Raw genomic sequence first — 56,395 nt, forward strand, 5'->3', positions numbered from 1 at the left:
ATTGAGCGGGCTTTCTGTTTGGGTATGGCGGACTCAGCAGGATTCGAACCTGCGACCGCTCGGTTCGTAGCCGAGTACTCTATCCAGCTGAGCTATGAGTCCGTTTGGTAGTTTTAGACCAGATTACCACTGGTTTTTGAAGCAGCCTTGATAACAAAACCACTTCTAAAGTGGCGGACTCAGCAGGATTCGAACCTGCGACCGCTCGGTTCGTAGCCGAGTACTCTATCCAGCTGAGCTATGAGTCCGTTTGGTAGTTTTAGACCAGATTACCACTGGTTTCTTGAAACAGCCTTGATAACAAAGCCACTTCAAAAGTGGCGGACTCAGCAGGATTCGAACCTGCGACCGCTCGGTTCGTAGCCGAGTACTCTATCCAGCTGAGCTATGAGTCCGTGTCTTGCCGCGCATTATAGGCTGCTGAAACATTTTTGCAAGAACTTTTTCGTTTAAAATCAACTACTTAGCGTTCTTACAACTTGCAGCAACCTAAGCGAATAATGGCGGTGAAGGGGGGATTCGAACCCCCGATACCCTTATGAGGTATACTCCCTTAGCAGGGGAGCGCCTTCGGCCACTCGGCCACCTCACCGCAACACGAGGCGAATATTAAACAGGTTCTTCCTCGTCTGCAACCCTTTTTTTGAAAAAAACTTCAAAAGAATTAAAGGCTTGGCTCCTCGTCCTTCTCGTTCTTGATCCGCAGGTAGATTTCCTCGCGGTGAACAGCCACTTCTTTTGGCGCGCTGACGCCGATACGTACCTGGTTGCCTTTGACGCCGAGCACCGTCACGGTGATCTCGCCATCGCCAATGACCAGGCTCTCCGCACAGCGACGAGTCAGAATCAACATAGCTTTCTCCTTACGCAAAACATTCAGGGATAACAGTCTTTAAAATTTCAGCCCGGTCGTGGACGTCGACGCAGGCTGCTGTGCTTCATACGCAGGCCTGGACGGGGCCTGCGCAACGAGCAGAAACGCGAAGGGCGCGGCAAGCCGCGCCCTTCCAGGCAAGGCCTTACTCGCTCTGTCGAGCCGGGGCGTCAAGCTCGAAGGCGGTGTGCAGGGCGCGCACCGCTAGTTCCAGGTATTTCTCCTCGATCACCACCGACACCTTGATCTCGGAGGTGGAGATCATCTGGATGTTGATGCTCTCCTTGGCCAGCGCTTCGAACATGCGGCTTGCAACGCCTGCGTGCGAACGCATGCCGACGCCGACGATGGAAACCTTGGCGATCTTGGTATCACCGATCACTTCACGGGCACCGATTTCGCGCGCGGTATTCTGCAGCACGCTCTGAGCCTTCTCGTACTCGTTGTGCTGTACGGTGAAGGTGAAATCGGTGGTGTTATCGTGGGCGACGTTCTGCACGATCATGTCCACTTCGATGTTCGATGCACTGATCGGGCCGAGAATCTTGAACGCCACGCCCGGATTGTCCGGTACGCCGCGAATGGTCAGCTTGGCTTCATCACGGTTGAAGGCGATACCGGAAATGATCGGCTGTTCCATGGATTCCTCTTCATCGATGGTAATGAGGGTACCCGGACCCTCCTTGAAGCTGTGCAGCACGCGCAGCGGGACGTTGTACTTGCCGGCGAATTCCACCGAGCGAATCTGCAGCACCTTGGAACCGAGGCTGGCCATTTCCAACATCTCTTCGAAGGTGATCTTCTCCAGGCGTCGTGCCAGCGGCACTACGCGAGGGTCGGTGGTATAGACGCCATCGACATCGGTGTAGATCTGGCATTCCTGCGCCTTGAGCGCAGCGGCCAGGGCGACACCTGTGGTGTCGGAACCACCCCGGCCGAGTGTGGTGATGTTGCCGTGCTCATCCACACCCTGGAAGCCCGCCACCACGACCACACGCCCGGCCTTGAGATCAGCGCGGATTTTCTGGTCGTCGATCTGCAGGATGCGCGCCTTGTTATGGGCACTGTCGGTAAGGATGCGTACCTGGTTGCCGGTGTACGACACGGCAGGCACACCGCGCTTGGTCAATGCCATGGCCAACAGCGCGATGGTGACTTGCTCGCCCGTGGACACGATCACATCCAGCTCGCGCGGAACCGGATGCTCGCTGATCTGCTTGGCTAGGTCGATCAGTCTGTTGGTTTCGCCGCTCATGGCAGAGAGCACGACCACCAGGTCGTCGCCTGCCTCACGGTGCTTCTTGACCTTGTCGGCTACCTGCTCGATCCGCTCGATGGAACCGACAGAGGTGCCGCCAAATTTCTGTACGATCAACGCCATTTCAATGGTGCCTCAGCCCATACAGGGCCCCAAAAAACAATCCAACCTGAAGGACAGGACGACTCACCCCAGCGGGGCCAGGAGCGCAGTTCGCGCTCAAGCCGCCCTGCCCTTCATCTCAAAGTCCCTGCTCTGCGAACGGCACGGCCAGCGCCAGGGCCTGGTCCAGGGCCGCGACGTCGACGCCGCCACCCTGTGCCATGTCCGGACGCCCGCCGCCCTTGCCACCCACTGCCGCAGCGGCTTGTTTCATCAGATCGCCAGCCTTGAGTTGGCTGGAGAGGTCTTTGGTCACGCCGGCCACCAGCACGACCTTGCCCTCATGCTCACTGCCCAGCAGGATCACTGCATGACCGAGCTTGTTCTTAAGCTGATCGACCAGGGCGAGCAAGGCCTTGCCATCCTGCCCGTCTACACGGGCGGCAAGCACCTTGGCACCCTTGACTGCCACAGCCGCGTTGGAGAGATCATCCCCGGCGGCGCTGGCGGCCTTGGCCTGCAGCTGCTCGAGCTGCTTCTCCAGCTGGCGGTTGCGCTCAAGCACAGCCGACAGCTTGTCGATCAGGTTGTCGCGGTTACCCTTCACCAGTTGCGCCGCTTCCTTGACCTGCTCCTCGGCAGCGTTCAGGTAAGCCAGCGCAGCGGCACCGGTCACGGCCTCGATACGACGCACGCCCGACGCCACGCCGCCTTCGCTGATGATTTTGAAGACGCTGATGTCGCCTGTGCGCTTGGCATGAATGCCACCGCACAGCTCTACCGAAAAGTCGCCGCCCATGGTCAGCACGCGCACCGTATCGCCGTACTTCTCGCCAAACAGCGCCATGGCACCCTTGGCTTTGGCCGTCTCGATGTCGGTCAGCTCGGTTTGCACAGGCGTGTTGCGGCGTACTTCGCGGTTGACGATGTCTTCCAGCGCCTTGATCTGCTCAGGCTTCACCGCTTCGAAGTGGCTGAAGTCAAAGCGCAGACGCTGGCTGTCCACCAGCGAGCCTTTCTGCTGCACATGCTCGCCCAGCACCTGGCGCAAGGCTTCATGCAACAGGTGGGTAGCCGAGTGGTTCAGGGCGGTGGCGTGCTGCACATCCGCGTCGACCTTGGTTTGCACTGGAGAGCCTACGACCAGCGCACCGGTGGCGACCACGCCGTGATGCAAGAAGGCGCCACCGGTCTTGGTGGTGTCGCGCACGTCGAAGCGCGCCGAGCCTGCCTGGATGTAACCGGAGTCGCCCACCTGGCCACCGGACTCGGCGTAGAAAGGCGTGCGATCCAGCACGATCACGCCTTCCTGGCCCTCGCCCAGTTGGTCAACCGACTGGCCATCGTGATACAGCGCAATGATCCTGGCCGAGGCCTCGGTGGCCTCGTAGCCCAGGAACTCGGTCGCACTGTCGACCTTGACCAGGCTGTTGTAGTCCATGCCAAACGCGCTGGCAGAGCGTGCACGCTCGCGCTGGGCCTCCATTTCACGTTCGAAACCGGCCTCGTCGATGGTGAGCTCGCGCTCACGGGCGATATCGGCAGTCAGGTCCATGGGGAAGCCGTAGGTGTCGTAGAGCTTGAACACCACATCGCCCGGCACCACGTTGCCCTGCAACTGGGCCAGGTCCTGCTCGAGAATGCGCAGGCCCTGCTCAAGGGTCTTGGCGAACTGCTCTTCTTCGGCCTTGAGCACACGCTCGATGTGCGCCTGCTGGCTACCCAGTTCAGGGAATGCTTCACCCATTTCGGCGACCAGCGCGGCGACGATCTGGTAGAAGAAGCTGCCCTTGGCGCCCAGCTTGTTGCCGTGACGACAAGCACGACGAATGATGCGGCGCAGCACATAGCCACGGCCTTCGTTCGAAGGCAGCACGCCGTCGGCAATCAGGAAACCGCAGGAACGGATGTGGTCGGCTACCACTTTCAGTGAGGCCTGCCCCTCGTTGCTGCAACCGATGGCCGTGGCCGCCGCTGACAGCAGGTTCTGGAACAGGTCGATCTCGTAGTTCGAATGCACGTGCTGAAGCACGGCGCTGATGCGCTCCAGACCCATGCCAGTATCGACCGACGGCGCCGGCAATGGGTGCAGCACGCCGTCGGCTGTACGGTTGAACTGCATGAACACGTTGTTCCAGATCTCGATGTAACGGTCGCCGTCTTCTTCGGGCGAGCCGGGCGGGCCGCCCCAGATATCTGCACCGTGGTCATAGAAGATTTCGGTGCACGGCCCGCATGGACCGGTGTCGCCCATGGTCCAGAAGTTGTCCGACGCATAGGGCGCGCCCTTGTTATCACCGATGCGCACCATGCGCTCGGCGGGCACCCCTACTTCCTTAGTCCAGATATCGTAGGCTTCGTCGTCGGTGGCATAGACCGTGACCCAGAGCTTGTCCTTGGGCAGGTTCAGCCACTTCTCCGACGTGAGGAAAGTCCAGGCGAAGGTGATGGCGTCGCGCTTGAAATAATCACCGAAGCTGAAGTTGCCCAGCATTTCGAAGAAGGTATGGTGACGTGCGGTGTAACCGACGTTTTCCAGGTCGTTGTGCTTGCCACCGGCGCGCACGCACTTCTGGCTGCTGACAGCACGGGTATAGGCGCGCTTCTCCGCTCCGAGGAAACAGTCCTTGAACTGGTTCATGCCGGCATTGGTGAACAACAGGGTCGGGTCGTTATTCGGAATCAGCGAACTGGACGCGACTCGGGTATGCCCCTGTTCTTCGAAGAAGCGAAGGAAGGCTTCACGGATTTCTGCGCTTTTCATAGGATCTTCCACGGAAACGGCGGCCCATCAGGGCAAAGCGTCGACGAAACGACGGCAAAGGGCCGCATTATATCGGGCCTGCAGGCTTGGTGCAGTGAGTTTGTGCTATTGAAATGGCCGAATCGGCTATTGGCAGCGTCAAACGCATCAATCATTTATCACGCCTGATGCTAAATCCCTGGCTTCCTGGCTGGCAACTCCTGAAACCGCTGTCTGCCAACGGTAGACCCGACATGCGCCCTGAACACCGAGGGTCATCAAGCAAACGCGGTAGCCGGTTACCGCTGAGCCGCCCTGGCCGGGGCTTAAGGTGCTTTCCTCGAAACCAGAAGGATATCGCCAATGCCTCAAGCCAATCTTGTCGTATATACCCCCGCCGGCCTGGTGGAGCAGCATGTGCTGCCCTATCAGGACCAGGCGTTCATCATCGCGCGCGAAGATCAAATCGTGCGGGTGCAGGCGCTGCGACCCCGTGTCACGCTGTCTGTCGAAGCGCATGCCAGCGGCGTGATGCTGCGCAGCAGCGGCTTGCGCTACGCACTGGCGCTGATGGGCGACGACATCCTTCACGTTCGCACAGGCTCAGGGGATGACCGTGTACACGTGGCCATCGCGGTCGCCAACCAGGTGGTGCTGGAAACCGGTGATGGCGACGACATCATTAAAGTGGAAGGTGTGGCCACTGCTGACAGCACCGCCGTCGGGCGAGTGATGATCGATGCAGGCCCAGGCAACGACCTGATCGAAACCACGCGCCTGCAGCAAGTCGAGATCGATGCCGGTGCCGGCAACGACACCGTGCACAGCGGCGCAACCCATGCCTTCATTTACGCAGGCGAAGGCGAGGATATCGTCAAGGTTGTCGAAGGCAGGGCCGTGATCGAGGCACTCGACGGCCATAACCGCCTCACTACCGGCATGCTTGACGACCGCTTGTACGGTGACGCTCGCGCTATCACACCAGAAGGCGGCTTCACAGCGCCTGTGCTTTATGACCTTGCCCAGACAACTCTGCCCGCCGACTACCTCAAGACGTTTCTGGTGCAGGGCGAGGCGCACTACATCGAGAAGGTGAACCGTCAACTCAACCTGCTCCGGGCCAGCCCCACCGCCTCGGTATTGCTCCATGACCTGGTGACCAACGGTGCGCGGGTGATCATCTCGAGCATAGAGGCACTGGACAACGCCGATGCTGACTATGACCCTGGCCAGGGTGACCCAACGATTCGCAACGGCAAGCGCGGTGCACGCGCACTCAATTGCCGCATCGGTTACAACCCGCTGGCTCAGCGCCCTGACACGCCTTCAGTGGTCATGCTCTATCACGAACTCTGCCATGTCTGGAATTTCGTCACCGGCAGCGTCACGGACGAGCCGGAACGACAGGCCGTTGGTTTGGAGGCGGGGCTACAAGGCTTCGACTACGACGACGATCCGGTCACCCCGCCAGACACCAGCAACCCCTTCCCCTTCAATGAGAATGCACTGCGCTTGGAGCTTGGCCTGCCAGCCCGGCAGACCTATCCGTAGGCAAGATTGGACACAGACTCCGGTGGATCACCGGCCCATTCAATACAGCTTCGGCTGAGCCTAAATAACTACCGCACCCAGCAAAGCCGGCAGGCTTAGCCTGAATGCTCTTGAACAGGAGATCATGCCCATGACTGCAGTAACCCAAACCTTCAATATCGACGGCGGCGACAAAAGCAAGCGTTTGAGCTTCGGGGAAATGGACGAAGCGTTAGCCTACGATGCTACAGACGGCGAAGAACGTCTCGGGTCTCGTGTCTATTTTGGTTACGAGCTGTACAAACTCTATTCGGCTAACAAGTTCAACATCCAACGAAGGCTGATCGAGGCTTTCGACGACGATGTGAAGGTTGGCACTCTCGATGAAATCCAGGTCTGGCTCAATACTGCGAACGTTAGCCTGAGCCAGGAGTGCGGCCTGGATCTGGAAGTGGACGGGGTGTCGCTGAGACTGAACAGGTCCACACCCGATCAGCGTGTGCACTTGCTGTTCAGCGGCGAGGACATTCCAGCAGGGTTGACCGATAACGCCGATGGCACACTGCGCGTGGATGCCAATGCTAGCGATAATGCGCGTTTCGAAACCACTGCCATCGACCACCTCTTCATCTACGGCACTCCGCAGTTCCAGAACCGGGTGTATGAGCAGCTCGCATTGCTGTCGGGCTACCCTGATTTGAAAAAGGCATTGGACGCTGCCCGTCAAGGCTACGCCAACGTACCCGACATCGTGCTCATGCAATGCCATGCAGGCCCGGCGCAACAGGGACCAGGCTTCGACCTGAGCCGCGTCATCCCAGCCAAATACGCCGATTTGCTACCCGGTGAATACACCGCTGTACTGTACGACCCTTACCAAGCCAAGGGCTTGGACGGCCTGACTGCACTTGCCAGGATGCTGCAGGACGCATACGAAGCCTTGGCTCCGGGCGTACTGCTACCGGCTCCGGGTACCGACATCTAAGGTTCAGGCCAGATTTTCACCGTCATCAGGTACCACGATGATCCCCGCCCTAAGGCCATTACGCACCTTGGGGTTGGGGAAGATGATCCGTGCGCCCTCTTCTTCGATTACCCAGCGCACGCCAGCCAGGTCATCGGCCAGCAGGTAGCCTTTGTCCAGCGGAGAGAAATTCTGAATGTCGGCTGGCAGGTGCAAGCGGAAACCGTCGCTGTGCTTGATGACCTCACGCGCCACGCGAAACAACTGCAACCCCTCCAACGACCCGCCGTCATCGGGTTCGGTGGCCTGAAGGATGTGCACTAGCCGTGCTTCGAGCTTGTCCAGATTCACCGCGTCGTTCTGGCCAAAAGGGCGGGCCTTGCCCAGCTCAAGGGTAAAGGACTCGGCATCGAGCTGCTCGTAGGTAAAGGCACTGAACGTGATCGAAGGCTTGCACTGCAAGAGCACCGCCTCCATGCCCGCCGCAGCCAGGCGGGCAAGTTCACGCCGGGAATGTGTGCGCCCTTGCTTGAAGGGATACAGCGCGAACTGCTCGATCCTGGAGCCTCGAATGGCCGTGTGCAGGTCGTAGTGCAAGCGACTACGCCCAGGCTTGCTGAAAAAGACCCGCGCGAATTGTTCGAGCTCGGCAGCGCGCAACGCCTCCGGCCCGCTTGATTGCTCGTGGCGACCATTGAACAGGCGGTTGATGTCCTGTTCGACGAACCGCTCACCATTGACGATGGCCGCCGGGTTGCCGAACAGCAACAGCACCCGCGCCCGAGGCACGATGTCTCCACGTGCAACACCATGCAGCAGACGTTCGAGCAACTCGATCGGGGCGGTCTCGTTGCCGTGAATACCTGCAGACAGCAACAGGTCCAGGCCGCAGTCGTCAGCGGCGCTGGGGCTCACTTCCAGAGCTCCCTGCCCCAGCCAGCGAAGGCGCACGCCCCTGGGCGTCACTTGGGTCTTCTCGGCCGGTTCATGGCCGGTGAGGGTCAGCTCAAGCAATTTGCCAAGGGCGAGCATGGCGGGCGTCCTCAGTGATGGTGGCCGCAGTCCGGACCGTGAACGTGATCGCCGTCTTCGCCGACGTCGGCCGGCTCCATTTCCAGCTGCAGGCTGACCAGGTTGGTCGCCAGGGGGCGCAGCAGCAGGTTGGCATATTCGGCGTCGCCCTCCTCCACATCCACCCCGATCAGCAGTTGGCCGCGGCCGTCCTGCTGGATCCATACTTCCTTGCCTTGCCACATCACGGCAAAGCGCGTGCACGAAGTTTCCAGCTGAGTGCCGTCTTCATCTTCCAGGATCAGGCGCAGGGCGTCGGTCATTGCAATTCTCTCTTCATGGTTGGCGTTGGAACGGGTATACCGAGCCCAACTTGAGTATCTGGGTCAATTCGTCCAGTGCCGTACGGCACTCCTGCAGCAACAGAGGATCGGCCAGGTCAGCGTCGACCAGACGGTCACGGTAGTGCCGATCGACCCACTGCAGCAGTGTCTCGTACAACGGGGCGCTCATGATAACGCCTTGGTTCACCGCCGCCAGTTCCGTTTCGTTCAGGGCCACACGCAGGCGCAGGCAAGCCGGCCCGCCACCGTTTTGCATGCTCTGCTTGAGGTCGAACACCTGCACCTCCCGCACCGCTGTGCCCAGGCTGGTAAGCTGCTGCAGATACGTCCAGACCCGCTCGTTGTTGCGGCACTCTTCCGGCACCACCAGCAGCATCGACCCATCGTCGCGGCTGAGCAGCTGGCTGTTGAACAGGTAGGAGCGCACGGCATCCTCTACCGAAACGGTGGCACGCGGCACGCAAATGGCCTGCAATTCACCGCCCTTGTCCGCCAGCTTGGTACGAAGCTCGGTGAGCACGGCCTCGGTATCGAGAAACGCATCCTCATGGTAGAACAGCACCTCCCCATTGCCGACCGCGATGACATCGTTGTGAAACACACCCTGGTCGATCACCGCGGGGTTTTGCTGAGCATAGACCACCGCGTCGGCGCTGAGCCCGTGCAGGCGGGCCACGGCCTGGGACGCTTCGAGGGTTTGCCGGGCCGGGTATTTCTGAGGTGCCGGGTAGCGGCTGTCGAAGGCACTGCGGCCATAGACGAAGAACTCGACCCCAGCCTGCCCATAATCGCGGCAGAACCGCGTATGGTTCGCGGCGCCCTCATCGCCGAATTGGGCGACGCTCGGCAAGGCGGGATGGTGACTGAAATGGGCCTCGTCCCCGAACATGGCTGCCAGCACGCGACTGGTAGTGGGGTGCTCGATACTGCGGTGGTATTTGCAGTTGAGGTTGGCAGCAGTGAAGTGCACCCGCCCATCGGCCGTATCGGCGCTGGGGCTGACCGTCGCGGCGTTGGCCACCCACATGCTCGACGCCGAGCAACTGGCAACCAGCAGCGGCATGGCCTCCCGTGCGGCGCGCTGGATCACCTGGGCATCGGTGCCGGCGAAGCCAAGCTGGCGCAGCGCGGCCACATCGGGGCGCTCCTGGGGCGCCAGTACCCCCTGCTTGAAGCCGAGGTCGGCCAACGCCTTCATCTTCGCCAGCCCCTGGCGCGCCGCTTCGCGCGGGTTGGACCCTTGGTGGCTGTTGCTCTGGGAGGCCACGTTGCCGTAGGACAAGCCACCGTAGTTGTGGGTAGGCCCTACCAGGCCGTCAAAATTCACTTCGTATGCTTTCATCGGCAAGGCTCCGACCATCGTTATAGTATGACGCCCGGCGCCAGGGTGGCCGGCAAGGTCAGGCTGGTGGCCTCCAGCGACGCGACGGGGTAGGCGCAGTAGTCGGCTGCGTAGTAGGCGCTTGCCCGGTGATTGCCACTGGCGCCCACCCCACCGAACGGCGCGCTGCTGGCTGCACCGGTGAGCTGGCGGTTCCAGTTGACGATGCCTGCGCGGCTGTGTAGCCAGAAATGCTCATAGCGGGCCTGGGAATCGCTGAGCAACCCGGCAGCCAGGCCATAACGGGTGTTGTTGGCTTCGGCGATGGCCGCCTCGAAATCGGGGTAGCGCAGCACCTGCAGCAGCGGCCCGAAAAACTCCTCATCCTTGCGCAGCGTCACGCCCGTGACATCGACGATACCCGGGGTCAGCAAGGCGGCATCATGCTGCGGCTGCGTCATCTCCAGCAGGCTGACGCCGCCCTTTGCAATCAGCTCAGCCTGGGCGGTCAGCAGCGCCTGCGCCGCCTGCAGAGAAATCACCGACCCCATGAACGGGGCCGGTTGCTGATCGAAAGCACCTACGGCCAGGGTACGGCTCACCTGGACCAGCCGTTCCAGCAACTGATCGCCCCATGGGCCCTGCGGCACCAGCAGACGGCGTGCGCAGGTGCAGCGCTGGCCCGCCGAAATGAAGGCCGACTGAACGATGGTATAGACCGCAGCGTCAAGGTCCTGGACTTCGTCCACTACCAGCGCGTTGTTCCCGCCCATCTCCAAGGCCAGAATCTTGTCGGGGCGGCCGGCGAACTGCTGGTGCAGAAGGTGCCCGGTACCACTGGAGCCAGTGAAGAACAACCCATCGATACCGGGGTCGGCGGCCAAGGCCACGCCCGTTTCACGACCACCTTGCACCAGGTTCAACACCCCGGCGGGCAGGCCCGCGGCAATCCAGCAATTGACGGTCAGCTCGGCCACCTTGGGCGTCAGCTCACTGGGTTTGAACACCACGCAGTTTCCAGCCAGCAGCGCCGGGACGATATGCCCGTTCGGCAAATGACCGGGAAAGTTGTAAGGCCCGAATACCGCCACCACGCCGTGGGGCTTGTGGCGCAGCACCGCAGTGGCGTCAGCCAGAGGGCCGCTCTTCTCGCCGGTGCGCTCACGGTAGCTCTGCACCGAGATTGCCACCTTGTTGATCATGCTGGTGACTTCGGTAGCCGATTCCCACAAGGGCTTGCCGGTTTCCTCGCCAATGCAATAGGCCAGCGCGTCGGCATGCTGTTTTAGCTGCGCCGCAAACTGTTCCAGCACCTCGATGCGCGCCTGCAGGCTCATGTGCGCCCAGGCAGGAAAAGCCTGGCGCGCAGCCTGTACGGCAGCCCGTACCTGGCCTGCATCAGCCCCCTGCCCTTGCCAGACGGTCGCCTGACTCACCGGGTTGAGCGATGTCAAGTGCTCGCCGCGCCCTGCTACCCAGTTATCGCCGATGTAATGCGTGGTCATTTACTGGCCCTCCCGGGCGGCCGACAGGGGCACGGCCCGCACGTTGTCGCCTGCACCCATGCGCAGGCGCTTGGCCGTCAGCGGGTCGACCACCAGCGTACCCGCCGCCAGCCGAGCCGGGGCGGCCGTGATGCGGCAGTCGTCGCGCTTACGGTTGTGGATGATGAATGGCGTGGCATCCTCACCAGGCGTACCGATGGCCAGTACCAATGTCTGGCTGTCGCGTACCGCGCGGATGCGGGCCGTGTCGCATTCGATGGCAGGCCCTGCGTCGAAGATGTCCACGTACCCCTGGTAAGTGAAGCCTTCCTGCTTGAGCATGGCCAATGCCGGCTCGGTGTCGGCATGCACCCGGCCGATCACGCTGCGCGCCGCTTCGGACAGGAAGCAGGTGTAAAGCGGGAACCTGGGCATCAGCTCGGCGATGAACGACTTGTTGCCCACCCCCGTCAAGTAGTCGGCCTGGCTGAATTCCATCTTGAAGAAATGGCGGCCCAGGCTCTCCCAGAACGGCGAGCGCCCTTGGGCATCGGACATGCCACGCATCTCCGCCATGATCTTCTGGCCGAACAGCTCGGGAAACTCGGCGATGAACAGCATGCGCGCCCGGGACAGCAGCCGACCATTGAGCCCTGAGCGGTAGTCATGGCGCAGGAACAGCGAGCACAACTCGGAATTGCCGGTCAGGTCGTTGGCCAGGAACAGCGTGGGGATCTCGCGGTAGATCTTCAATTCCTGGGACGCACTGACGGTAAGCCCGACGCGGTAGTTGTACCAGGGCTCGCGCAGGCCTACGGCGCCAGCGATGGCACTGATGCCCACGACCAGCCCTTCGTCGTTTTCCAGCACGAAGAGGTAGTCGGTATCACCGCGCTCGGCTTCACCGCGAAAGCTCTTTTCCGCCCAGCCGACGCGATGCTCCAGGCGTTCCTCGTTGGCAGGCAGCGTGGTCAGCCCCGTGGTGCCGGTGCTGCGTGCCAATTCGATCAACGCAGGCAGGTCGCTGCTGCGTACAGGACGAACGATCATGCTATCTCCTTGTGCGGCGGCATCAACCGGCGCGAAACTCTGCTAATCCTGCAAGATTGCGGGCGGCGCTCAGGCCGCGACCAGCCGCACACTGGCACCCTCACCCACCCCCAGGGCGTCGGCCACCTCCTGGCTCAGGCTGACGGGCTTGCCAGGTACCCAGTCCAGTTCCACCAGCACGGCACGGTAATCTTGCAGCTGGCCGTTGCAGACCAGGTACGGCCGTGTGCCGCGGGCCGCAACCGGCTCGATCTTCACGGGCGCCACGCGGCTTTGCGCAATCGAACGAATACCCGAGGTACGGGCATGCAGGGTGGGACCGCCATCGAAGATGTCGATGTAGTGCTCGGTTTCGAAGCCTTCGCGCATGAGGATGTCGAAGGTGATCTGTGCCCGCGGATGCACCTGGCCCATGGCTTCCTGCGCAGCGTCAGGCAGCAAGGGCACATAGATGGGGTAATGAGGCATCAGCTCGGCCAGGAACGTGCGGCTCTTGAGGCCGCACAGGCGCTCGGCATCGGCATAGCTCAAGTCGAAGAAGTTGCGCCCGATGGCGTCCCAGAAGGGCGACTCGCCCTGCTCGTCGCTAAAGCCGACGATTTCCGTCACAACCGACTCGGCAAAACGCTCGGGGTGCGATGCCATGAACAACAGGCGACCCCGTGAATTGAGCTCGGCCCACCCACTGCCCACAAGCTCGGGCAGCACGTAGAAACTGGTCAGCAAGCTGTTGCCGGTCAGGTCGTGACACAGCGACAGGACGTGAATCTTGTTATGGATCTTCAGTTCCCGCGAGGCGTGGACGAACGTTTCGTTGCGAAAACTGTAGAAAGGCTCGGAATACCCTGCCGAGGCGACTATGGCCGAGCAGCCAGCCAGCTTGCCGGTCTCGCTGTCTTCGAGCACGAAGAAGTAGCGCTCCTCGCCATTGAAGCTGACCTCGGCGGCGAAGGAGGTCTCGGAGGCGGCGATCTTGTCGCCCAGCCGAGCGCTGTCGTCCGGCAACGAGGTGACACCAATGGGGCTGTCCGCAGCCATTCGCTGCACTTCGTTCAGATCAGCCATTTGCGCCGGGCGCATCACCAGCATGGTGTCACTCCTTGGAAAACGCGCTGCCAATGGCGGCGCGTAAAAAAAGGCAGGCGTCAGGCGCCTGCGTTGGAATCCGGGCTCACCGGCCGGTGTTGCAACCGGCGCGGCGCCGACCCTGCGAGCCGGCTCAGCCTTGGGTCAAGGTGACCACGGCACGTTCGAAGCGCTGCAGGCCTTCGTCGATGTCGGCATCCTCGACCACCAGGCTAGGTGCAAAACGCACCACGTCAGGCCCTGCCTGCAACACCATGACGCCTTCCTTCTCAGCGGCGTTGAGCACGTCCTTGGCCTTGCCCTGCCAGGCCTCGGAAAGCACACAACCGATCAGCAGGCCCACGCCGCGCACATGACTGAACAGCCCATTGTCGCGGCCGATCTGCTCCAGACGAGACTTGAAACGCTCATGCTTGGCCTTGATGCCTGCCAGGGTCTGCGGGGTGTTGATCACGTCCAGCACGGCGCAGGCCACCGCGCAGCCCAGCGGGTTGCCGCCATAGGTCGTACCGTGGGTACCGACAGCCAGGTGCTTGGCCAAGTCATTGGTGGTGAGCATGGCGCCGATGGGGAAGCCGCCGCCCAGGCTCTTGGCGCTGGTCAGGATGTCGGGCGTCACGCCATAGTGCTGGTAGGCATACAGCGACCCGGTACGACCGACACCGGTCTGCACCTCGTCGAATATCAGCAGGGCATTGTGCTGGTCGCACAAGGCGCGCGCGCCTTCCAGGTAGGCCTTGTCAGCCGGCACCACACCACTTTCGCCCTGGATCGGCTCGATCACCACAGCGCAGGTCTTGTCGGAAATGCGCGCCTTCAACGCTTCCAGGTCGTTGTAGGGCACGTGGCTGATACCCGTGATTTTCGGCCCGAAACCATCGGAATACTTTGGCTGGCCGCCCACGCTCACGGTAAACAACGTGCGGCCGTGGAAGCTGTTGAGCGTTGCGATGATCTCGTGCTTTTCAGGGCCGAAGCGGTCGTGGGCTACACGGCGGGCCAACTTGAACGCCGCCTCGTTGGACTCGGCGCCAGAGTTGCAGAAGAACGCTCGGTCGGCAAACGTGGCCTCAACCAGCTTGTGAGCCAGGCGCAGGGCCGGCTCGTTGGTGAAGACGTTGGATACATGCCACAGGGTATTGGCCTGATCGGTCAGAGCCTTGACCAAGGCCGGATGGCAGTGGCCCAGGGCATTGACAGCGATGCCACCGGCAAAGTCGATCAATTCACGGCCAGTCTGGTCCCAGACACGGGAGCCCTCGCCTCGCACAGGAATGAAGGCCGCCGGGGAGTAATTGGGGACCATGACCTGATCGAAATCGGCACGTAGCACCGGGGCTTGCTCAACGGACATCTGAGTCTCCTGAAGAGGATCGCTGACCTGGAAGTGGCGAGCGATGGGGGGATTGTAAGGAACGATCAGCGCGTGGCCTTGCGGCCAAGCGACAACTTGTTACAGCGCAAAACCGGCATTCGGGCGGGCTTTCGGCAATGCGACAAACACTGTCGCAATCGCGCAGTGTACGGCAGAGAAGAAGCTGGGTGAACGGGTGTTCACCTCGTTGTGCAGCCCGGGCGTGCCGGCACGTCGACTAACCTTTTTCACCCGGCGCGGAGCTCAGTTCGAACGGGCTACTGTTGCGTCGCTGATTGCGGTCTTCACGGGGGGTGGCGCCAAAGAAGTTACGGTAGGCGCTGGAGAAATGCGGGCCGGAGGAGAAGCCGCACGACAGGCCTATCTGGATGATGGACTTGCTGGTCTGCATCAGCATCTGCCGTGCCTTGTTCAAGCGCAGCTCCAGGTAATACTGGCTCGGCACCCGGCTCAGGTATTGCTTGAAGATGCGCTCGAGCTGTCGCCGTGACACGCAGACATGCTGGGCAATTTCATCGGTGGTCAGCGGCTCCTCGATGTTGGCCTCCATCAACAGCACCGCCTGGGTGAGCTTGGGGTGGCTCGAGCCCAGCCGGTTCTGCAGCGGGATGCGCTGGCGCTCACCGCCCTCGCGAATACGCTCGACCACCAGTTCCTCGGACACCGCGCCTGCCAGCTCAGCGCCATGGTCACGGGCCAGCACTGCCAGCAACAGGTCGGTGACCGCCATACCGCCGCAGGCCGTCAGGCGATCACGGTCCCAGTCGAATAGATGACTAGTGGCGATGACCTTGGGGAAGCGCTCGGCAAAATCGTCCTGCCAGCGCCAATGCACGGCTGCGCGGTAGCCGTCGAGCAGGCCAAGCATGGCCAGTGGGTAGACCCCGGCAGACAGCCCGCCAATCATGCAGCCGCTGCGGGCCAATTGCTTGAGCGCCGTCGACAGCGCAGCCCCGATGTTGCCCGGCGCCTCATCGGCCATCAAAAACAGCTTGTGGCACCCTTCCAGGCGCCCGTTCCAAGGTTCGCCGGGCATGCGCCAGCTGCCTTCGACCGGGGCTTCGGCTTGCAGGAACAGGGTTTCGTAAACCACGTCGGGATGGACCCGCTGCGCCACCTGCAGGACTTCTTCGGCCAGCGCCAGGGTCAGTGGCCGGGTGCTGGGCCAGATGAGAAAACCAATTCGCTGGGTGGTCATAGGGTAAGGTCCGAAACCTGAGATCGTTCGATTCGATGCGCCGGGTCAGGCTGCGCGTGACACGCAGCATGCCCTATCGTGGTGCAAAAAAGCAGCTTTTACTTCAGGCTGCCGGACAGGAACTGCTTCAGGCGTTCCGAACGCGGGTTGGCCAGCACCTCACGGGGGCAGCCGGTCTCTTCGACCAGGCCCTTGTGCAGGAACACCAACTGGTTGGACACCTCGCGGGCAAAACCCATTTCGTGGGTCACCACCACCATGGTCCGGCCTTCCTGGGCCAGTGCCTGCATCACCTTGAGCACATCGCCGACCAGTTCAGGGTCCAGGGCCGAGGTCGGTTCGTCGAACAGCATGACCTCTGGTTCAACGGCCAGTGCGCGCGCAATGGCCACACGTTGCTGCTCGCCACCGGACATGTGCCCCGGGAAGGCATCCTTGCGGTGGGCAACCCCGACCTTCTCAAGGTAGTGCTCGGCCTTCTCCAGTGCCTCCTTGCGGCTGACCCCCAGCACATGCACTGGCGCCTCGATGATGTTCTCCAGCGCCGTCATGTGCGACCACAGGTTGAAATGCTGGAACACCATCGCCAGGCGCGAGCGCATGCGTTGCAGCTGGCGCGCATCAGCTGCCTTGAGTGCGCCATCCTTGCCGGGGGTCAGTTTCAGCTCTTCGTTGTTGAGCAGTATCTTGCCTGCATGGGGCTGCTCCAGCAGGTTGATGCAGCGCAGGAAGGTGGACTTGCCCGACCCACTGGAGCCGATGATGCTGATGACGTCGCCTGCCTTGGCCGCCAGGGAAACGCCCTTGAGGACCTCATGGCTGCCGTAGCGCTTGTGCAGGTCTTGGACTTGGAGTTTGTACATGCTGTCGATTCTCACAGAGCGGTCAGTGCTTGCGCGGCGCCAGGTAGCCGAGCCAGCGGCGTTCGGCCATCTTGAACAGGCGCACCAGGATGAAGGTCAGGCACAGGTAGAACACGCCCGCCGTGATGTAGGCCTCGAAAGGCAGGTAGTACTGGGCATTGACCGTGCGCGCGGCACCGGTGATGTCGATCAGGGTCACGATCGACGCCAGGCTGGTGGTTTGCAGCATCATGATCACTTCATTGCTGTATTGCGGCAGCGCACGGCGCAGCGCAGACGGCAGCAGGATGCGTCGGTACATCTTCATGCGCGACATGCCCATGGCCTTGGCCGCCTCGATCTCGCCATGGGGCGTGGCTTTGAGGCTGCCGGCAACGATCTCGGCGGTATAGGCGCTGGTGTTGATGGCAAAGGCCAGGCACGCGCAGAAGGTTGCGCTGGACAACAAGGGCCAGAACACGCTGGCCCTGACGGCCTCGAACTGCGCCAGACCGTAGTAGATCAGGAACAGCTGCACCAGCATGGGCGTGCCACGAATGACGTAGGTGTACAGCCAGGCCGGCAGGTTGACCCACGGGCGCTTTGACACGCGCATCAAGCCCAGCGGAATGGCCGCCAGCAAGCCGAAGAACAACGAGACTGCCAGCAGCTTGAGGGTGGTGAGCAGGCCGTCGAAATACATCGGCAACGCTTCCCAGACCACGTTGTAGTCGAAGATCATAATTCGGTCACCTTGACACCCACCGAGTAGCGGCGCTCCAGATACTTCAGCGCCAGCAACGAGACGCTGGTCAGCACCAGGTACAAGGCGGCCACTGCCAGGAAGAAGGTGAAGGGTTCACGGGTGGCATCGGCCGCCTGCTTGGCCTTGAACATCATGTCCTGCAGGCCGACCACCGAAATCAGCGCCGTGGCCTTGGTCAGCACCAGCCAGTTGTTGGTAAAGCCTGGAATCGCCAGGCGAATCATTTGCGGGACCTGGATGCGGAAGAACACCTGCCGGGCATTCATGCCGTAGGCGACACCCGCCTCGGCCTGGCCCTTTGGGATGCCCAGGAATGCACCCCGGAACGTTTCCGAAAGGTAGGCGCCAAAAATGAAGCCCAGCGTACCGATACCTGCCAGCAGCGGGTTCAGGTCGATATAGTCGTCGTAGCCCACCAGCGGCGCCACGCGGTTGATGATGTCCTGCCCGCCATAGAAGATCAGCAGGATCAGTACCAGATCCGGTATGCCGCGAATGACCGTGGAATACAGGTCGCCCAGCCAGGCCAGCCAGCGCACGGGCGACAAGCGCAGCGCCACGCCGATCAGGCCGAGCACGATGGCCAGGGCCATCGACGAAAGGGCAAGCTGTAGCGTCAGCCACGCCCCATCGAGGATGACTGCCCCGTAGCCTTTCAACATGTTGAGGTCCTCGACCTAGAGAATGAAAAATGGTGCAAACCTCAGCGCTTCTGCTGTTTGCACCATTGCATAGCGATTGACGGCTGACTCAGTTCGCGTCTGGGCCGTAGATGTCGAAGTTGAAGTATTTCTTCTCGATCTCTTTGTACTTGCCATTGGCACGGATGGCATCGATGGCCGCATTGATGCGATCGACGTTGGCCTTGTCACCCTTGCGCACGGCAATGCCGACGCCGTCACCGAAGTACTTCACGTCGGTGAAGGCAGGGCCTACGAACGCGAAGCCCTTGCCGGCATCGGTCTTGAGGAAGCCATCTTCCAACAGCGTGGCGTCGGCCACGGTGCCGTCCAGGCGACCAGCCGCCACGTCCAGGTAGATTTCGTTCTGCGTGCCGTATGGCACCACGGTGGCGCCTTTGGGCGCGAGCACTTCCTTGGCGAAGCGATCGTGGATCGAGCCACGCTGCACGCCAATCTTCTTGCCCTTGAGCTCATCGAGGCTGTCGGTGACCGCGGTACCTTCCTTCATCACCAGACGCGCCGGGGTGAGGTAGTAACGCTTGGTGAAGTCCACCGACTTCTTGCGGTCTTCGGTGATGGACATCGAAGACAGGATAGCGTCGATCTTGCGCACTTTCAGCGCAGGAATCAGGCCGTCGAACTCCTGCTCGACCCAGGTGCACTTGGCCTTCATCTCTTCGCACAGGGCGTTGCCGATGTCGTAGTCGAAGCCGGCGATGCTGCCATCGGGCTGCTTGAAGGCAAAAGGAGGGTAAGCCGCTTCGATACCGATTTTCAGCGGTTTTTCATCGGCCTGCGATACCAGGGAAAACACGGACAGCGCCAGGGCGCCAAGCAGTGCGAGCTTCTTCATCAGGTAACTCCATCGGTACGGGGCAATACAAGGCAGGTAACAGCTGCCCGATATGCGAATGGTTACAACGCGAGCCGCGCAGGGTTCGACCAAGGTCGCAGACCACGAGCGAGTGAATGGCATTTTAACGACAGCCCGGTAGTCGAAATTTCTTCAAAGCGACAACTACTTACAGAAGCGCCTGAAACCGCTGCGGGCGATGTTGACAGCCAATGCAGAATATGCAAAAGCGCAAGAGGTTGAACCCATGAATCTAGCAAATCCTGGGCCTATTATTGGCAAACCCTTGTGGGACGGCAAGTGTAGCGTGATGGAGCGTTCTACAAGACAGCCAAAATGCCCCTAAACAGCGCCAAGTGTTTCCAGGCGCCCCGCCATAGCGCATTGCTGGTGACAGAAAAGTAACCGATCACTGCCGGGTAACAGGCCCAGCGGTCTATAAAGCAAAAACCCCGCCGGTTAACCCGGCGGGGCCTGTGCTGGACGATGGTGCACTGGCGGCGCGCCCCAAATCAGCTTGCCATCAAGCTTGAATCTCGGACCGCGCGCAGTGCCGTCAAGCCGTGGCCAGGCTCATGGCCTTGTGCGTGTCGATCAGGTGCTGCACAACACCTGGGTCTGCCAAGGTCGAGATGTCCCCCAGCGCGTCGTACTCGGCGGTTGCAATCTTGCGCAGGATGCGGCGCATGATCTTGCCCGAACGGGTCTTTGGCAATCCGGGTGCCCACTGAATCACATCCGGCGAGGCGATCGGGCCGATTTCCTTGCGCACCCAGTTCTTCAGTTCAAGGCGCAGTTGCTCGCTTGGCTCGACGCCAGCATTGAGGGTGACGTAGACATAGATACCCTGGCCCTTGATGTCGTGCGGCACGCCCACCACCGCGGCCTCGGCCACCTTGGCGTGCGCCACCATGGCACTTTCGATCTCGGCGGTGCCCATGCGGTGGCCCGAGACGTTCAGCACGTCATCCACGCGACCGGTGATCCAGTAGTAGCCGTCCTCGTCGCGGCGGGCGCCGTCACCGGTAAAGTACATGCCCCGGAACGTCTTGAAGTAGGTATCGACAAACCGGTCATGGTCACCGTATAGCGAGCGCGACTGGCCTGGCCATGAATCGAGGATCACCAGGTTGCCCTCGGTCGCGCCTTCGATCAGGTTGCCCAGGTTGTCCACCAGGGCCGGTACTACGCCAAAGAACGGGCGCGTGGCCGAGCCTGGCTTGAGCGCCGTCGCACCTGGCAATGGGCTGATGAGGATGCCGCCGGTTTCGGTCTGCCACCAGGTATCGACGATCGGGCAACGCTCCTTGCCCACAGTCTTGTAGTACCAGTTCCAGGCTTCGGGGTTGATCGGCTCGCCCACAGAGCCCAGCAGGCGCAGGCTGGAACCGTCGGCGCCGTCTACCGCCGCCTGCCCTTCGGCCATCATGGCGCGGATGGCGGTGGGTGCGGTGTAGAGGATATTGACCTTGTGCTTGTCGACGATCTTCGACACGCGGGTGATGTCCGGGTAGTTCGGCACACCTTCGAACAACACGGTGGTGGCGCCGTTGGCGAGCGGGCCGTAGACGATGTAGCTGTGGCCCGTGACCCAGCCGACGTCGGCGGTGCACCAGTACACCTCGCCCGGGCGGTAGTCGAACACGCGCTCATGGGTCAGCGCCGCGTATACCAGGTAGCCACCGGTGGTGTGCAGCACGCCCTTGGGCTTGCCGGTCGAGCCGGAGGTGTAGAGGATGAACAGGGCTTCCTCAGCCCCCATTTCCTTCGGCGCGCAGTGGCTGGAAGCCACTTTCATCAGGTCTTCGTACCAGATGTCGCGGTGCTGGTGCCAGGCAATGTCGCCGCCGGTGCGCTTGCAGACGATGATCTTCTGCACGCTGCTGGTTTCAGGGTTGGTCAGTGCCAGGTCGACATTGGCCTTGAGCGGTGTACGGCGACCGCCGCGCACGCCTTCGTCAGCAGTGATCACCACCTTGGACTTGCAATCGATGATGCGCCCTGCCAGGGCCTCGGGCGAGAACCCACCGAATACGACCGAATGGATTGCACCGATACGGGCGCATGCCAGCATGGCGACCACAGCCTCGGGAATCATCGGCATGTAGATGGTGACCACATCGCCGCGGTGCACGTCCTGCCCGCGCAAGGCGTTGGCGAACTTGCACACTTGCTCGTGCAGTTCGCGGTAGGTGATGTTGCGGTGCTCGGAGGGGTCGTCCCCTTCCCAGATAATGGCCAGTTGATCGCCACGCTCTTCCAGGTGACGGTCCAGGCAGTTGGAGGAAACGTTCAGAGTGCCGTCGGCAAACCATTTGATGTCCACGTGGTGGTCATCGAAGGAAGTCTGCTTGACCTTGGTGAAGGGCTTGATCCAGTCGATGCGCTGGGCCTGCTCACGCCAGAAGCCGTCCGGGTTGATCACCGACTGCTGGTACATGGCCTTGTAGGTGGCCTCGTCTGTCAGGGTAGTGGCCGCGATCTCGGGACGAACGGGATACAGTGGAGCCGCACTCATCGTGTTTACCTCGGTGTAATAGTTGTTTTTGTATGGGACCGATGTAACTGTACCAAAGCGATAACCGCCATTCGACGTTGGTAGTAATTTGCCAGTCGATCGGGTCGCAACCGCTCAAGCGCGGGCATTGTGCTGCCTTGCAAGGTGCAGGCCGTGGATTATTACCAATTTCACCAACAGACTTTATCAAAAGCCCCACTGTTTCACCCTGGGTCACGGTTCTAGAATTGATCTCGCCAGCAACGGCAAGAAGATTGACAACCTGTAACCGCCCCCACGAAGGCAACTGTCACTTCTCTGCAAACTTGATCAATACCTTAACGGTTGTCGTAGTGCTTCATGCACGGCGCGCACCGTCACGACCTTAAATAGGCAGATAAAACATGAAAGCTTTAATGGTAGTACTGCTGGGCAGTCTGTGCGGGACGGCCATGGCCGACGAAGCCCAGGCCGCCGAACAGGCACCGGTTGAACAGTACAGTTACTCGCAACACCTGGACATCGACCACGTCATTTCCATGAGTGAAATCCCCAATGTCTGCGGCGTAGTGCCCGCTCGCATGACCTACGCCGACTCGCAGGGCCACACCCACGTGCTGGAATACCGCGTGATGGGCAATGGCTGCTCCAACGGCTGACAGCGCGGCGACCAAGGGGGCCGAATGACCCCCTTCGCAGCCATCTGCACACAACTAACAGCAGCAAGTTAAAGCGACAGGAGTCTACGCTGAGCACTGTCCAATCAGTGCCCCGACGATTTGCCCAGTGAATAGTCTTTTAACTTATTGGCAATGGTCGTATGCGATACACCCAAACGTTTGCCCAATGCACGGCTACTTGGAAACTCTTTAAGCAAACTTTCCAATACGGCTTTTTCAAAACGCCCGACAATATCGGACAATGCACCGTCCAGTGAAAAATCCCCCAAGGGCTGTCGCACGCCATAATCGGGTAACCGCACATGCTCAGCCTTGACCACACCGTTTTCACATAACGACACCGCCTGGAATACCACGTTTTCCAACTGCCGAACGTTACCGGGCCAATCATAGCTGGCCAACTTTTGCATCGCCCCTTGCGCCAGGCGAGGCATGGCGCATCCGATCTGCCGACTGGCCTGATCGAGAAAATACTGCACCAGCCCATCAAGACCATCCATGCATTCGCGCAAGGGCGGAATGTGCAACGACAGCACGTTGAGCCGGTGGTACAAGTCCTGGCGGAATTCGCCCCGGGCACAGAGCTCGGACAGGTCCACCTGCGTGGCGCAGATCACCCGTACATCCAGATAGACCTCCTCGTCGCTACCCACACGGCGAAAACATCCGTCCTGCAAGAACCGCAACAACTTCACCTGAAGCCGCGGGCTCATTTCAGCCACGCCATCGAGAAACAGCGTGCCGCCGGCTGTCAGCTCCAGCAGCCCCAGCTTGCCTTCGGCGCGGGCACCTTCGAAGGCGCCCGGCCCGTAGCCGAACAGCTCGGTCTCGGCCATCGACTCAGGCAAGCCGGCACAGTTGAGCGCCATCAGCGGCGACTGCCCACGCGGGCTCGCCAGGTGGCACGCCCTGGCCAGAAGCTCCTTGCCGGTGCCGGTCTCCCCTTCGATCAACAGCGGCGCATCCAGCGGCGCCATTCGCCTTGCTTCACGGACAACGGCAGCCATCAGGCGTGAGCTCTGGAAAATGCTGTCGAACCCCCGCAACTCCTGCTTGCGCACATTGTAGATACGTTCACCGATGCGATCGGCGCGGTGCAGGGTGAGCACGGCGCCAGCCAACGCTTCGCTGTCATCGTGCTCGGACTGCAACGGCGCGATGTCGGCCAGGAACACATGGCCCTTGACCTGTACCCGCAGACCGTTGATACGCGACTTGTTGCTGCGCACCAGTTCCGGCAAGTCGAAGTCGTCCACGTAGCGAGCCAGTGGCAGGCCGGGCACTTCGTCGACCCGCACCCCCAGCAATTGGGCCGCCGACCGGTTTGCCGCCACGATGCTGCCACCCATGTCGATCGAGAGCACGGGAAACTCCAGCGCCCCAAGCAGCGCATTGAGTTCCATGTGCCGGCGCTCGCTGGGCATCAGCCCCACGCGCTTGACGCCGAACACGCCCGTGATGGCCTCGAACTTGGGGCGCAGGGCCTGGAACTGGAGGTTGATGAGGTTCGGGCAATGCAGGTAGATGGCGTTGCCATGGTCACCCCCTACTTCGCCCCGCAAGACGTTGATGCCGTAGTCGACCAACAGGTTGAGGATGTCGCGCAGAATCCCGATACGGTTCTGGCAGTGCACTTTGATACGCATAAGGGATACGCCTGGCAAAAACTTCCCGCCTGAGCGGAAAACTTGTAAAGGAATTCTTACGAAATGACCGCTGATGATCATTGCAGGAGCTTGATGTTGGGACAATTCAGGGGTTTTGTAAAATTATCCTTACAAAATAGCGTGCCCGCCTGGGCCCTATCCCCTCCATGAGTAGATGTGCACTGTGCATTAACGGGTTATTTCTGATGCCTACCTGTACATAACGACAAGAGCTGATCAGGAGACCTCCATGAAGCACACCCACTATGTGGCACGCGAGCCTGATGCGCAGGGGTTCATCGATTACCCGCAGCAGGAGCATGGCGTGTGGAACACGTTGATCACCCGCCAACTGAAGGTGATCGAAGGGCGTGCCTGTCAGGAATACCTCGACGGTATCGAGCAGTTGAAGCTGCCTCATGACCGCATTCCGCAGCTAGGTGAGATCAACAAGGTGCTGGGGGCAACCACCGGCTGGCAGGTCGCACGGGTTCCGGCATTGATTCCGTTCCAGACCTTCTTCGAGCTGCTTGCCAGCAAGCGCTTCCCGGTGGCAACGTTCATTCGCACGCCCGAAGAACTGGACTACCTCCAGGAACCGGACATCTTTCACGAAATCTTCGGCCACTGCCCGCTGCTGACCAACCCCTGGTTTGCCGAATTCACCCATACCTACGGCAAGCTGGGCCTGGCCGCCACCAAGGAGCAGCGCGTCTATCTGGCGCGCCTGTACTGGATGACCATCGAATTCGGCCTGATGGACACACCCAACGGCCGCAAGATCTACGGCGGTGGCATTCTGTCCTCGCCCAAGGAGACGGTCTACAGCCTGTCTGGCGAACCCGAGCATCAGGCCTTCGACCCCATCGAGGCCATGCGCACCCCTTATCGGATCGACATTCTGCAGCCGGTGTACTTCGTGCTGCCCCAGCTCAAGCGCCTGTTCGACCTTGCTCACGAAGACATCATGGGCATGGTCGCGCAAGCCCAGCAGCTAGGCTTGCACGCGCCAAAGTTTCCACCCAAGGCTGCCGCTTGAACGCTGCTTGCCACTCACAACGCCACATGGATAACAACGTATGAATGCCTTGAACCAAGCCCACTGCGAAGCCTGCCGCGCCGATGCACCAAAAGTCAGCGAGCAGGAGCTGGCCGAGCTGATTCGCGAAATTCCGGACTGGAACATCGAAGTGCGTGACGGCCACATGGAGCTTGAGCGCGTATTCTTGTTCAAGAATTTCAAGCATGCCCTGGCGTTCACCAACGCCGTCGGGGAAATTGCCGAGGCCGAAGGGCATCACCCGGGACTGCTGACCGAGTGGGGCAAGGTGACCGTCACCTGGTGGAGCCACTCGATCAAGGGCCTGCACCGTAACGACTTCATCATGTGCGCACGCACCGACAAAGTGGCCGAGACGGCCGAAGGGCGCAAGTAAACTGCCCAGGGCTTCAGTCGCGGGGCTCACACGGGCGTGGCCGTCGGTCACGCCTTTTTATGCAGCCAGAACAGCCTTGAGCCTGCGGCATGACCTGAGTTGATCGATCCGCTGGGCTAACCGGGCGTAGGAAAAAAGCCAAACTGTCATCCAGACTTGTGTATCCTGCCCCAGCTTCTTGAAGCTTCACACGCGCCTGGCGCAGCCTTTTCACTCACACTTGCGAGGAACGACGAGATGCATGAGATCCCGAATCTTCCCTTCCCAAGCCTGAACCCAGAAGAGCCCACCGTTACCGCCCACGCTGACTCGGCACCTGCTCTCGAGCAGGAAGGTGACGATCAGACCAGCGCCGACCAGGACTAGACCGCGCGCACTGGCTGTGTGAAAACGGCTGATATGGCGCCTTGCGTTTCAGCACGTTTTCACACCGCTCGGTCGAGCAAGTTTCCCTTCAGCCCCTGGCGTACTGCAACACCACTTCCAATGGATGACGCATCGGCCGCCCAGCCATGCGCTTGACCTGGCTGCGGCAGGAATAACCGGTCGCCAATGGCTCCCCCTCCTTATCCAGTTTCAGCGCCCAGGACTGTTCGAAGATGTTCTTTGAGGTCTGCTGATTACGCGCCTCGTGCCCATAGGTACCTGACATGCCGCAGCAGCCGGTGGCCTCGGTGATCAGCTTGAGCCCAATGCGTTCGAACACCTGCTCCCACTGCCGGGTACTGGCAGGGGCGTTGGTCTTCTCGGTGCAATGGGCCATCAGACGGAAGGTGGACGTGCACCCTGCCGCTTGCTCGGGCAGTGCGCCCAACAGCCATTCCTGAGGCAACAGCACAGTGGGGCACCCCTCGAGCCCAGGCACTTTCAGGTATTCCTGGCGATAGACGAGGGTCATGGCCGGATCCAGCCCGACCAACGGTACGCCGCAGTCAGCCAACGCCTTGAGCTGGGCGGCATTGCGCACGGCGGCCTTGGCGAAGGCACCCAGAAAGCCCTGAACATGCAGTGGCTTGCCATTGGCACTGTACGGTGCCAAGTAAACCTTGTGGCCCAGGCGATGCGCCAAGTCGATGAATGCCGACAGCAACGGCGTCTCGAAGTAACGGGTGAAGGCATCTTGCACCAGCACGATGCTGCGCTCGCGTTGGGCAGGCGTCAGTTCGCGCAGCGCCGGCACCGTAGCCATGCCCACGCCACAGCGTGTCAGGGTCGCCTGGAAGTTGAAACGGCTGATCAACGGGCTATCGACCATGCCTACCTGCTCGGCCAGCAGGCGGCTGACCCATTTCGAGCTCATCACCGCGTTGTACAGACCAGGCGCATGGGCCAGATAGGGGATGGTGAACTCCAGCGAGCCGATCAAGTAGTCACGCAGAGGGCGCTGGTACCGGGTGTGGTACAGCTCGAGAAAACGAGAGCGAAAATCAGGTACGTTGACCTTGATCGGGCACTGCCCTGCGCAGGACTTGCAGGCCAGGCAGCCAGCCATTGCGTCATAAACTTCATGGGAAAAGTCAGCCTGACCCTGGCGCCGCGCCCGCTCGTTGCGCAACCGCGCAGGCAGCCCTTTGATCCATGAAACCGGCTTGCGCGCCACCTCCAATACATCCACGCCCGCATCACCCTGCAGGCGCAACCACTCGCGCATGAGCGAAGCCCGCCCTTTGGGCGAGTGCCGACGTTCACGAGTCGCCTTCCACGACGGGCACATGGCGTCGTTCGGGTCGTAGTTGTAGCAGGCACCGTTGCCGTTGCAATGCACGGCGCTGCCATAGGCCTGCCAAACCCGCTCATCGATGGTGCGGTCCAACTCGCCACGCAAGGTCACGCCATCGACCTTGGTCAGGCCCTCGCTGGCACCGGGCGGTGTGCAGATCTTGCCGGGGTTGAGCTGGTTGTGCGGGTCGAACGCGCCTTTGAGACGCTGCAGTGCCGGGTACAGCTCGCCAAAATACTCGGGCACGTACTCAGAACGCAGGCCCTTGCCATGCTCGCCCCACAACAAACCGCCGTAGCGACGGGTCAACGCAGCCACCGCATCGGAGACAGGCTTGACCAAGGCCGCCTGAGCCGGGTCCTTCATGTCCAGCGCGGGGCGCACGTGCAGCACGCCGGCATCGACGTGGCCGAACATGCCGTACGCCAACCCGTAGCCGTCGAGCAAGGCACGGAACTCGGCGATGTAGTCGGCGAGTTTTTCCGGTGGCACCGCCGTATCCTCGACGAAGGGCTGCGGCCGCACTTCGCCTTCGACATTGCCCAGCAGGCCGACCGAGCGCTTGCGCATGGCGTAGACGCGGGTCACCGCCTCAGCGCCCTCGGCCAGCGTATGGCCGAGACGCTCGACGCTGGTGTCGGCGCGCAAGTGATCGATAAACGCCTGGACCTTGGCGTTGACCTCGATGGTGTCATCACCGCAGAACTCGACCAGGTTGATGCCCAGCGTGGGGCGCTCGGGGTCGGCCGGGAAATACTCGGCCACGCTGTGCCAGACGATGTCCTTCATCGCCAGCCCGAGCACTTTGGAATCGACGGTCTCGATGGACAGCGGCCGCTGCGCCATCAAGGCATTGGCATCGCGCAGCGCGTCCATGAAGCTTGCGTACCGTACGTTCACCAGGACGGCATACTTGGGAATCGGCAGCACGTTGAGCTTGGCCTCGACCACATACCCCAGCGACCCCTCGGCGCCGCACAGCACACTGTTGAGGTTGAAGCGGCCCTGCTCGTCGCGCAGGTGCGCCAGGTCGTAGCCGGTCAGGCAGCGATTGAGCGGGGGAAAGGTGGTGCGGATGAGTTCAGCCTGGGTATCGCAGATATCCAGGGCCGTGCGGTACACCTGACCCACGCGACCGGGCGCCGTACACGCAGCCTGCAGCGCCTCTTCGTCGAGCGGCAGGCTGTGCAGGCGTTCCCCCCCGAGCAGGATGCTGTGCAGCTCAAGCACATGGTCGCGCGTTTTGCCATAGGTGCAACTGCCCTGCCCGCTGGCGTCGGTGTTGATCATGCCACCCACGGTCGCCCGGTTCGACGTGGACAGTTCAGGCGCGAAGAACAAGCCATGGGGTTTGAGGGCGGCGTTGAGCTGGTCCTTGACCACACCCGCCTGCACCCGCACCCAACGCTGCTCGGCATTGATTTCAAGAATGCCGTTCATGTGCCGCGACAGGTCCACGACCACGCCATCGGTCAACGACTGGCCATTGGTACCCGTGCCGCCGCCGCGCGGGGTCAGTTTGATCGCCTGGAAACGCGGCTCGCCCATCAGCGTGGCGACCCGCGCCACGTCATCGGTGTCCAGGGGGAACACCGCGGCCTGCGGCAGACGCTGGTAGATGGAGTTGTCGGTGGCCAGGACGGTTCGGGTACCGTAGTCGGCGCTGATCTGGCCACGGAAACCGCTGTCACGCAGGGCTTGGAGAAATGCCGGGTAGTCGGCGTCAGGGGCAACGGTAGGTAGCTGGGCGATCATCGAAGGACGGCCTCGGAATAGGGCTGATTCACGGAAAAGATGTCGTGGCGGCATGGGTGGTGCCGGCAACAGTGACGTATGTGGCAATGTTCCTGTAGTTTTGCGCCAGGGGCAAACGGATAATCCTGCCGCTATCGATGACTTTCATGAATGAATTACCGCCACCTGACCCCGTCCATGTCCCTGCTGCTGGCCTTCGAGGCGGCCGCCAGGCACCAGAGCTACACCCGCGCCGCCACTGAACTGTCGCTGACCCAGAGCGCGGTCAGCCGGCAGGTTCAGGCGCTGGAACAGCAACTGGGCCTTACCCTGTTTCGCCGCGAGGGTCGCCAGGTACGGTTGACGGACGTCGGCCGGCTGTACCAGCGCGAGCTCAGCGAAGCACTGGGCCGCATTCGGGGCGCGACCCTCCAGGCGCTGGCCTACCAGTCCGGGGTCGGCACACTGCGCCTGGCCACCCTGCCCACCTTTGGCTCCAAATGGCTGTTGCCGCGCCTGAACGACTTCTACAAGGCGCACCCTGGCATGCTCGTGCACTTGCATTCACGGATCGAAGCCATCGACTTCGACACCAGCGAGATCGACGCCGCCATTGGCGTGGCCAGCCGTGACCTGCCGGGGCTGATCAGCCATCGCCTGCATGCCGAGGAGCTGCTGGTGATTCTCCCGGCGCAGGCCGCCAACGAACAACCGCACTGGAGCCCCATTCGCATCAGCGAGCAGTTGCTGTTGAACGTGGCCAACAACCCCCATGCCTGGGGTGAATGGTTCTCGCACCACGGCCTGCCCCACCGAAGCATGCGCCTGGGCCCCAGCTTCGAGTTGACCTCGCACTTGATTCAGGCCGTGCAGGCGGGGATTGGGGTGGGCCTGGTGCCCCGCGTGCTCGTGGAAGACGAGCTGGCCAAAGGAGCGCTGTACAGCCCAGGCCTGGCATTCGCCAGTCAGCGCAGTTATTACCTGATCTATCCACCGCGCAACGAGGCGCTACCTTCGCTGCGGGCGTTCAGGGCGTGGCTGCTGGAACAGATCTGACACGCAGAAAAGAAGAAACCCGAAGCGGGCAACGCTTCGGGTTTCGCATGCGGCTGTACGATGCTTATTTGGCGGTGCTGCCAATGGCCGCAGGGACAACGCCCTTGCGCCGTGACTTGATGACATAAGCGACGAACATGCAGAGCAACCAGACCGGAATGGCGTAGACGGAAACCTGGATACCCGGAATCTGCAGCATGATGCCCAGGATCAGGACCACAAACGCCAGGACTACATAGTTGCCATAGGGGTACCACAGCGCCTTGAACAGGGGTTTCTGGCCCGTGCGGTTGAGGTGCTGGCGGAACTTGAGGTGCGAGTAGCTGATCATGGCCCAGTTGATCACCAGGGTGGCCACGACCAGCGACATCAGCAGCTCCAGCGCGCTGGAAGGCATCAGGTAGTTGAGCAGCACGGCGATCAGGGTCACGGCCGCCGACACCAGAATCGAACGCACCGGTACACCACGCTTGTCGACCTTGGCCAGGGCAGCCGGCGCATCGCCCTGCTCGGCCATGCCCAGCAGCATGCGGGCATTGCAGTAGGTGCCGCTGTTGTACACCGACAAGGCCGCGGTCAGGACCACGAAGTTCAGCAGGTTGGCGGCCACATCGCTGCCCAGCAACGAGAACACCTGCACGAACGGGCTGCTGCCGTAGCTGCCGCCGGAGGCATCGATGCTGGCGACCAAGGTGTCCCATGGCGTGAGCGACAACAGGATCACCAAGGCGCCGACGTAGAAGATCAGGATACGGTAGATGACCTGGTTGATGGCCTTGGGGATCACGGTCTTGGGCTTGTCAGCTTCTGCGGCCGTGAAGCCGAGCATCTCCAGCCCCCCGAACGAGAACATGATGAACGCCAGGGCCATCACCAGGCCACTGACTCCATGGGGGAAGAAGCCACCGTGCGACCACAGGTTGGCCACGGTCGCGTCAGGTCCGCCACTGCCGCTGGTCAGCAGGTAGGCACCCAGGCCGATCATGCTGACAATGGCCACCACCTTGATGATGGCAAACCAGAACTCGGCTTCGCCGAAGAACTTCACGTTCATCAGGTTGATGGCGTTGATCAGCACGAAGAAGGCAGCGGCTGTCACCCAGGTAGGGATTTCCGGCCACCAGTAGTGCACGTACTTGCCCACGGCGGACAGTTCGGACATGCCCACCAAGATGTACAGCACCCAGCAGTTCCAGCCCGACAGGAAGCCGGCAAAGCCCCCCCAGTAGGTATGGGCGAAATGGCTGAACGATCCGGCCACGGGCTCCTCGACGATCATTTCGCCCAACTGGCGCATGATCATGAAAGCGATGAAGCCACAGATCGCGTAGCCCAGGATCATCGAAGGCCCGGCGGATTTCATCACGCCTGCCGACCCCAGGAACAGGCCGGTACCGATGGCGCCACCCAGGGCGATCAACTGAATATGGCGGTTCTTCAGGCCCCGCTTGAGCTCGCCTGAATGCTTGTCGTGTCCACTCATGAACGAAGTCACCTGCATTGTTTTTATCTGTGACGGAATCGGACCCACCGCGCTCGTGGCGCAGCGGAATGGGCAAGGTGGTCACCTTGTTTCCTGAGGGTGCAACTGCGCGGTCGAGTCAACCGGGCGGGGTCAGGAGTGCGCGGTACGCAAGGGGGTCACAGGTAAAACGCGGCGCACTGTATAACCCTGCGAGCGCGCAGGCGTCAACGCGTTGCGTGGTTTCCGGCGGAAAAAACGCAGCGTTCCTGGGGTAATGGCCTTTGTGGGCGAGGTGATCGGCGTACATGGCGCCTCCAATTGTTGTTTTATCAACCGGCTCTGCGGCGGGCTGTTGCACGGGGCAATGAGGGCTATAACACCCTGGGGCGGGGGGTTTAGGCAAGACAGGGATGTGGCTGACGGCGCAATCGAGCACCCATGTTCCGGCAAGCTTTCTTTACGCCCGGGGAAGTTTTCCGATTTGCTGCGAGAATTGGTCGATGCTTGTAAAAAAATCCTTACAAGCTGGCAATCTAAGTTGCCAAACGAACGAAATGGCTTTTCGCCCAATGGGTTACGCTCGGTCCATGAATTGCGCGAGAGCAGCCGAATTGCACCGTCTGGTGGGTTGCATCTGGACAGGAGCGCAGTTCAGGTAGCTGGTTGCACATTGGGGCCGCTTCGCGCCCCATCGTCAGCCAACTGACTCCTGCTCATCGCGAGTTACTCGCCTAGTGCAGAAGCCGGCTTGCCGGCAATGAGCTGCGCAGAAGCCCCAATGTGTTCAGCGTCGGTACACAGGCAAGGGCCATCATGATGGCCCCGCAGGCTCAGCCGCGCGGCTTGCCGCGACCACGGCCAGCTGGCTTGTCACCCTCGGGCTTGGCCGGGCGCTTGCGCATTTCGCTCGGGCGCTCGGCCACTGCGCTGCCACGGTTGCCTTTGCGTGGCGACTCTTCGCGCGTCGGGCGTGCTGGGCGCTCGCCGGCCGCTGCGCCGTCCTGGGCTGGGCGCAGGCTACGCACGCGCTCACCACGGCCCAGGGGGCGGGACGATTTGCGCTGCAGGCGCTCCATCTTGTCCTTGGCCTTGAGCTTCATGGCCGGCAATGCCACGGGCTGCAAGCCCACCTCGGCCGCCAGGATGTCAATTTCACCCTGGGTCATTTCACGCCAGCGGCCCATGGGCAAGTCCGAGTTGAGGAACACCGGGCCAAAGCGCACACGCTTCAGGCGGCTGACCACCATGCCCTGCGACTCCCACAGGCGACGCACCTCACGGTTACGGCCTTCCATCACCACGCAGTGGTACCAGTGGTTGAAGCCTTCGCCGCCTGGTGCCTTCTGGATGTCGGTGAACTTGGCCGGGCCGTCCTCGAGCATGACCCCCGCCTTCAGGCGATCGAGCATCTCGTCGTCCACTTCCCCGCGCACGCGCACGGCGTATTCGCGGTCCATTTCGTACGACGGGTGCATCAGGCGGTTGGCCAGCTCACCGTCGGTAGTGAACAGCAGCAGACCGGTGGTGTTGATGTCCAGACGGCCGATGTTGATCCAGCGACCTTCCTTGGGGCGTGGCAGGCGATCGAACACGGTCGGGCGACCTTCCGGGTCGTCGCGGGTGCAGATCTCGCCATCGGGCTTGTTGTACATGATCACCCGGCGCGTCGCCTCGGCCGCCTCTTCACGCTTGATCAGCTTGCCGTCCACAGCAATGGCGTCATGCAGGTCGACGCGCTGGCCAAGGGTGGCTGCAACGCCGTTGACCTTGATGCGGCCCTGGCTGATCCAGGCCTCGACGTCACGGCGCGAGCCCACGCCAATGCGCGCGAGAACTTTCTGCAGCTTCTCGCCAACAGGTGGGGTGATCTGGGTATCTTGCAGGTCTTGCTCACTCATCTGGGCACCTCCCGGTGTAGGAATGAAAACAGGTTTCTGGCAACGAACGCGCCAAAAGGCCGCGCATCATACGTGGTTCGCCGCATGAATGCATGGGAGGGTAGAAGCTTTTACACCCCTTGCCAGGACTTTCTGCCAGGCGGGCCCTGGTCGGCGGCCAGGCCCCTGGCCACAGCAGATGGCGTTGCGGCGTTCAGGCCTGCTCGTTCTGCTCCCCCTCCAGCGATGCTTCGGCACCAGGGTCGTGCTGGAGCACGTCGTCGAAATCGGTCTTGAGGCCCTGCTCCATGGCGTCGAGCTCCACGAGCAGGCTGCGAAAGCTGGTCTCGTCCTTGACCGGTTCAGCCTCTTCGTCCTCGCCCAGGCTGGCGTCGGCCAGGGCCTGCAAGTGCGCCGGTACCGGGGCGTCGTCCGGGTCGAGCGCGGGCTCGGGCTCCATCTCGCGCAATTCGGCCAGTGCTGGCAGCTCATCCAGGCTGCGGAGGTTGAAATGATCCAGAAACGCCTTGGTCGTGGCGAACAGGGCCGGCCGCCCGGGCACTTCCCGATGGCCCACCACCCGTATCCACTCGCGCTCGATCAACGTCTTGACGATGTTACTGTTGACCGCCACGCCACGCACGTCCTCGATTTCGCCACGGGTGATGGGCTGGCGATAGGCGATCAGCGCCAGGGTCTCGAGCAGCGCCCGGGAGTAGCGCTGCGGGCGCTCTTCCCACAGCCGGCCAACCCAAGGCGCGTAATCCTCGCGAATCTGAAGTCGATAGCCATTGGCCACCTCTTTGAGCTCGAACGCACGACCGGCGCACGACTTGCCCAGCACCTCGAGTGCGCGCTTGAATGTCTTCGGCTCGGGCCGCTCGGGCTCCTCGAACAGCTCGTACAGGCGCTCGAGCGATTGTGGCTTGCCAGAGGCCAGCAGGAAGGCTTCGATCAGCGGGGCCAGGTCGCGGGGGTCATTCAGGTTCATGGGCGTCTTCAGCAGGAGCAGGGCGTAACCGCACATGGATGGCGGCAAAGGCTTCATTTTGCACCAGTTCGACGAGGCTTTCCTTTACCAGTTCCAACACAGCCATGAACGTGACCACCACCCCCAGCTTGCCTTCATCGGGGGCGAACAGATCGATGAAGGCCACGAAACCTCCGTCTTTCAAGCGTTCCAGCACCTGCCCCATGCGCTCTCGGGTCGAAAGGGTCTCTCGGCTGATCTGGTGGCTTTCGAACAGGTCGTTGCGGCGCATCACTTCGGCCATGGATGCCAGCAGCTCCGGCAGGCTGACCTGCGGCAACAGTTTACGTACCTTTGCCTGGGGCGCCTCCAGGCACGGCACGACCAGGTCACGACCGACCCTGGGCAACCCGTCCAGTCCCTCAGCGGCAGCCTTGAAGCGTTCATACTCCTGGAGGCGTCGGATCAGCTCGGCGCGCGGGTCGCCCTCCTCCTCCTCGACCGTGACGCTGCGCGGCAGCAGCATGCGCGACTTGATTTCAGCCAGCATGGCGGCCATCACCAGGTACTCGGCAGCCAGCTCAAGGCGCACGGTTTTCATCAACTCGACGTAGCCCATGTACTGGCGCGTGATTTCTGCCACCGGGATATCGAGGATGTCGATGTTCTGCTTGCGAATCAGGTACAGCAGCAGGTCCAGCGGCCCTTCAAACGCTTCGAGAATGACCTCCAGGGCATCGGGGGGTATGTACAAGTCCAGCGGCAGCTCGGTCACGGCCTCGCCGTAGACCAACGCCAGCTGCAGCTGGCCTGGCAGCTCGGCCGCTGCCTGAGCTAACGGCTCGGAGGTCACGCGCTGACCAAGAACGGAGTAGGGTCGCCGCAGCCCTCTCGAATCAGCTCGGGCTCCTCGCCTGACAGGTCGATGATGGTCGACGCCTTGAGGTCACCGTAGCCGCCATCGATCACCAGGTCGACATGGTGTTCCAGGCGCTGGCGGATTTCGTAGGGATCGGTCATGGGTTCGGCATCGCCAGGCAGGATCAGGCTCACGCTCATCAAGGGTTCACCCAGCTCGGCAAGCAGTGCAAGGGTGATGGCATGGTCAGGCACGCGCAAGCCGATGGTGCGGCGTTTTTCATGCAACAACAGGCGCGGCACTTCGCGGGTGCCGTTGAGAATGAAGGTGTACGGCCCCGGCACATGGGCCTTGAGCAGCCGGAAGGTGCCGGTATCGACCTTGGCATACAAGCCCAGCTGCGACATGTCGCAGCACATGAGGGTGAAGTTGTGGGTCTTGTCCAACCCACGCAAACGGCGCACCCGTTCGATGGCTGACTTGTCACCGATCTGGCAACCCAGTGCATAGGCCGAGTCGGTCGGGTAGACCACGACCCCACCCTTGCGAATGATCTCGACCGCCTGGCGTATCAGCCGCGGCTGTGGGTTTTCCGGGTGAATCTGGAAAAATTGGCTCACATCGTCGTCCTGTTCAAACCGGCAATGGCTGTTCATGGCTGAAACGGTGCCACACAGGTGGCAGGTTCTCGGGCAAAGGCCGATAGGCACCGATTTCGCCCCAGGTGCCGGGGCCATGGAAGTCACTGCCAGCACTTGCCAGCAGCCCGAACTCACGGGTGAGGATGGACAAAGTGCCCACCTGCTCGGCCGGCATCATCCCATTGACCACTTCAAGCGCCTGCCCGCCTGCCTGAATATAGTCGGCAATCAGGCGCCTGCGCTTGCTGCGCGTCAGCTCGTAATGCATGGGATGCGCCAGGCTCACCCATGCATTGGACTGGCGCAGGGTGGCAACGGTTTCCTCCAGTGATGGCCAATGCTGCTTGACGTCACCGAGCTTGCCGGCGCCGAGCCACTTGCGGAAGGCCTCGCCACGGTCTTTGACGTGGCCGGCACGCACCAGATAATCGGCAAAGTGTGGCCGGGCCGGGGCATTGCCACTGTCACCGAGCGCCTGCTGGATTTGCCGGGCACCTTCCAGCGCCCCGGGCATGCCCTTGGCCGCCAGGCGCCTGTCGATTTCCTCGGCACGCAACCAGCGGCCGCGGTGCAGGGCCTCGATCGCTGCCAACAAGGGCGGAGCGTCCACGGGAAAGTTGTAACCGAGTATATGAATGGTTGCGCCGCCCCAGGTGCAGGACAGCTCGACGCCGCTGACCCATTGCATGCCGTGCTCGCGGCAGGCTTGGCGGGCCTCGGCCAGGCCTTCGAGGGTATCGTGGTCGGTGAGCGCCAGCGTACGCACCCCGTGCTCGAAGGCCCGGGCGACCAAGGCCGAAGGCGACAAGGCGCCATCGGAGGCCGTGCTGTGACAGTGCAGATCAACATTCATGGAGTAGCGCTTTCGCTGGATTCGATGTTTGTTATTATGCCGTCACATCCCGGTTCTGGCTGCCATTGTGAAACAATTCATCGATTTCATCCCGCTGCTGCTGTTCTTCATCGTCTACAAACTGGATCCACGGCCTGTCGAGCTGGCCGGACACAGCTTCGAATTCGGTGGTATCTACAGTGCCACTGCCATGCTGATCATCAGCTCGCTGGTGGTATACGGCGCGTTGTTCCTGCGCCAGCGCAAGCTTGAGAAAGGCCAGTGGCTGACGCTGGTCGCCTGCCTGGTGTTTGGCGGCCTGACCCTGGCCTTTCACAGCGAAACCTTCCTCAAATGGAAGGCGCCCGTGGTGAACTGGCTGTTCGCCCTGGCCTTCGCCGGTAGCCACTTCATAGGCGACCGGGTACTGATCAAGCGCATCATGGGCCACGCGCTGACCTTGCCCGATGCCATCTGGGCCCGCTTGAACCTCGCCTGGATCGCATTCTTCCTGTTCTGCGGCGCCGCCAACCTGTTCGTCGCCTTCACCTTCCCGGCGTTCTGGGTCGACTTCAAGGTGTTCGGCAGCCTGGGCATGACCGTGCTGTTCCTGGTGGCCCAAGGGCTGTACCTGTCGCGCCATCTGCAAGATACCTCCTCTGCCTCCAAACCCAAGGACTGACATGCTCTACGCCATCATTGCCAGCGACGTCGCCAACTCCCTGGAAAAACGCCTGGCTGCCCGCCCGGCCCATATCGAGCGCCTCCAGCAGCTCAAGGCGCAAGGCCGCGTGGTACTGGCCGGGCCACACCCGGCCATCGACAGCAACGACCCAGGCCAGGCCGGCTTCAGCGGCAGCCTGATCGTGGCCGAGTTCGATTCCCTGAGCGCCGCCCAAGCCTGGGCCGATGCCGATCCGTACATCGCTGCAGGCGTCTACGACCAGGTCGTGGTCAAGCCCTTCAAGCAAGTGCTGCCTTGAAACACCTCGCCTAGAAGGCGTGCTCGGCATCGCCAGTTGGCAGCAGACCTCAAGACTGGGGTATCTTTGCGGCTGGCGGACCAACGCGTCGCCGTCAATGGTTGAATTGAGTGAGTCATGAGCGAGCTGTTACTGATTGATGACGACCAGGAGCTGTGCGAGCTGCTCAGCAGCTGGCTGACCCAGGAAGGGTTCACCGTGCGGGCCTGCCACGATGGCCAGGCTGCACGCCAGGCCTTGGCCGACCGTGCGCCATCGGCCGTGGTACTGGATGTGATGCTGCCCGACGGTAGCGGGCTTGAGCTGCTCAAGCGCCTGCGCAGTGAGCATGCCGACCTGCCCGTGGTGATGCTGTCGGCCCGCGGCGAGCCGCTGGACCGTATCCTGGGCCTTGAACTGGGCGCCGACGACTACCTGGCCAAGCCGTGCGACCCGCGCGAGCTGACCGCGCGCCTGCGCGCCGTGTTGCGCCGCAGCCATCCAGCCCCTGCCACCAGCCAACTGGAACTGGGCGACCTGGTCTATAGCCCTGCCCGCGGGGTGGCCAGCATCGACGGTCGCGAACTGACCCTGACCCTCTCTGAAAGCCGTATTCTCGAAGCATTGCTGCGCCAACCGGGCGAGCCCCTGGACAAACAGGAGCTGGCGCAGATCGGTCTTGGCCGCCGGCTGACACTCTACGACCGCAGCCTGGACATGCACGTGAGCAACCTGCGCAAGAAGATCGGCCCGCACGCCGACGGTCGCCCCCGCATCATCGCCCTGCGCAGCCGCGGCTACTACTACTGCTTGTAGTCGCTTGCGCCAGGCTGACGCCAGGGAAGGGAGCTTGCCTTTACGTTCCCTTTACCGTGCGCTGACCGCGCTTGACGATCATCTCCCTAGACTGTGCTCATCCGGTGATCACCGGCCCATGACAGGAGAGACACCATGCGCAAGACCCTTACCGCCCTGCTGTTCGCCGCCGCACTGCCCACCGTTGCCATGGCCATGCCCGACGGCGGCCCGCGCCATGACGGCCCGCACCATCGCGGTGGCCCGGCATTCCACGAGCTGGATCTGAGCCGCGAGCAGCGCGACCAGATTGGCAAGCTGATGGGCGATCAGATGAAACAGCGCCGCGACATCACGGAGCGTTACCTTGACAAGCTGCCGGCGGCCGACCAGAAAGCCATGAAGCAAGAGATGCAAGCTAGCCGCGACAAGACCGACGCTGCGGTCCGCAACCTGCTCAAGCCAGACCAGCAGAAGAAGTTCGACGAACTGCAAAAAGAACGCGCCGCCAAGAAGGCGGAATGGCAGGAGTTCCAGGCCTGGAAAGCTGAAAAAGCCGGCAAGTCCCAGTAAGCTCCAGTGTCAGCGCCCGCCGTGCCCCAGGTTAGCCTGGCGCGCGGCGGGCTTTCATCGTTTGGGGAGGTCTACGTGCGTTCACTGTTCTGGCGCATCCTGGCCAGCTTCTGGCTGGCCATCGCCCTGGTAGCAGGGCTGTCGATACTGCTGGCGCACACGCTCAACCAGGACGCCTGGATTCTAAGCCGTCATCCGGGGCTGAACACGCTAGCCAGCCAATGGGCCAGGCACTACGAGCAGGAAGGCCCCGGCGCAGCGCAGCATTTTCTCGAAAGGCGCAAGGCGCGCTACAAGATCGACGTGCAAGTGCTGGACGACAGTGGCGACGCTGTGGTGCCAGGCACCTTTCCCCGGCGCGCGGCTGCACTCGAAGCCAGGCAGCACAACGATGACCGGCGCCTGCCGTGGCGCCGCCTGACCGAGGAATACACCAGCCCCCAGAGCGATGCGTCCTACCTGCTGATCTACCGCATCCCCCACCCCGCCCTCGATGCCTGGCATCGCGAGAGCCTGCTCTGGCCGCTGAGTGCACTGGGCATCGCCCTGGTGGTGCTGACCCTGTTCAGCCTGTTCGTGACACTGTCCATCACCCGCCCCCTGAGCCGCTTGCGTGGCGCGGTGCACGACCTGGGGCAGAGTACCTACCAGCAGAACAGCCTGGCGCAACTGGCCGGCAGGCGCGACGAATTCGGGGTCCTGGCCAAGGATTTCAACAAGATGGGCGCTCGCCTGCAGAGCACCATCGCCAGCCAGCGCCAGTTGCTGCGCGATGTGTCCCACGAGCTGCGTTCTCCACTGGCCCGGCTGCGCATCGCCCTGGCCCTGGCCGAACGGGCCGAGCCGGAGCAGCGTCAGGCCTTGTGGCCGCGCCTGACCCGCGAATGCGACCGCCTGGAAGACCTGATCAGTGAGATTTTGACCTTGGCGCGCGTGGACGCCGACCAAGCCCATGCCGAAACGGTCGATCTCAACGCGCTGCTGGGCAGCGTGCGCAAGGACGCGCAACTGACGGCCCCTGAGCATGATGTACGCCTTGAAGCGCAACCCGGGTTGACCCTGCAGGGTTGGCCAACCCTGATCGAGCGTGCAGTGGACAACCTGCTGCGCAATGCCCTGCGCTTTACCCCGGCGGGTCAACCTGTGGAGCTGAGCGCGTGGCGCGAGGGCGACATGCTTCGGGTGTGCGTACGTGACCGGGGCCCCGGCGTGGCAGCTGCGCACCTGGCTCAACTGGGCGAGCCGTTTTTCCGGGCGCCGGGACAACAAGCTCCGGGACACGGCCTTGGGCTGGCGATTGCACGCAAGGCGGCAGAGCGCCATGGCGGCCGACTGATACTGGCCAACCATCCACAAGGCGGTTTCGTCGCAACGCTGGAGCTGCCGGTGGCGGAAGCGCCTGGCGGCTAACTAACGCCACTGCGCAGGTCTGCGCAATGGCCAACGGCTTGGGTCAAACGCGGCGGGGGTCAGTCGCCCCAGGCGCTGACGAAGTCGGCAGTGGCGAGCACAGGCGCCGTGCGAGGCTCGGTCAAGGGCGTACCCACATACAGGAAGCCAAGCAGCTCCTCGTTGTCTGCCAAGCCCAGACCTGCATGGACATGGGCATCGAAGGCCAGGTCCCCGGTGCGCCATACGGCACCCACGCCCTGGGCGTGCGCGGCAATCAGTATGCCGTGGGCCGCGCACCCTGCCGCCAGTTGCTGCTCAAGCACCGGGACCTTGGGGTGCTGCTTGTGCAACCGGGCAATGACCACGATCAGCAAGGGCGCGCGTAGCGGCATGGCGCGGGCCTTGCTCAACGCAGCCTCACTGGCATCGCCACGCTTTTGGACTGCGCTGGCGAACAGCTCACCCAACCGCTCGCGTGCCGGTCCTTCGATAGTCAGAAAGCGCCAAGGACGTAGTTGACCGTGGTCCGGGGCGCGCAGCGCAGCCTGGAACAAGGCCTCACGCTGGGCATCGTTGGGCGCAGGGTCGGTTAGGCGCGGGACCGAAACCCGGTTGAGCAATGCGTCGAGAGCCTCCATCGGCTACCCTCCTGGAACATGAATGTGCGGCCATTCTCAAGGGGCCGACGCCAGGCTGCAAGCACGACCTCATCCAGGGCCTGCAGCATGAAGATGCAGCTTGGCCTTGAGCCTTTGCGCCCCACAGGTAGAATGGCGCCCTTCCGTTTCGAGCCCGAGCAGAACACATGGCGTTGCCGACCCTAAGAATCATTGGTTTCATCATCGGCATCTTCCTCATCACGCTCGCCGTGGGCATGGCTGTCCCCATGGCCACCCTGGTGATCTTCGAACACACCCGCGACCTGCCGTCCTTTCTCTGGTCGAGCCTGATTACCTTCGTGGCGGGCCTGCTGCTGGTGGTGCCCGGCAGGCCCGAACACGTGCACCTGCGTCCACGCGACATGTACCTGCTGACGGTATGCTCCTGGGTGGTGGTGTGCGTGTTCGCTGCCCTGCCCTTTCTGCTTACGCAGCACATCAGCTACACCGATGCGTTTTTCGAAAGCATGTCGGGCATCACCGCCACCGGCGCTACCGTACTCAGCGGCCTGGACAGCATGTCGCCCGGCATCCTGATGTGGCGCTCGATGCTGCACTGGCTGGGCGGTATTGGCTTCATCGCCATGGCGGTGGCCATTCTTCCCCTGCTGCGCATCGGTGGCATGAGGCTGTTCCAGACCGAATCCTCGGACCGCTCCGAGAAAGTGATGCCGCGCTCGCACATGGTCGCCAAGTCCATCGTCGGGGTCTATGTCGGCTTTTCCATCTTCGGTGCCCTGGCGTTCTGGTGGGCCGGCATGAGCCCGTTCGATGCGATCAACCATGCCATGTCGGCGATTTCCACCGGCGGTTTTTCAACTTCCGACCAGTCCCTGGCCAAGTGGGACATGCCCGCCGTGCACTGGGTGGCCGTGGTGGTGATGATCCTCGGCAGCCTGCCGTTCACCCTGTACGTGGCCACGTTGCGCGGCAACCGCGGGGCCCTGATCCGCGATCAACAGGTGCAGGGCTTGCTGGGCATGCTGGTGGCGACCTGGGTGATCCTGGGCACCTGGTACTGGTACACCACCAACCTGCACTGGCTCGATGCCTTGCGGCACGTCGCGCTGAACGTGACCTCGGTCGTGACCACCACAGGCTTTGCGTTGGGTGACTACAGTCTGTGGGGCAACTTTTCGTTGATGCTGTTCTTCTACCTGGGGTTCGTGGGCGGGTGTTCCGGTTCGACGGCCGGCGGTATCAAGATCTTCCGCTTCCAGGTGGCCTATATCCTGCTCAAGGCCAACCTCAACCAGTTGATTCACCCCCGGGCAGTAATCAAGCAGAAGTACAACGGGCACCGCCTCGACGAAGAAATCGTACGCTCGATCCTCACGTTTTCCTTCTTTTTCGCCATCACCATCTGCGTGATGGCGTTGCTGCTGTCATTGCTGGGGGTCGACTGGATGACCGCCCTGACCGGCGCGGCCGGGACGGTGTCCGGTGTGGGCCCGGGCCTTGGCGAAGTGATCGGGCCGTCGGGTAACTACGCCAAGCTGCCCGACGCCGCCAAGTGGATCCTGGCCGGCGGCATGCTGCTGGGCCGGCTGGAAATCATCACCGTGCTGGTGTTGTGCATGCCGGCTTTCTGGCGTCACTGACTCCGTCGATATCGGTGCCCAGGCGAGCCCGGTACTCGCTGGGCGTGACGCCAAACCAACGGCGAAAGGCCCGGTAAAAGTTGCTAGGGTCGGCAAAGCCAAGCAGGTAGGCGGTTTCCAGCAGGGTCATGTTGGGCTGGGCCAAGTACTGTTCGGCCAGTTCGCGTCGGGTATCGTCGAGCAACGCCTGGAAGCTGGTGCCCTCATCCTGCAACCGGCGCTGCAAGGTGCGCTGGGACAGGTGCAACGCCTGTGCCAGGGTTTCACGCTTGGGCTCGCCCTGGGGCAGGATGCGGCACAGCACCTGGCGCACCCGGTGGGTCACGCGGGTCTCCGAGAAGCGTGCCAGGTATTCACCGGCGAACCGGTCGTGCAATACGGCCATGGCTTCGTTGGCTGTGGGCAGTGGCGCCTCCATGTCAGCCCGCTCGAACACCAGGGCATCATGGGGCGCATTGAAGATCAGTGGGGAATGAAAGGCCACTTTGTAGGGTTCCAGGTTCTTGGGCGGCGGCCCCTGTATCAGCACCCGTCGCGGCTGGACCGGCCGGCCGCTGAGCCATTTGCACAGCGACAGGGCGCAGGCCAGCGACGCCTCGGCACTGTGCCGGGTGGGCGGCAGGTGGTCGCCGTGCACGGTCAGGATCAGCGAATAGCCTTCGGGGGTGAGGATGAAGCTCAAGTCAGAGCTCTCGGCGATGATGCGCTGATAGCGCACCAGCCGTGCGAAGCCTTCGGCCAGCGTGCGGCTGGACATCAGCGCGTAGCCCACCACATGAAAGGATGCCGGCCTGACCACGCGCGCCATGTTCAGGCCGATTGCTTCATTGCCTGATAGCTCCACCGCCAGTTGCCAGAGCCGGGTCATGGCGTCCTGCGGGAAGCGCGCATCCGGATCGTCGAGAGCAGTGAAATCCAGCCCCAGCTGCTTGAACATGGCCTGGCAATCGAGCCCTTCGAGCTCCAGCGCCTTGACGATTCCAGATGCCCAGCTGGCGGAGGTGGTTCTTTCGCTCATGGCACGCTTCTTATGCTGACCGCTCCTGCGGTGAACCCCAAGGATACTCAATTGGCGCCTATTGTCACTGGTACGCCTCGTCAGTGACTCTAGACTCGAATCAGGCTCCACGCCGTGTCTATCATTCCCAGTCAATCTTCCGGAGCAGTGTCATGGACCGCACAGCGCAATTCCGAACCTTCGCCGAGTTCTACCCCTACTACCTCGGTGAACACAGCAACCCCACGTGCCGCCGCCTGCACTTCGTGGGCACCAGCCTGGTCATTGCCCTGCTGGCCTACGCCATCGGCAGCGGCGAGTGGATGCTGCTGCTGGCGGTGCCCGTGGTCGGCTACGGCCTGGCCTGGGTAGGGCATTACTTTTTCGAGAAGAATCGGCCTGCGACCTTCACCTATCCCTTCTATAGCTTGCTAGGCGACTTCGCGATGTTCAGGGACGTGCTGCTGGGCAAGGTGCGCCTCTGACGCCAAGGCGCCGGCCTACAATATCGACACGGCCGGGGCGGTTAGCGGTCGTTGTGACCCAGGTCGCGCTGTGGATCGATCTGATCGCGTACGCGTTGCTTGAGCACTTTTGCTTCAGGGAAGCCGCCATCGGCTTTGCGCTCCCACACCTGCACGCCATCGCAGGTGATGCGAAAAACGCCGCCGGTACCCGGCTGCAAGGCCACCTGCCCCAGGTCCTGGCCAAACGTACTGAGTAGCTCCTGGGCCAGCCAGCCGGCACGCAGCAGCCACTGGCACTGGGTGCAATAGGTGATGACGACTTCAGGCTTTGGCTCGGTCATGGTGATGCGCCTCGCAAACGGTGGATCAGGGCTTTTCCAGGTTGCTCAGAATCTTGGCATGGACCCGCATGCAGACCTCAAGGTCCGCTTCATCGACGCCTGTGAAAAGCTCGATGCGTAGCTGATTGGCGATGGTCTCGATCTGCTCGATCAGGGGCTTGGCTGGGGGGCACAGCAGGATCTTCTTGGCCCGCCGGTCTTCGACAACGGCCTGGCGACGCACCAGCCCCTGCCCTTCGAGACTATCGAGCAAACGCGCCAGGGTCGGGCCCTCCACGCCGACGCTCTGCGCCAGTTCGCGTTGGGTGGGCGCTTCCTCGAACCGTGCCAGGTGCAGCAGCACCAGCCACCGCGCCTGTGACAGGTTGAGGCCGGCCAGACGGCGATCAAGCTCGGCGCGCCAACCACGGGACATCTGGGCAAGCTGCATGCCGAAGCGGTGTTGATTGTCAGTCAGGGGCATAAAGCGACTCGTCGAACAGTTCTAATTGTTAGGCAGCTAATCATGCGCAGCCCGACGAGGCAAGCCGTCGGGATGCGCTGCTGCAGGGTAAATGTGCGCTGGCGTGACACGGATCAGCAAACCGCTCGGGCCGAGCCGGTAGCGCGCACTGTCACAGCTCGAACTCAGCCGCCAAGGCGGCGCGCACGCAGTGCAGGACGCCGTCTGGCACACGCGATCCGAACAACGGCGCAATGGTGGAAACGGGTGGCAATTCGCCTTCGCCGTCGAGGAAGGCATCCTGGATCTCCGACAGAAGATCTTCCGGCAGGTCCAGCGCCTGTTCAAGGTTAAGCTCCTGACGCCCCAAGGCCTCAGCCAGAAGGCTGTAGACGTTCTTTTCGGTGCAGTCGAGCTGACCGGCGATCTGCGCCGGCGTCATGCCAGCGCGGGCCAAGCTGACCAGTTCATGACGCAAGTCCAGTACCACCTTCGGCGCCTCGGGGGTGCCGCCGCTGCCATTGAGCACTTCCAGGAATGCCTGCCCGTAGCGTTCCAGCTTGCGGGCGCCGACACCGCTGACCTGCGCCATGTCACTCAGGGTCACCGGCTGGCTGCGCAGCATCTCAAGCAAGGTGGAGTCCGGGAAGATGACGTAAGGCGGGACGCGATGCTCTTCGGCAAGCTTGCGGCGCAAGGTGCGCAGCGCTTCCCACAATTCGCGTTCTTCTGCACGCACCAACTGGCTCGCCGGGCTGCCGCCAGAAGACGAGGCCTTGGCTACGGTTTGCGGTTTCAGATCACGGCGCAGTTGCAACGTGACTTCGCCGCGCAGCAGCGGGCGGCAGCTGTCCGACAGGCGCAGGCCGCCGTAGCCTTCCAGGTCGATGTCGACCAGGCCACGGGCTACCAGTTGGCGGAACAGCGAGCGCCAGTCGGCCTCGGCCAGCGCCTTGCCGACGCCGAACACCGACAGCTTGTCATGACCGAAATTAGTCACTTTCTCGGTGCTTTTGCCCAGCAGCACGTCCACCAGATGCCCCACGCCATAACGCTGGCCGGTGCGAAACACTGCTGACAATGCCTGGCGGGCGGGCTCGGTGGCATCCCACGTCTGCACGTTGTCGACACAGTTGTCGCAGTGCCCGCAGGGTTGTTCCAGCGTCTCATCGAAGTACGCCAGCAAGGTCTGGCGTCGGCAGCGTGTCTCCTCGCACAAGGCAAGCATTGCGTCGAGCTTGTGCTGCTCGATGCGCTTGTGGCGCTCGTCACCCTCGGAGTTCTGCAGCATCTGCTTGAGCATGACCATGTCCTGCAAGCCGTACGCCATCCAAGCGTCCGAAGGCAGGCCGTCACGACCGGCACGACCGGTTTCCTGATAGTAGGCTTCCAGCGACTTTGGCAGGTCCAGGTGCGCGACGAAACGCACGTTGGGCTTGTCGATGCCCATGCCGAAGGCGATTGTCGCGACCATGATCAGCCCTTCTTCGTTGAGGAACCGATGCTGGTTGGCCGAGCGCGTCTCAGCCGGCAGGCCGGCGTGGTAAGGCAGCGCGGGGAAGCCCTGGTCGCAGAGAAACGCAGCGGTTTCGTCGACTTTCTTGCGCGACAGGCAATAGACGATGCCTGCGTTCCCACGGCGTTCGCCCAGAAACGCCATGAGCTGCCTGCGGGGCGCTTCCTTGGGGACGATGCGGTAGAAGATGTTCGGCCGGTCGAAGCTCGAGAGGAAGCGCTCGGCCCCCTGCAGGTGCAGGCGCTGGACGATTTCCTCACGGGTACGCATGTCTGCGGTCGCGGTGAGCGCAATACGTGGCACATGCGGGAACAGCTCGGCCAGTTGGCCCAGTTGCAAGTATTCGGGGCGAAAATCGTGGCCCCACTGGGACACGCAGTGGGCTTCGTCGATGGCGAACAGCGAAATGTCCAGGTCGCGCAGAAAATCGAGCATGCGCGGTTGCACCAGGCGCTCTGGCGCCAGGTAGAGCATCTTCACCTCGCCGCGGCGCAGGCGCCCAGCCAGTTCCCGTTGTTGCTCGGCATTGAGCGTGGAGTTCAGCGCCGCGGCCGATACCCCCAGTTCATCGAGCGTGGCGACCTGGTCGTCCATCAGTGCGATCAACGGCGACACCACCACGGTCAGGCCTGGGCGCAGCAACCCCGGTACCTGGAAACACAGCGACTTGCCGCCACCTGTGGGCATCAGCACCAGGGCATCGCCACCATTGGCTACGCATTCGATGATCGCTGCCTGGCGCCCTCGGAAGCTGTCGTAGCCGAAGATGTCCTTGAGAACGCGCTGAGCCTGTTCGAGCATGTGCAACTCCAAAAACGCCGTACCACCCCGCTACAGGCTGGACGAAAAACCCGCGCCGCACACGCCGAATGCGTAAGCGGTTTTTGCCAAGGGCCCGACAACGGTGGGCCCTTGGCTGGAAACCGCCAAGTATACCGCACCCGCTCCCTGCACTGGCACCGTTGCGATGGGCGTGTCTTTGCCCCGCTGACGCTGCAAGGTGCTAGAATTCGGTATCGTTTATTCCCAAGGTAGCCCCGTAATGTCCTTCGCCGAGCAACTGACCCGCCTGCAAGCCTTCCTCGACGCCGACGAGCTGCACGAAGAAGCGCTGGACTATGTCGCCGCCCACGGCTACCTCACTGCCTTGTCGATCAACGCCGAAGAGGTGCCCGAGCGCGAATGGATCGACGCCTTGTTCGCCGAAGAACCGCACTACGCCAGCGAGGCCCAGCGCGTCGAGATCGAGGCCACGCTGGTTGCCCTCAAAGGCCATATCGCGCGCCAGTTGGCCAGTGATGACGAGTTCGAGCTGCCCTGCGACCTGGATCTGGGCGATGACCCTGACGACTCCGACCTGCGCGGCTGGTGCATCGGCTTCATGGAAGGGGTCTTCCTGCGCGAGGAAGCCTGGTTCGAGAATGCCGAAGAGGAAGTGAGCGAAATGCTGCTGCCGATCATGGTCGGTTCGGGCCTGTTCGACGAGCAGCCTGAATTTGCCGACATCGCCAGCAATGCCAGCCTTCAGGACGACATGATCGTGCAGATTCCCGAGGCCCTGACCGCGCTGTTCCTGTTGTTACATGCCCCGGAAGAGAAACCGGCCCTGCTCAAGCCCCGTCACCACTAAGCCGGGCATGCGCTACCTGCTGCTGGCCATCGGCTGGCTGAGCGTGGCGCTGGGCGTGGTTGGCATCTTCCTGCCGGTGCTGCCGACCACGCCGTTTCTCCTGCTGGCAGCGGCGTGTTTTGCCCGCAGCTCGCCACGCTTTCACGACTGGTTGGTCAATCACCCTCGCCTGGGGCCCTGGATCCGGGGCTACCTAGGCGGCGAGGGTATGCCCCTCAAAGCCAAGGCCTATGCCATAGGCCTGATGTGGTTGAGCATCGCCGTTTCCTGCTATCTGGTTCCGTTTCCCTGGGCACGGTTGTTCATGCTGGCCAGTGCGGTGGGTGTAACGTTCTACATTCTTCGGCAAAAAACCTACACACCGCCTAAGTGACAATAATTTGTCGCCAAATATCAATTTGGCCTACCCCACCATTCTTTTATCTAGATTCGTTCTGGAACTGCTTGCAGCCGCCACTTTGCGCCCCCTCGACAGCGCTTGATGGCATCTGAGTCAGCAGCTCCCCTTCTCAGCGTTAGACAATTAATGTCGAACATGGCACGTTGATATGAATAAATCTTCTTACTCATCTCAATGAATGTACTTAGCTGTGGGCTTAAAAAACTGCAACACTATACGGCATCGGAATATAGTCATTTTTTTGGCGATTTGTAGGAAAACCCAGGATCAGGGAGAGGTACCCATGCGTCTTTTGAACCCCATCACCAGTGCGTTGCTGTTGGCTCTGGCAAGTGCCCACGTGCAGGCGATGTCGATCACCGAAGCTGTCCAAAGCGCTGTGGACTACCACCCCCAGGTCAGCTCGAACCGCAACAGCAAGTTGTCTGCCGATGAAGATGTGAAGTTCGCCCGCGGCGGCTACTACCCATCCGTCGACCTGGTAGCGGGCTACGGTCGCCAGCGCTCGGACAACGCCAACACGCGTGGTACTGACGGACGACGTGGCAAGGAAACCCTCAACTATTCCCAGGCCGACCTGCGCCTGCGGCAGATGATCTTCGATGGCTTCAACACCTCCAGCGAAGTGGGCCGCACCCAAGCGGTCTCCACCTCCCGTGCGTACTACACCCAGGCAGTGGCTCAGGACGTTGCCTTGCGCGCCATCGAGGTGTACCTGGAAGTGCTCAAGCGCCGCGAACTGGTAAGCCTGGCCAAGAACAACCTGCAAGCCCACCTGCGGGTGAACGACCAGATCGGCCTGCGCAACGAACGGGGTGTCGGCAGTACAGCTGACCTGGACCAGTCCCGTGCTCGTCGCGCCCTGGCGGAGAACAACCTCGATACCGCCGAGGTGGACCTGGCCGATGCCGAAGCCAACTTCTTCAGTGTCGTGGGCCGTGTACCGGATGAGCTGGAAGATCCGCAAGCGGTCGCCGTGCAAATGCCAGCAACGCTGGAAGAAGCACGCGAAGGCATGCGCCAGAACAACCCTTACATCAAGTCGGCCCAGGCGGACGTGAACGCCGCCGAAGAGCAGTACAAGGTTGCCAAGTCGACCTTCTACCCGCGCTTTGATGCCATTCTGGCCACCGGTGCCAACAACAATACCGGCGGTGAAAAAGGCCACAGCAACAACGACTGGCAGGCAGGCGTTGAGATGAACTACAACCTGTTCCGCGGCGGCAGCGACAAGGCCCGCCTGAACTCCGACGCGCACAAGATCAACCAGGCCATGGACATTCGCAACAATGCACTGCGCGAGCTGACCGAAAACCTGAGCCTGGCCTGGAACGCCTTGAACAACGCCAGCAAGCAGCTGCCTACCGCGCGCGAGTACGCCGACACCACCAAACGGGTGCGCGCCGCCTACCAGGACCAGTTCGGTCTGGGCCAACGTACCCTGCTGGACGTGCTCGACAGTGAGAACGAGCTGTACAACGCGGACCGTCGCTACACCGAGGTGCGCTACACCGAAGCCTATTCCCGCTACCGGGTACTGGCCACCATGGGCGAGCTGTTGAGCAAGCAGCGCATCTCGCTACCGCCTGACGCCTACGCAGCCACCGAAGTGCGCACTGAAGCTCATCTGCCCGAGATGCGCTGACCAGACCGGGGCGTCGCTCAGGGCGCCCCTGTATCCTTGTGATGATTGCGCTCGTAGGTGCCGGCACCCATGGCTTGGATCTGCCCTTCGATCAGGGCCTCGAACGGCGCCAGCACCGCGTCGAAGCTGGCAGGGTACTCCAGCACGTTCAAGGCCTGCACCACCGCCTCGATGGTCGAAAGCGCGCCTGCCTCGGGCGCCTTGCGCAGACGATAGCGTGACGGCGTCACATTCCCCAAGGTGACCTTCGGCAGAGCCGCCAGCAGCGGATTGAGATACATCAGCTTGCGCGCCTTGCGCCAGGTACCGTCCGGCACGACCAGCAACAACGGTGTGTCGTCGGTCTGCGTGTAAGGCCCGAGCGCTTGCGCCCCCTCGCCCGGAAACAACACCACTGGCCGGTAACCCGGCATTGCCAGCCATCGGTCCAGGTCGTCGAATACCTCACCCACGTGCAGCTGCGCATTGATCAAGCCTAGCGCTGCCAGGCGAGCCGTGTTCAGCGCATGGGACGCTTCGCTTGGGTGCTGCAACAGCAACACGCGGGTCCTGCTGCCGATCGCAGGTATCAAGGCGCAGAGGCAATGGTCGAGGGGGCGCAGGCAGCGCTCGCAGCGGGGTCTGGACATGAGGTCTCCTTGGCCGCGCAGTGTGCCACAGAACCGCAGATCAACCGGCACGCCTTCAGCCCAAAGCGTGCCCCGCGCAGGTGTGGGCGATCAGCGATTGAAGCGCTCGGCCAGGCCGTAGAGATAGTCGGCCATGCGTTCGAGGTCCTGGCTGATCTGCGCGCCTTGCCGTGCCTGCCCAGCGCTTTGGTCGCACAACTGGGCGATGCGCGTGATCTGCTGGTTGATGTCTTCAGCCACATGGCTTTGCTGTTCGGAAGCAGCAGCCATCTGTTGGCTCATGCCTGTGATCCTGCTGACCGCCTGGGCGATGCCGACCAGCGCGTTCTGCACGGCCTCAACGCTTTGCCTGCTGTCGCGCGCGATGCGCTCGCCGTGGCCGGCGGAGCTCACTGCCCGCTCGGTGCCCGCGCGCAGGGTGGCGATGATCTGATGAATTTCCTCGGTCGAGGTGCGGGTGCGCTGTGCCAGCGAACGGACCTCGTCGGCCACCACGGCAAACCCCCGCCCCTGCTCCCCCGCACGGGCCGCTTCGATGGCAGCGTTAAGTGCCAGTAGGTTGGTCTGCTCGGCAATGGCTGTGATCACATCGACCACGCTGCCGATGGACTGGGTCTGCTGGGCGAGTGCGTTGACGGCCTGGCCAATATCACTGACCGCATCACTCATGCTGTCCATGGCATGGAGGCTCTGCTGGGCCAGCTCACTGCCGCGCTGAGCCAATTGATCGGCATCGCCGGCAGCATGGGCCGTGCTCTGGACGTTCTGCGTGACCTGCTGGATGGTTGCCGCCATCTCGGCGATGGCAGTGGCGGACTGATCCGTTTCACTGCGTTGACGGTCAAGCATCGAGGCCTGTGTGTCTGACAGTTTGGAGGATTGTGAAGCCCGGTCCTTTACCCCCACGCCTGCATCCTCAAGCCGGGTCAAGGCGGTTTGCAAGCGCGCTTCTTCACTCAGCATGGCCAGATCCATTTGCCCATGCAGCCCGGGGCTGGCGCTATAGGTCAGCGCCACCAGCGGGCTGGTGAAGGCCCTGGGGTGTGCAGCCAACGTGCGCTGTATGGCTTGGCTGTGCTGGCGCTCGATGACGTACCAGGCCAGCAGCAGGCTGGTCATCAATACCGCCAGTGCAGCGTAGGCCGGCAGGCTGGCGTAGGCTAACGCCGATAGCGCTCCGGCGGCGGCAAGCGGCCAGCCAGTCCCCAGGCGTTGGCCCACACGTGCTACCCACGGCAACGGCGCACGGTCACTGCGCAGGCGGGCATACAGGCGCTCGGCACGGGCGATCTGCGCGCGGCTGGGCACTGAACGCACTGACTCGTAACCACTGACGCGGCCTTGTTCGTAGATGGGCGTGACGTAGGCACTGACCCAGTAATAGTCACCGTTCTTTGCTCGGTTTTTGACGATACCCATCCAGGGCTTGCCCTGCTTGATGGTGTCCCACATATGGCCAAACACCGCGGCGGGCATGTCCGGATGACGTACCAAATTGTGGGGCTGACCTACCAGTTCGTCATAAGTGAAGCCACTGATGGCCACGAACGCTTCGTTGCAGTAGGTGATTCGGCTATCGAGATCGGTGGTCGAGATCAGGCGCTGGTCACCGGGGAAGGTTCTTTCATGCTCGGTGACGGGCAAGTTCGTGCGCATCTTCGGCGATCCTTGCAGGATGAAAATGGGAGAAAAGTAGGCGCAAGGTTGATATGTAGCAGAGCGCTTTCAAATAGGAGGCCGTAGCCGCAGGAAATTATTGCATCCTGACGAAATACATCAACGCAATGTTTACGCCAGTGTCGCAGCTGGCTGAAACAGGTCGCAAAGCCCGGGAATGAGTGGGTGAAAGGGGGATATTACGGAGGGAGAAGCAGGGCTCGATCAGTGCTGCCGAAAGCCGTTATGAACAGCCAGAGCCCTAGAGCGGGTGCGCCAAGGAACAAAAACGCCTAATTAGAACAAAGAAGCCGCTCCGCCCCGAAAGGTAGAGCGGCCTTCGCTCGCTCAGCGGCGGCGTGGCTGACGGGGGCGCTGCTTTTCATCAGTCGGGATGGGCACCGGCTGCAAGGGCGGCGGAATCAAACCCAAGGCAACCCCGAGGTCGTGGAGCCAGTTGTACAGTGCTTTATTCATAATGCCCCCTTTACGGGTAAGCCTAACGGCGAATCAGTTTGGCGCTGCCTTATACAGATCATAGCCGCATGTATGGGCTGACGCCTACGTCTGATCTTACAGATGGGGGTGATTGTGACGCCGATCAAGCCGCTTGGGGGATTTCCTGGCACCGCCAATCGTTTCCCTATGTTACTGCTAGGTTCTGGCCTTACCCGACCCATTTGCGCAGTTGCTGCCGTACCCAGGGTTCGGCACTCACCAAAACCACGCCCACGAGCACCAGCACAGCGCCAAGCACGAAGTTCACGGTCAGCGGTTCGCCCAGGATCAACACCCCGAAGGTGACGCCGAACAGGGGCGTGATGAATGAAAACACAGCCAGGTTCGATGCCAGGTACTTGCGCAGCAGCCAGAACCAGGTCAGGTAACTGATGAACGAGACGATTACGCCCTGGAACAACACGCTCCCAATCGCCAGCGGCGTCATGACCACATCGCCGGCCTGCCCCGTGATCAGCCCAATAAGCAGTAAGCCGACAAAACCTACCGCTAGCTGATAGAACAGGGTAAGGGTTGCCGGTGCCTCGGAAAGCCGCGACCCCCTGACCACGACCGTGGTCGCGCCCCATGCCAAGCCGGCGAGTACCCCAAAGGCATCCCCCAGCAAGGTGCGCCCGTCCATCTCGGCCCATGAGGTCCCACCCACAAAGGCCAGTGCAATGCCCGCGAACGCCAGCAGTATGCCTAGCCATTGCAACAGTCTCAGCCGTTCGCTGGGCAGCATGAAATGAAGGCCAAGGGCGGTGAAGATGGGCGCTGTGTACAAGAACACCGACATGTGAGCGGCCGTGGTCAGCTTGAGTCCTTCGGCGATGAACAGAAACTCGAGTCCGAACAATCCGCCCGCCAACACACCTGCTCGCCAAGTCCCCCCTACCTGTTTCCAGTCGCCGCGCCACAGTATCATCAGCCCGACCAGCACCGCAGCGATGCAGTTGCGCAGGGTTGCCTGCATCACTGGGGCAATGTCCACGGCGGCCGTTTTGATCAGCACCTGCTGGCTGCCCCAGATCAGGCAAAGCACCACCATGACCTGAAACGCAAAGGCATCGGGGTTCTTGCGGGCCACGCTCATCGGCGGACCTCGAGACGGTGCAAAGGCATGCGCAGTGATTCACCTGAAAAAAGGGACACGGGATTATCAATTCACGCATGCCTCGCTGGCCAGCTTTAAATGGCACCACCGGCAATCTGCGCCTTGGACGAGACGTGTTCAAAGGTGCTTTCATCCAGCGCATCATCCTGATCATCCAGCACTTGCCGCGGGTGTTCGAAGCCTGGAATGCTGCTGTCGATCAGGCTCATCAGGCGCGACCCTCGCTCGGTCAGCACGAAGTTCTCGCCGTTTCCACCCTCCTCTTCCGGGCGGCTTTGAATATAGCCTCGCTCCAGAAGCAGCTTCTCGTATTCGCAGGCCTGGCTTTTGAGGCGATCCAGGTCACCGACGGGTTCACCCTTGGCCGCCAGGTCAGCGGCGTGCGCTTCGGCATAAGGGCGGGGCGTGAAATTCTGCCCACTGCCGTTCTGCACTTCATGCAACAAGCGTTCGATCAGGTCCCAGTTGTAGATGGTACGCATGCGATTACCTCCTGGTGTGCGTCGAGGATGTACACAGGTGTGGGACCTTTCAAATCTGCGCACGTTCCGCGCAAATGGCCTGGAGGTCACGTGCTTTAGCTGCAATAAGCCACACCGAACCCTGGCCACTTATCCCTGATCGTGAACCAATCGGCTCGCCGCGCCTCAACCGTCCATCAACCACGCCGGAGGAGCAAAGGATGAAACCACTGCTGCGTATCACATGCTTGGTCACACTGTTCAGCGCGTTGCCCGCCTGGGCATGCACGCCCGAAGAAGCGACGCAAAAACGCGAGGAACTGGCTGGGCTGGTGGCTCAACTGACCGAACAGAATCCGACGAAGGCCAAGGAAATGAATGAGGAACTGCAAGGCATGCAATTGGGCACCGCCAGCAAGGACTTGCCGGACAAGTGTCAGTTGATCGACACGCGTATCAAGGAATTGAAAGCGGCCGAAAAAAAGGCAGGATGACGCCAGGACGGTAGCTGCCAGGGCGGCGCTGAGCGCTGCCCTGGCACAGGCACCCGGCCTTACTCGGCCGACGGCTTGCGCTTCTTCAACGGCGCGAGCCCATCGGAGCTGGTCAACGGTGCGTTGGCCCTTTGCTTGGCCGTAGGCTTGCGCTTGGCGCTGGCCTTCTTGTCGCCACCTTTCTTGTCCGTCTTCTTCTTTTTGGTGCTGGCAGCTTTGCCAGACGCCTTGACTTTCTTGGGCCCGCTATAGGTGCCTTTGACTTCCTTGATGACCCGGCGCTCGAACTGCTGCTTAAGGTAGCGCTCGATGCTGGACATCAGGTTCCAGTCGTTATGGGTGATCAGCGAGATCGCCAGGCCTTCGCCCCCGGCGCGCCCGGTACGACCCACACGGTGCACGTATTCATCGCCGCTGCGTGGCATGTCGAAGTTGATGACCAAGTCCAGGCCGTCGATGTCCAGGCCGCGCGCGGCCACGTCGGTGGCGACCAGCACCTTGGAGCTACCCTGCTTGAAGCGCTCGATGGCCAGCTTGCGGTCTTTCTGGTCCTTCTCGCCGTGCAGCACGAATGCCTTGACGTCCTTGGCGACCAGGTGGCCATAGATACGGTCAGCCATGGCGCGGGTATTGGAGAAGATGATCGCCTTGTCGAAGGTTTCGTTGGCCAGCAGCCATTGCACGATCTGCTCTTTGTGCTGGTCATGGTCGGCCGTGATGATCTGCTGGCGGGTGCCCTCGGCCAGCTGCGATACGCTGTTGAGCATCAGGTGCTCAGGGTCTTTCAGGACCTTGCCGATCATGTCGCGCAACGCCGCGCCGCCGGTAGTGGCCGAGAACAGCAGGGTCTGCTCGCGGTTTTCGCATTCCTTGCACAGGCGTTCCATGTCCTCGGCAAAGCCCATGTCGAGCATGCGGTCGGCTTCGTCCAGAATCAGCACCTGGACGTGGGACAGGTCGAGGTTGCCGGCGTTGAGTTGCTCGAGCAAACGGCCCGGGGTGCCGATCAGCACGTCCGGCACCTTGCGCAGCATGGCGGCCTGTTCCTTGAAGTCTTCGCCGCCGGTTACAAGGCCCGACTTGATGTAAGTGAACTGCGAGAACAGCTGCACCTGCTTGAGGGTCTGCTGTGCCAGCTCACGGGTGGGCAGCAGGATCAGCGCGCGAATCTCCACACGGCGCTCGCGCAGATCGACCAGACGATTGAGCAGCGGCAGAACGAA

Annotated in this window: 52 protein-coding genes, 4 tRNA genes and 2 pseudogenes (1 of these 58 cut by a window edge); 18 read left to right on the plus strand and 40 right to left on the minus strand. The window is 61.9% G+C overall.

Annotated features, from left to right (window positions below):
- Positions 1–25: 25 nt before the first annotated feature.
- The 7 genes from ACF8E5_RS05610 to alaS all read right to left on the minus strand — a co-directional run bounded on the left by ACF8E5_RS05610 (position 26) and on the right by alaS (position 4,998).
- Positions 26–102, minus strand: a tRNA-Arg gene (locus ACF8E5_RS05610).
- 69 nt (positions 103–171) lie between these two features.
- Positions 172–248: transfer RNA gene (locus tag ACF8E5_RS05615), tRNA-Arg, on the minus strand.
- Positions 249–318: 70 nt separating this feature from the next.
- Positions 319–395, minus strand: a tRNA-Arg gene (locus ACF8E5_RS05620).
- A 106-nt stretch (positions 396–501) separates the two neighbouring features.
- Positions 502–592 (minus strand) — tRNA-Ser (locus tag ACF8E5_RS05625).
- 72 nt (positions 593–664) lie between these two features.
- Positions 665–853 carry a carbon storage regulator CsrA gene (csrA, locus tag ACF8E5_RS05630; protein ID WP_058637619.1) on the minus strand — a complete coding sequence of 63 codons (189 nt, stop codon included), beginning with the start codon at positions 851–853 and terminating at the stop codon, positions 665–667.
- 166 nt (positions 854–1,019) lie between these two features.
- Positions 1,020–2,255 carry an aspartate kinase gene (locus tag ACF8E5_RS05635; RefSeq protein ID WP_023533761.1) on the minus strand — a complete coding sequence of 412 codons (1,236 nt, stop codon included), beginning with the start codon at positions 2,253–2,255 and terminating at the stop codon, positions 1,020–1,022.
- A gap of 118 nt (positions 2,256–2,373) precedes the next feature.
- Positions 2,374–4,998 (minus strand): alanine--tRNA ligase, encoded by a 2,625-nt coding sequence (alaS, locus tag ACF8E5_RS05640; RefSeq protein ID WP_392475011.1) that lies wholly within the window; start codon positions 4,996–4,998, stop codon positions 2,374–2,376.
- A 342-nt stretch (positions 4,999–5,340) separates the two neighbouring features.
- Here alaS and ACF8E5_RS05645 point away from each other — a divergent pair, with 342 nt between their 5' ends.
- Both ACF8E5_RS05645 and ACF8E5_RS05650 read left to right on the plus strand, forming a co-directional pair.
- Positions 5,341–6,528, plus strand: coding sequence for a M91 family zinc metallopeptidase (locus tag ACF8E5_RS05645; protein ID WP_196185803.1), 1,188 nt, complete (start codon positions 5,341–5,343; stop codon positions 6,526–6,528).
- Positions 6,529–6,658: 130 nt separating this feature from the next.
- Positions 6,659–7,492, plus strand: coding sequence for a hypothetical protein (locus ACF8E5_RS05650; RefSeq protein ID WP_392475012.1), 834 nt, complete (start codon positions 6,659–6,661; stop codon positions 7,490–7,492).
- Positions 7,493–7,495: 3 nt separating this feature from the next.
- On the opposite strand, the gene astE is transcribed toward ACF8E5_RS05650, so the two are convergent.
- The 13 genes from astE to acs form a co-directional block, all read right to left on the minus strand.
- Entirely contained in the window at positions 7,496–8,503 is a 1,008-nt protein-coding gene (gene astE / locus ACF8E5_RS05655; RefSeq protein ID WP_392475013.1) for a succinylglutamate desuccinylase, read from the minus strand.
- A gap of 11 nt (positions 8,504–8,514) precedes the next feature.
- Complete coding sequence (locus ACF8E5_RS05660) at positions 8,515–8,805, minus strand: topoisomerase II (protein ID WP_392475014.1); 291 nt, start codon at positions 8,803–8,805, stop codon at positions 8,515–8,517.
- Between the two features lie 13 nt (positions 8,806–8,818).
- Positions 8,819–10,168 carry an N-succinylarginine dihydrolase gene (gene astB, locus ACF8E5_RS05665; RefSeq protein WP_392475015.1) on the minus strand — a complete coding sequence of 450 codons (1,350 nt, stop codon included), beginning with the start codon at positions 10,166–10,168 and terminating at the stop codon, positions 8,819–8,821.
- A gap of 20 nt (positions 10,169–10,188) precedes the next feature.
- Positions 10,189–11,652: a succinylglutamate-semialdehyde dehydrogenase gene (astD, locus tag ACF8E5_RS05670; RefSeq protein ID WP_392475016.1), complete on the minus strand. Its 1,464-nt coding sequence runs from the start codon at positions 11,650–11,652 to the stop codon at positions 10,189–10,191.
- The gene (astA, locus tag ACF8E5_RS05675) at positions 11,653–12,681 is read right to left on the minus strand and encodes an arginine N-succinyltransferase (RefSeq protein WP_023533743.1); all 1,029 of its coding nucleotides are present in this window, start codon (positions 12,679–12,681) and stop codon (positions 11,653–11,655) included. It lies immediately after the preceding gene.
- Positions 12,682–12,750: 69 nt separating this feature from the next.
- Positions 12,751–13,770 carry an arginine/ornithine succinyltransferase subunit alpha gene (gene aruF / locus ACF8E5_RS05680; protein WP_023533801.1) on the minus strand — a complete coding sequence of 340 codons (1,020 nt, stop codon included), beginning with the start codon at positions 13,768–13,770 and terminating at the stop codon, positions 12,751–12,753.
- 130 nt (positions 13,771–13,900) lie between these two features.
- Positions 13,901–15,121: an aspartate aminotransferase family protein gene (locus ACF8E5_RS05685; protein WP_196125999.1), complete on the minus strand. Its 1,221-nt coding sequence runs from the start codon at positions 15,119–15,121 to the stop codon at positions 13,901–13,903.
- Positions 15,122–15,359: 238 nt separating this feature from the next.
- Entirely contained in the window at positions 15,360–16,340 is a 981-nt protein-coding gene (gene argR / locus ACF8E5_RS05690) for a transcriptional regulator ArgR (protein WP_197844202.1), read from the minus strand.
- Positions 16,341–16,438: 98 nt separating this feature from the next.
- Positions 16,439–17,203, minus strand: coding sequence for an ABC transporter ATP-binding protein (locus tag ACF8E5_RS05695; RefSeq protein WP_027915914.1), 765 nt, complete (start codon positions 17,201–17,203; stop codon positions 16,439–16,441).
- A gap of 22 nt (positions 17,204–17,225) precedes the next feature.
- A complete protein-coding gene (locus ACF8E5_RS05700; protein WP_023533799.1) occupies positions 17,226–17,924 on the minus strand; it encodes an ABC transporter permease in 699 nt (232 codons plus the stop codon).
- Positions 17,921–18,610, minus strand: coding sequence for an ABC transporter permease (locus tag ACF8E5_RS05705; protein ID WP_023533806.1), 690 nt, complete (start codon positions 18,608–18,610; stop codon positions 17,921–17,923). The genes ACF8E5_RS05700 and ACF8E5_RS05705 overlap by 4 nt, the downstream gene beginning before the upstream one ends.
- Before the next feature lie 88 nt (positions 18,611–18,698).
- Positions 18,699–19,484: an ABC transporter substrate-binding protein gene (locus tag ACF8E5_RS05710; RefSeq protein ID WP_027915913.1), complete on the minus strand. Its 786-nt coding sequence runs from the start codon at positions 19,482–19,484 to the stop codon at positions 18,699–18,701.
- A gap of 556 nt (positions 19,485–20,040) precedes the next feature.
- Complete coding sequence (gene acs, locus ACF8E5_RS05715) at positions 20,041–22,002, minus strand: acetate--CoA ligase (protein ID WP_058605578.1); 1,962 nt, start codon at positions 22,000–22,002, stop codon at positions 20,041–20,043.
- 383 nt (positions 22,003–22,385) lie between these two features.
- Between acs and ACF8E5_RS05720 the strand changes: the two genes are divergently transcribed.
- Positions 22,386–22,640, plus strand: a complete 255-nt coding sequence (locus ACF8E5_RS05720) for a DUF2790 domain-containing protein (RefSeq protein ID WP_027915912.1) — start codon at positions 22,386–22,388, stop codon at positions 22,638–22,640.
- A 104-nt stretch (positions 22,641–22,744) separates the two neighbouring features.
- Here ACF8E5_RS05720 and ACF8E5_RS05725 read toward each other — a convergent pair whose 3' ends face one another.
- Entirely contained in the window at positions 22,745–24,307 is a 1,563-nt protein-coding gene (locus ACF8E5_RS05725) for a sigma-54-dependent transcriptional regulator (RefSeq protein ID WP_197844201.1), read from the minus strand.
- 250 nt (positions 24,308–24,557) lie between these two features.
- Between ACF8E5_RS05725 and phhA the strand changes: the two genes are divergently transcribed.
- From phhA to ACF8E5_RS05740, 3 genes are all read left to right on the plus strand, one after another.
- Positions 24,558–25,346, plus strand: a complete 789-nt coding sequence (gene phhA, locus ACF8E5_RS05730) for a phenylalanine 4-monooxygenase (protein ID WP_326383833.1) — start codon at positions 24,558–24,560, stop codon at positions 25,344–25,346.
- A 40-nt stretch (positions 25,347–25,386) separates the two neighbouring features.
- A complete protein-coding gene (locus ACF8E5_RS05735; RefSeq protein ID WP_023533765.1) occupies positions 25,387–25,743 on the plus strand; it encodes a 4a-hydroxytetrahydrobiopterin dehydratase in 357 nt (118 codons plus the stop codon).
- Positions 25,744–25,980: 237 nt separating this feature from the next.
- Positions 25,981–26,109 carry a hypothetical protein gene (locus ACF8E5_RS05740; RefSeq protein ID WP_256675167.1) on the plus strand — a complete coding sequence of 43 codons (129 nt, stop codon included), beginning with the start codon at positions 25,981–25,983 and terminating at the stop codon, positions 26,107–26,109.
- A gap of 88 nt (positions 26,110–26,197) precedes the next feature.
- Here ACF8E5_RS05740 and ACF8E5_RS05745 read toward each other — a convergent pair whose 3' ends face one another.
- On the minus strand, positions 26,198–29,218 hold the full coding sequence (locus ACF8E5_RS05745) for an FAD-binding and (Fe-S)-binding domain-containing protein (RefSeq protein ID WP_197844200.1): 3,021 nt from the start codon (positions 29,216–29,218) through the stop codon (positions 26,198–26,200).
- A 150-nt stretch (positions 29,219–29,368) separates the two neighbouring features.
- Between ACF8E5_RS05745 and ACF8E5_RS05750 the strand changes: the two genes are divergently transcribed.
- Positions 29,369–30,253 carry a LysR substrate-binding domain-containing protein gene (locus ACF8E5_RS05750; protein ID WP_197844199.1) on the plus strand — a complete coding sequence of 295 codons (885 nt, stop codon included), beginning with the start codon at positions 29,369–29,371 and terminating at the stop codon, positions 30,251–30,253.
- A gap of 64 nt (positions 30,254–30,317) precedes the next feature.
- Here ACF8E5_RS05750 and ACF8E5_RS05755 read toward each other — a convergent pair whose 3' ends face one another.
- The 6 genes from ACF8E5_RS05755 to ACF8E5_RS05780 form a co-directional block, all read right to left on the minus strand.
- Positions 30,318–31,736 carry an amino acid permease gene (locus ACF8E5_RS05755; RefSeq protein ID WP_078479439.1) on the minus strand — a complete coding sequence of 473 codons (1,419 nt, stop codon included), beginning with the start codon at positions 31,734–31,736 and terminating at the stop codon, positions 30,318–30,320.
- An 812-nt stretch (positions 31,737–32,548) separates the two neighbouring features.
- Entirely contained in the window at positions 32,549–33,616 is a 1,068-nt protein-coding gene (gene rluB, locus ACF8E5_RS05760) for a 23S rRNA pseudouridine(2605) synthase RluB (RefSeq protein WP_058637605.1), read from the minus strand.
- A 193-nt stretch (positions 33,617–33,809) separates the two neighbouring features.
- Positions 33,810–34,586, minus strand: a complete 777-nt coding sequence (gene scpB, locus ACF8E5_RS05765) for an SMC-Scp complex subunit ScpB (protein ID WP_058637627.1) — start codon at positions 34,584–34,586, stop codon at positions 33,810–33,812.
- Positions 34,573–35,298, minus strand: a complete 726-nt coding sequence (locus tag ACF8E5_RS05770) for a ScpA family protein (protein WP_181405494.1) — start codon at positions 35,296–35,298, stop codon at positions 34,573–34,575. The genes scpB and ACF8E5_RS05770 overlap by 14 nt, the downstream gene beginning before the upstream one ends.
- A 116-nt stretch (positions 35,299–35,414) precedes the next feature.
- Entirely contained in the window at positions 35,415–36,044 is a 630-nt protein-coding gene (locus ACF8E5_RS05775; RefSeq protein WP_058605642.1) for an L-threonylcarbamoyladenylate synthase, read from the minus strand.
- A 13-nt stretch (positions 36,045–36,057) separates the two neighbouring features.
- Positions 36,058–36,918: a PHP domain-containing protein gene (locus tag ACF8E5_RS05780; RefSeq protein ID WP_392475018.1), complete on the minus strand. Its 861-nt coding sequence runs from the start codon at positions 36,916–36,918 to the stop codon at positions 36,058–36,060.
- Positions 36,919–36,985: 67 nt separating this feature from the next.
- Here ACF8E5_RS05780 and ACF8E5_RS05785 point away from each other — a divergent pair, with 67 nt between their 5' ends.
- The 5 genes from ACF8E5_RS05785 to ACF8E5_RS05805 all read left to right on the plus strand — a co-directional run bounded on the left by ACF8E5_RS05785 (position 36,986) and on the right by ACF8E5_RS05805 (position 40,637).
- Positions 36,986–37,579: a septation protein A gene (locus tag ACF8E5_RS05785; protein ID WP_027915901.1), complete on the plus strand. Its 594-nt coding sequence runs from the start codon at positions 36,986–36,988 to the stop codon at positions 37,577–37,579.
- A 1-nt stretch (position 37,580) separates the two neighbouring features.
- Positions 37,581–37,880 (plus strand): YciI family protein, encoded by a 300-nt coding sequence (locus ACF8E5_RS05790; RefSeq protein ID WP_058605586.1) that lies wholly within the window; start codon positions 37,581–37,583, stop codon positions 37,878–37,880.
- A gap of 117 nt (positions 37,881–37,997) precedes the next feature.
- On the plus strand, positions 37,998–38,675 hold the full coding sequence (locus tag ACF8E5_RS05795; protein WP_078478907.1) for a response regulator transcription factor: 678 nt from the start codon (positions 37,998–38,000) through the stop codon (positions 38,673–38,675).
- 135 nt (positions 38,676–38,810) lie between these two features.
- A complete protein-coding gene (locus ACF8E5_RS05800; RefSeq protein ID WP_058637602.1) occupies positions 38,811–39,227 on the plus strand; it encodes a Spy/CpxP family protein refolding chaperone in 417 nt (138 codons plus the stop codon).
- A gap of 75 nt (positions 39,228–39,302) precedes the next feature.
- Entirely contained in the window at positions 39,303–40,637 is a 1,335-nt protein-coding gene (locus ACF8E5_RS05805; RefSeq protein ID WP_197844196.1) for an ATP-binding protein, read from the plus strand.
- A gap of 59 nt (positions 40,638–40,696) precedes the next feature.
- On the opposite strand, the gene ACF8E5_RS05810 is transcribed toward ACF8E5_RS05805, so the two are convergent.
- On the minus strand, positions 40,697–41,257 hold the full coding sequence (locus ACF8E5_RS05810; RefSeq protein ID WP_058637600.1) for a nitroreductase family protein: 561 nt from the start codon (positions 41,255–41,257) through the stop codon (positions 40,697–40,699).
- Between the two features lie 167 nt (positions 41,258–41,424).
- On the opposite strand from ACF8E5_RS05810, the gene ACF8E5_RS05815 reads away from it, so the two are divergent.
- A complete protein-coding gene (locus ACF8E5_RS05815; RefSeq protein ID WP_058605590.1) occupies positions 41,425–42,879 on the plus strand; it encodes a TrkH family potassium uptake protein in 1,455 nt (484 codons plus the stop codon).
- Here the strand turns inward: ACF8E5_RS05815 and ACF8E5_RS05820 are convergent.
- Positions 42,836–43,897: an AraC family transcriptional regulator gene (locus ACF8E5_RS05820; protein ID WP_196121844.1), complete on the minus strand. Its 1,062-nt coding sequence runs from the start codon at positions 43,895–43,897 to the stop codon at positions 42,836–42,838. The genes ACF8E5_RS05815 and ACF8E5_RS05820 overlap by 44 nt on opposite strands.
- 152 nt (positions 43,898–44,049) lie before the next feature.
- On the opposite strand from ACF8E5_RS05820, the gene ACF8E5_RS05825 reads away from it, so the two are divergent.
- Positions 44,050–44,361: a DUF962 domain-containing protein gene (locus tag ACF8E5_RS05825; RefSeq protein WP_196121845.1), complete on the plus strand. Its 312-nt coding sequence runs from the start codon at positions 44,050–44,052 to the stop codon at positions 44,359–44,361.
- 41 nt (positions 44,362–44,402) lie between these two features.
- On the opposite strand, the gene ACF8E5_RS05830 is transcribed toward ACF8E5_RS05825, so the two are convergent.
- From ACF8E5_RS05830 to recQ, 3 genes are all read right to left on the minus strand, one after another.
- A complete protein-coding gene (locus ACF8E5_RS05830) occupies positions 44,403–44,684 on the minus strand; it encodes a SelT/SelW/SelH family protein (protein ID WP_058637598.1) in 282 nt (93 codons plus the stop codon).
- Between the two features lie 25 nt (positions 44,685–44,709).
- Entirely contained in the window at positions 44,710–45,147 is a 438-nt protein-coding gene (locus tag ACF8E5_RS05835) for a MarR family transcriptional regulator (RefSeq protein ID WP_058605594.1), read from the minus strand.
- A 151-nt stretch (positions 45,148–45,298) separates the two neighbouring features.
- Complete coding sequence (gene recQ, locus ACF8E5_RS05840) at positions 45,299–47,443, minus strand: DNA helicase RecQ (protein ID WP_058637597.1); 2,145 nt, start codon at positions 47,441–47,443, stop codon at positions 45,299–45,301.
- A gap of 241 nt (positions 47,444–47,684) precedes the next feature.
- Between recQ and ACF8E5_RS05845 the strand changes: the two genes are divergently transcribed.
- The 3 genes from ACF8E5_RS05845 to ACF8E5_RS05855 all read left to right on the plus strand — a co-directional run bounded on the left by ACF8E5_RS05845 (position 47,685) and on the right by ACF8E5_RS05855 (position 50,317).
- Positions 47,685–48,272, plus strand: coding sequence for a UPF0149 family protein (locus ACF8E5_RS05845; RefSeq protein WP_027915890.1), 588 nt, complete (start codon positions 47,685–47,687; stop codon positions 48,270–48,272).
- A gap of 7 nt (positions 48,273–48,279) precedes the next feature.
- Entirely contained in the window at positions 48,280–48,645 is a 366-nt protein-coding gene (locus ACF8E5_RS05850; protein ID WP_153010320.1) for a YbaN family protein, read from the plus strand.
- A gap of 310 nt (positions 48,646–48,955) precedes the next feature.
- On the plus strand, positions 48,956–50,317 hold the full coding sequence (locus ACF8E5_RS05855) for a TolC family outer membrane protein (protein ID WP_058637595.1): 1,362 nt from the start codon (positions 48,956–48,958) through the stop codon (positions 50,315–50,317).
- 17 nt (positions 50,318–50,334) lie between these two features.
- Here ACF8E5_RS05855 and ACF8E5_RS05860 read toward each other — a convergent pair whose 3' ends face one another.
- From ACF8E5_RS05860 to ACF8E5_RS05885, 6 genes and pseudogenes are all read right to left on the minus strand, one after another.
- Positions 50,335–50,946, minus strand: coding sequence for a tRNA-uridine aminocarboxypropyltransferase (locus ACF8E5_RS05860; protein ID WP_196125992.1), 612 nt, complete (start codon positions 50,944–50,946; stop codon positions 50,335–50,337).
- Positions 50,947–51,036: 90 nt separating this feature from the next.
- Positions 51,037–52,011, minus strand: a pseudogene (locus ACF8E5_RS05865) (methyl-accepting chemotaxis protein); the annotation flags it as partial.
- A gap of 309 nt (positions 52,012–52,320) precedes the next feature.
- Positions 52,321–52,602: pseudogene (locus ACF8E5_RS05870) on the minus strand (PAS domain-containing protein); the annotation flags it as partial.
- 348 nt (positions 52,603–52,950) lie between these two features.
- A complete protein-coding gene (locus ACF8E5_RS05875; protein ID WP_023533827.1) occupies positions 52,951–53,079 on the minus strand; it encodes a PA1414 family protein in 129 nt (42 codons plus the stop codon).
- 190 nt (positions 53,080–53,269) lie between these two features.
- Positions 53,270–54,196 carry a DMT family transporter gene (locus ACF8E5_RS05880; protein ID WP_196185812.1) on the minus strand — a complete coding sequence of 309 codons (927 nt, stop codon included), beginning with the start codon at positions 54,194–54,196 and terminating at the stop codon, positions 53,270–53,272.
- 95 nt (positions 54,197–54,291) lie between these two features.
- A complete protein-coding gene (locus ACF8E5_RS05885) occupies positions 54,292–54,699 on the minus strand; it encodes a hypothetical protein (RefSeq protein ID WP_058637591.1) in 408 nt (135 codons plus the stop codon).
- 200 nt (positions 54,700–54,899) lie between these two features.
- On the opposite strand from ACF8E5_RS05885, the gene ACF8E5_RS05890 reads away from it, so the two are divergent.
- Positions 54,900–55,172, plus strand: coding sequence for a hypothetical protein (locus ACF8E5_RS05890; protein WP_058637590.1), 273 nt, complete (start codon positions 54,900–54,902; stop codon positions 55,170–55,172).
- Between the two features lie 59 nt (positions 55,173–55,231).
- On the opposite strand, the gene ACF8E5_RS05895 is transcribed toward ACF8E5_RS05890, so the two are convergent.
- Positions 55,232–56,395: the 3' portion of a DEAD/DEAH box helicase gene (locus tag ACF8E5_RS05895; protein ID WP_392475019.1), read on the minus strand. It continues 159 nt past the right edge of the window; the window shows 1,164 of its 1,323 coding nt (coding positions 160–1,323); its start codon lies beyond the right edge, outside the window; it ends in the stop codon at positions 55,232–55,234.

This window comes from Pseudomonas sp. WSY_20 (assembly GCF_043104335.1).
Classification (GTDB): domain Bacteria; phylum Pseudomonadota; class Gammaproteobacteria; order Pseudomonadales; family Pseudomonadaceae; genus Aquipseudomonas; species Aquipseudomonas parafulva_B.

Coding starts and splice junctions, on each gene's coding strand:
- aruF (WP_023533801.1), bottom strand. CDS start 13,770: ATGCTGGTGATGCGCCCGGCGCAAATGGCTGATCTGAACGAAGTGCAG.
- ACF8E5_RS05735 (WP_023533765.1), top strand. CDS start 25,387: ATGAATGCCTTGAACCAAGCCCACTGCGAAGCCTGCCGCGCCGATGCA.
- ACF8E5_RS05755 (WP_078479439.1), bottom strand. CDS start 31,736: ATGAGTGGACACGACAAGCATTCAGGCGAGCTCAAGCGGGGCCTGAAG.
- ACF8E5_RS05645 (WP_196185803.1), top strand. CDS start 5,341: ATGCCTCAAGCCAATCTTGTCGTATATACCCCCGCCGGCCTGGTGGAG.
- ACF8E5_RS05695 (WP_027915914.1), bottom strand. CDS start 17,203: ATGTACAAACTCCAAGTCCAAGACCTGCACAAGCGCTACGGCAGCCAT.
- ACF8E5_RS05880 (WP_196185812.1), bottom strand. CDS start 54,196: ATGAGCGTGGCCCGCAAGAACCCCGATGCCTTTGCGTTTCAGGTCATG.
- ACF8E5_RS05740 (WP_256675167.1), top strand. CDS start 25,981: ATGCATGAGATCCCGAATCTTCCCTTCCCAAGCCTGAACCCAGAAGAG.
- acs (WP_058605578.1), bottom strand. CDS start 22,002: ATGAGTGCGGCTCCACTGTATCCCGTTCGTCCCGAGATCGCGGCCACT.
- ACF8E5_RS05855 (WP_058637595.1), top strand. CDS start 48,956: ATGCGTCTTTTGAACCCCATCACCAGTGCGTTGCTGTTGGCTCTGGCA.
- ACF8E5_RS05705 (WP_023533806.1), bottom strand. CDS start 18,610: ATGTTGAAAGGCTACGGGGCAGTCATCCTCGATGGGGCGTGGCTGACG.
- ACF8E5_RS05830 (WP_058637598.1), bottom strand. CDS start 44,684: ATGACCGAGCCAAAGCCTGAAGTCGTCATCACCTATTGCACCCAGTGC.
- ACF8E5_RS05685 (WP_196125999.1), bottom strand. CDS start 15,121: ATGTCCGTTGAGCAAGCCCCGGTGCTACGTGCCGATTTCGATCAGGTC.
- ACF8E5_RS05885 (WP_058637591.1), bottom strand. CDS start 54,699: ATGCGTACCATCTACAACTGGGACCTGATCGAACGCTTGTTGCATGAA.
- ACF8E5_RS05720 (WP_027915912.1), top strand. CDS start 22,386: ATGAAAGCTTTAATGGTAGTACTGCTGGGCAGTCTGTGCGGGACGGCC.
- astE (WP_392475013.1), bottom strand. CDS start 8,503: ATGCTCGCCCTTGGCAAATTGCTTGAGCTGACCCTCACCGGCCATGAA.
- rluB (WP_058637605.1), bottom strand. CDS start 33,616: ATGAGTGAGCAAGACCTGCAAGATACCCAGATCACCCCACCTGTTGGC.
- astB (WP_392475015.1), bottom strand. CDS start 10,168: ATGAAAGCATACGAAGTGAATTTTGACGGCCTGGTAGGGCCTACCCAC.
- ACF8E5_RS05725 (WP_197844201.1), bottom strand. CDS start 24,307: ATGCGTATCAAAGTGCACTGCCAGAACCGTATCGGGATTCTGCGCGAC.
- ACF8E5_RS05820 (WP_196121844.1), bottom strand. CDS start 43,897: ATGAGCGAAAGAACCACCTCCGCCAGCTGGGCATCTGGAATCGTCAAG.
- alaS (WP_392475011.1), bottom strand. CDS start 4,998: ATGAAAAGCGCAGAAATCCGTGAAGCCTTCCTTCGCTTCTTCGAAGAA.
- ACF8E5_RS05815 (WP_058605590.1), top strand. CDS start 41,425: ATGGCGTTGCCGACCCTAAGAATCATTGGTTTCATCATCGGCATCTTC.
- phhA (WP_326383833.1), top strand. CDS start 24,558: ATGAAGCACACCCACTATGTGGCACGCGAGCCTGATGCGCAGGGGTTC.
- argR (WP_197844202.1), bottom strand. CDS start 16,340: ATGACCACCCAGCGAATTGGTTTTCTCATCTGGCCCAGCACCCGGCCA.
- recQ (WP_058637597.1), bottom strand. CDS start 47,443: ATGCTCGAACAGGCTCAGCGCGTTCTCAAGGACATCTTCGGCTACGAC.
- ACF8E5_RS05845 (WP_027915890.1), top strand. CDS start 47,685: ATGTCCTTCGCCGAGCAACTGACCCGCCTGCAAGCCTTCCTCGACGCC.
- ACF8E5_RS05800 (WP_058637602.1), top strand. CDS start 38,811: ATGCGCAAGACCCTTACCGCCCTGCTGTTCGCCGCCGCACTGCCCACC.
- ACF8E5_RS05850 (WP_153010320.1), top strand. CDS start 48,280: ATGCGCTACCTGCTGCTGGCCATCGGCTGGCTGAGCGTGGCGCTGGGC.
- ACF8E5_RS05810 (WP_058637600.1), bottom strand. CDS start 41,257: ATGGAGGCTCTCGACGCATTGCTCAACCGGGTTTCGGTCCCGCGCCTA.
- ACF8E5_RS05660 (WP_392475014.1), bottom strand. CDS start 8,805: ATGACCGACGCCCTGCGCCTGATCCTGGAAGATGAAGACGGCACTCAG.
- ACF8E5_RS05875 (WP_023533827.1), bottom strand. CDS start 53,079: ATGAATAAAGCACTGTACAACTGGCTCCACGACCTCGGGGTTGCCTTG.
- ACF8E5_RS05750 (WP_197844199.1), top strand. CDS start 29,369: ATGAATTACCGCCACCTGACCCCGTCCATGTCCCTGCTGCTGGCCTTC.
- ACF8E5_RS05795 (WP_078478907.1), top strand. CDS start 37,998: ATGAGCGAGCTGTTACTGATTGATGACGACCAGGAGCTGTGCGAGCTG.
- csrA (WP_058637619.1), bottom strand. CDS start 853: ATGTTGATTCTGACTCGTCGCTGTGCGGAGAGCCTGGTCATTGGCGAT.
- ACF8E5_RS05890 (WP_058637590.1), top strand. CDS start 54,900: ATGAAACCACTGCTGCGTATCACATGCTTGGTCACACTGTTCAGCGCG.
- ACF8E5_RS05700 (WP_023533799.1), bottom strand. CDS start 17,924: ATGATCTTCGACTACAACGTGGTCTGGGAAGCGTTGCCGATGTATTTC.
- ACF8E5_RS05710 (WP_027915913.1), bottom strand. CDS start 19,484: ATGAAGAAGCTCGCACTGCTTGGCGCCCTGGCGCTGTCCGTGTTTTCC.
- ACF8E5_RS05650 (WP_392475012.1), top strand. CDS start 6,659: ATGACTGCAGTAACCCAAACCTTCAATATCGACGGCGGCGACAAAAGC.
- scpB (WP_058637627.1), bottom strand. CDS start 34,586: ATGAACCTGAATGACCCCCGCGACCTGGCCCCGCTGATCGAAGCCTTC.
- astA (WP_023533743.1), bottom strand. CDS start 12,681: ATGATCGTTCGTCCTGTACGCAGCAGCGACCTGCCTGCGTTGATCGAA.
- ACF8E5_RS05635 (WP_023533761.1), bottom strand. CDS start 2,255: ATGGCGTTGATCGTACAGAAATTTGGCGGCACCTCTGTCGGTTCCATC.
- ACF8E5_RS05780 (WP_392475018.1), bottom strand. CDS start 36,918: ATGAATGTTGATCTGCACTGTCACAGCACGGCCTCCGATGGCGCCTTG.
- ACF8E5_RS05835 (WP_058605594.1), bottom strand. CDS start 45,147: ATGCCCCTGACTGACAATCAACACCGCTTCGGCATGCAGCTTGCCCAG.
- ACF8E5_RS05860 (WP_196125992.1), bottom strand. CDS start 50,946: ATGTCCAGACCCCGCTGCGAGCGCTGCCTGCGCCCCCTCGACCATTGC.
- ACF8E5_RS05745 (WP_197844200.1), bottom strand. CDS start 29,218: ATGATCGCCCAGCTACCTACCGTTGCCCCTGACGCCGACTACCCGGCA.
- astD (WP_392475016.1), bottom strand. CDS start 11,652: ATGACCACGCATTACATCGGCGATAACTGGGTAGCAGGGCGCGGCGAG.
- ACF8E5_RS05825 (WP_196121845.1), top strand. CDS start 44,050: ATGGACCGCACAGCGCAATTCCGAACCTTCGCCGAGTTCTACCCCTAC.
- ACF8E5_RS05790 (WP_058605586.1), top strand. CDS start 37,581: ATGCTCTACGCCATCATTGCCAGCGACGTCGCCAACTCCCTGGAAAAA.